Source organism: Paraburkholderia sp. SIMBA_054, from assembly GCF_046534875.1.
Classification (GTDB): domain Bacteria; phylum Pseudomonadota; class Gammaproteobacteria; order Burkholderiales; family Burkholderiaceae; genus Paraburkholderia; species Paraburkholderia hospita.
In genome coordinates this window covers 1-57,671 of the sequence record NZ_JAWRXV010000045.1, presented here as the reverse complement: position 1 = coordinate 57,671, position 57,671 = coordinate 1, and the positions used below count along the sequence as shown (strand labels likewise).

Sequence of the window (57,671 nt, the reverse complement as noted above, 5' to 3'; positions counted from 1 at the left end):
TCTGCTCGAAAGCGCCGACAAGTTCAAGACGGGCGCAGCGAAGAAAGAAGAGAACCTCGAATGGCGCAATCAGCCTGTCGAGAAACGTCTCGCGCATGCGCTCGTGCTCGGCATCACGAACTTCATCGTCGAAGACACGGAAGAAGCACGCGCCAAGATCATGGACGGCGGCGGCCGCCCGATCAACGTGATCGAGGGCCCGCTGATGGACGGCATGAACGTCGTCGGCGATCTGTTCGGTCAGGGGAAGATGTTCCTGCCGCAAGTCGTGAAGTCGGCGCGCGTGATGAAGCAGGCCGTCGCTCACCTGATTCCGTTCATCGAAGAAGAGAAGCGCCAGCTTGCCGAAGCGGGCGGCGACGTGCGCGCGAAAGGCAAGATCGTCATCGCGACCGTGAAGGGCGACGTGCACGATATCGGCAAGAACATTGTCTCCGTGGTGCTTCAGTGCAATAACTTCGAAGTGGTCAACATGGGCGTGATGGTCCCGTGCAACGAGATTCTCGCGAAGGCGAAAGTCGAAGGCGCGGACATCATCGGGCTGTCGGGGTTGATCACGCCGTCGCTCGAAGAAATGGCCTACGTCGCGTCGGAAATGCAGCGCGACGACTACTTCCGCGTGAAGAAGATTCCGCTGCTGATCGGCGGCGCGACGACTTCGCGTGTGCACACGGCCGTGAAAATCGCGCCGCACTACGAAGGCCCTGTCGTGTACGTGCCGGATGCGTCGCGCTCGGTGTCGGTTGCGTCGAACCTGTTGTCGGACGAAGGCGCGACGAAGTATCTCGACGAACTCAAGTCAGACTACGACCGCATCCGCGATCAGCACGCAAACAAGAAGGCGCTGCCGCTCGTTACGCTCGCAGAAGCGCGCGCGAACAAGGCGAAGATCGACTGGAGCGGTTATCAGCCGGTGAAGCCGAAGTTCATCGGCCGGCGCGTGTTCAAGAATTTCGATCTGAGCGAACTCGCGAACTATATCGACTGGGGCCCGTTCTTCCAGACGTGGGATCTTGCCGGTCCGTATCCCGCGATCCTGAACGATGAGATCGTCGGCGAATCGGCGCGGCGCGTGTTCTCGGATGCGAAGTCGATGCTCGCGCGCCTGATCCAGGGCCGCTGGCTGACGGCGAACGGCGTGGTCGCGCTGCTGCCCGCTAACACCGTCAACGACGACGACATCGAAATCTACACGGACGAGTCGCGCAGCCAAGTCGCGCTGACGTGGCGCAACGTGCGCCAGCAAAGCGTGCGCCCCGTGGTGGACGGCGTGATGCGTCCGAACCGCTCGCTTGCCGACTTCATTGCGCCGAAGGATTCGGGCGTCGCCGACTACATCGGCATGTTCGCTGTCACGGCGGGCCTCGGCGTCGACGTGAAGGAAAAGCAGTTCGAGCAGGATCACGACGACTACAGCGCGATCATGCTGAAGGCGCTCGCCGACCGCTTCGCGGAAGCGTTCGCCGAAGCAATGCACGCGCGCGTGCGCCGCGACCTGTGGGGCTATGCGCAGAGCGAAACCCTCTCGAACGACGATCTGATCGGCGAGAAGTATCGCGGCATCCGTCCCGCGCCGGGCTATCCGGCGTGCCCGGATCACCTCGTCAAGCGCGACATGTTCGACGTCCTGCAAGCAGGCGAGATCGGCATGAGTGTCACCGAATCACTGGCGATGCTGCCCGCTGCGAGCGTCTCCGGCTTCTACCTCGCGCATCCCGACAGCACGTATTTCTCGGTCGGCAAGATCGGCCAGGATCAGCTGGAGGACTACGCGCAGCGCATGTCGCTGTCGAAGGCGGATGCCCAACGCGCGCTCGCGCCGTTGCTGTAAGACGCAGACGCCGGGCGGCAGGACTATATCGCTGGCCGTAGGCTGAATATTTTCAGTTGAAAGCACAGCGAATATTTTCGGCTTTGTAGACTGAGCGGGCATTACTTGCCGACCCGCCAGACGCGACCGGAAAAACGCGTCGGCTCAACGACTTGCAACCGTCAACGGAGAAAAATCGTATGAAGAAGCTGACGCTGATGTTGACCGCGTTATCGCTTGCCGCCATTGCACCGATCACCGAGGCTCAGCCTCAGGCGCCGGGCGGATCGAGTGCGGTGAGTTCGTACTCCCCGCCCACCGTCAAGCATGTGAAAAAGCCGAAAAAGAAGAAGAACGGCGCATCCGCTCCCGCGACTGCGCCGCAAGGCGCGAGTCAGTAAGGCTCGCGGCGCTGCAAAAGCAAAAGCCCGTCGTTCGACGGGCTTTTTTGCTTCTGGGCGCAACACACTGGCCTGACCGAACGCGATGCGCGGTCTGCGCCACCACCACGAAAGCGGCGGCCATCAAACCCACGGAGGCGCCTGAACGGGCGCCGCTCAACGCACGCTGGCAGCTCGCTTCAGCGTTCAGAGGCCCCAGACGATATCCGTATTTTCCTTCTGCGCCGCGCGCAGCATGTCGAGGAACGGATACGCCCGCTGCGCGAGACCAATCGGAATCTCGTGGTGCTCGTGGCCATCCTCCCCTTCGTGGAAGTGGCCTTCATGCTCGGCGCGCTCCTGCTTGTCGGTAACGATGGCCGCTTCGAGCTTCGAGATCACCACGCCCAGTTCGTCGTGAGCGATCACGCCGCGTGCGCCGAGCCGCTTGCCGATGATGCCCAGCAAATATTGAGCGAGATTCTCCAGCATCACCACATCGGGGGCGGAGCGGCATTTGAAAGTAATCAACATGATGACGGTTCCCTTTTCGTTATGTTGGCTTCTCGCGCGGCCGGCCGCAGGATACTCGCGACATCGCAACAGCCAGCCGCACGGGTTCCGTTGACACGCCCGCCTGTCAGTTGACGGCAGGCTGGCGGCCACGGCCCTTGCTGGGCATCTCATTGGACATATTAGCACCTGCTAAAATCCGACATTGACGGAAAAAGCTCGCTGCCGTGCGGCCGGGCACGCTGCGCTGCGTCGCAGCTGCGCGTGTTGCAGACTGTCGCCACGGCCCGCGCCACGAAACGTTAGCCGCCTGCCGCGCCGCCGCAGCGTCGCGCGGGCGCCGCGGATCGGGCGCTCAAGCGCTTTCCACGCCGTCGACGGCCTTGCATCACGCCGTTCGCGGCGCTGCCCCGCTTCATCGGACTGCCTCACTGGACTCGCAACAAGCATGCTGCCTGCACACAAACACACTCTCGAAACCCTGTTGACCGACGTGGTCAAGCAGGTCGCCCAGGCGACGCAAGGTGAATCCGAAGCCGCGTTCATCGCGCCCGCCATCACGCTCGAACGGCCGAAGGTCGCCGCGCACGGCGACGTCGCGTGCAACGTCGCGATGCAGCTCGCCAAGCCGCTGCGTGCGAACCCGCGCCAGCTCGCGCAGCAGATCGTCGATGCGCTGCTCGCGCATCCGCTCGCCAAAGGCCTCGTCGATAGCGCCGAAGTGGCGGGTCCCGGCTTCATCAACCTGCGTGTGTCGGCGGCTTCCAAGCAGGCCGTGATCGCCGCCGTGTTCGAGCAGCGCGAAACCTTCGGCCGCTCGCAGCGCGACGCAGGCAAGCACGTGCTGGTCGAGTTCGTCTCGGCCAATCCGACCGGCCCGCTGCACGTCGGCCACGGCCGCCAGGCCGCGCTCGGCGATGCGACGTCGAACGTGCTCGCGTCCCAAGGCTATGACGTACATCGCGAGTTCTACTACAACGACGCCGGCGTGCAGATCGGCAATCTCGCCATCTCGACGCAGGCGCGCGCCCGTGGCCTGAAGCCGGGCGACGCAGGCTGGCCGGAAGCCGCATACAACGGCGAATACATCGCCGATATCGCGCGCGACTATCTGAACGGCGAGACCGTGTCGGCCAGCGACGGCGAACCCGTCAAGGGCGCGGGCGACGTCGAAGACCTCGATGCGATCCGCCGTTTCGCCGTCGCGTATCTGCGTCATGAGCAGGATATGGACCTGCAGGCGTTCGGCGTGAAGTTCGACCAGTATTACCTCGAATCGTCGCTGTACAAGGAAGGCCGCGTCGAGAAGACCGTGAACGAGCTGATCGCGGCGGGCAAGACTTACGAGCAGGAAGGCGCGCTGTGGCTGCGCACCACCGACGACGGCGACGACAAGGACCGCGTGATGCGCAAGTCCGACGGCACGTACACGTACTTCGTGCCCGACGTCGCGTATCACGAGACGAAGTGGGAGCGCGGCTTCACGAAGGTCATCAACATCCAGGGCTCGGACCACCACGGCACGATCGCGCGCGTGCGCGCCGGGCTGCAGGGTCTCGGCGTCGGCATTCCGAAGGGCTATCCCGACTACGTGCTGCACAAGATGGTCACCGTGATGCGCGACGGCCAGGAAGTGAAGATCTCGAAGCGCGCGGGCAGCTATGTAACGGTGCGCGATCTGATCGAATGGTCGGGCGGCGCCGTGCCGGGCCAGGAGGCCTCGCCCGATCTGCTCGACGAAGAGACGATCCGCCGCGGCCGCGACGCCGTGCGCTTCTTTTTGATCTCGCGCAAGGCCGACACGGAGTTCGTGTTCGACGTCGATCTCGCGCTCAAGCAGAACGACGAGAACCCGGTGTACTACGTGCAGTACGCGCACGCGCGCATCTGCTCGGTGATCAACGAATGGAAGTCGCGCTACGGTGCCGATGAAGCGGTGCTGCCGTCGGTCGATCTGTCGCCGCTCGACAGCGAGCGCGCGATGGCGCTGCTGCAGAAGCTCGCCGAATACCCCGACATGCTCACGCACGCCGCCGACGAACTCGCGCCGCATGCCGTCGCGTTCTATCTGCGCGACCTCGCGGGCGAATTTCACTCGTTCTACAATGCCGAACGCGTTCTGGTCGACGACGAAGCACCGCGCAATGCGCGCATCGCGCTGCTCTCGGCGACGCGCCAGGTGCTGGCGAACGGCCTCGCTGTGATCGGTGTGTCGGCACCCGCAAAAATGTAATCTCTCCGCGTTTTAATTGCGATTTAATCGGGACGATAGCCGGATGACCGTCGTTATAATCGACGGTCATTCCAGATTTCCTTTTGCAGGTGAATTAGACGATGGCAAAACCACGCCGCACTACAAAGCAGTCAAAACAAACCGGGGGCACTTTTCTCGGTATCGTGCTGGGCCTGATCGTCGGCCTGGCCATCGCGGTGGTGGTGGCGCTTTACATCACGCGCGCGCCTACGCCGTTCGTCGCGAAGGTCGCGCCGCCCGCTGCGTCCGATAGCGGCGCAAGCCAGCCGCAATACGACCCGAACCGTCCGCTGCAGGGCAAGACGCCCGGCCAGCCGGTGCCGCAAGCCGCGCAACCCGCGCCGCCCAACACTGCGCCAGGCCAGACCACGAACCAGACGCAGACGTCGGGCATGCTCGAAGAGCCGCAGATCGTCGAAGTGCCGCCGTCGAACAACGGCGTCGCCGTCGCGCCGAAGCCCGCGCAGGACAACGGCGCAAACAACGGCACGACCACGGCAGCCATTCCGCCGAAGAAGGCGCCGAGCCCGACCAGCGCGCCCACCACGACAGCCAACAACGCGCCGACGCAGCCGCCCAAGGCCGGCTCGACGCCGAACGCCAACGCCACGCCGCCCGCCGCCAACGACGCGAACACCGGCTATCTGCTGCAGGTCGGCGCCTACAAGACGTCCGCCGACGCCGAACAGCAGCGCGCGCGCCTCGCGTTCCAGGGCTTCGAATCGAAGGTCACGCAGCGCGATGCGGGCGGTGTGACGTACTATCGCGTGCGTATCGGCCCGTTCTCGAAGTTCGAGGACATGAACACCACGCGTCAGCGTCTTTCGGATGCGGGCGTCGATACAGCCGTGATCCGCTTCACCAAGCAGTGATTCACATTCGGTAATGCATTGTCATGCGCCGCCGCTGAACCTTCAGCGCGCGGCGCAAGTCTCAGGTGCGGCAGCCTGCCGTCGAAACCGTAGCGGTCGCGGCGCGCAACAAGCCGGCCACCGTTACTTTCCCTGATTGGGTTCACAAGACATGAAAAAACTGCTCAGCATTCTTTTCCTCTCGATCGGTCTCGTCGCGAGCGCGGTACAAGCGGCGCCCGCCGCGCCCGTCGCCGGCAAGGACTACACCGTGCTGTCCACGCCGCAGCCCGTTGAAGCGCCTGCCGGCAAGATCGAAGTCATCGAGTTCATGTGGTACGGCTGCCCGCACTGCAACGAGTTCGACCCGTATCTCGAAGCGTGGGTCAAGAAGCAAGGCCCGGACGTCGTGTTCAAGCGCGTGCCCGTTGCGTTCCGCGACGACTTCATCCCGCACTCGAAGCTCTATCACGCGGTCGACGCGCTCGGCCTCGCCAATCAGCTCACGCCGGACATCTTCCACGAGATCCACGTCAACAAGAACTATCTGCTGACGCCGGAAGACCAGGCCAAATTCCTCAAGACCAAGGGCGTCGATCCGAAGAAGTTCATGGACGCGTACAACTCGTTCTCGACGCAGAGCGCGATCCAGCGCGACAAGAAGCTGCTCGAAGACTTCAAGATCGACGGCGTGCCGACGCTCGCCGTGCAGGGCAAGTACGAAACGGGTCCGGCGCAGACCAACAGCCTGCCGGGCACGATTCAGGTGCTCGACTATCTGGTCGCGCAGGTTCGCGCCAAGAAGATGTAATTCAGCCCGCACGCGCCGCATGAGTTCACCACTGAAGGTTTTCATCACCGGCGCGTCCAGTGGCATAGGTGAAGCGCTCGCCGCCGACTATGCGCGGCGCGGCGCGATTCTCGGCCTCGTCGCCCGTCGCGGCGACGCGCTCGCCGACTTCCAGCAGTCCCATCCCCAGAACGCAATCTCCGTGTATTCCGTCGACGTACGGGACGCGGAGGCGCTCGCGCAGGCCGCGCAGCAGTTCATCGCGGAGCATGGCTGCCCCGACATCGTGATCGCGAACGCGGGCATCAGCCGCGGCGCCGTGACAGGCCACGGCGATCTGCAAACGTTCCGCGATGTGATGGACATCAACTACTTCGGCATGGTCGCGACGTTCGAGCCATTCGCGCAGGCGATGATCGACGCGCGCAAGGGCGCCCTCGTCGGCATTGCGAGCGTCGCCGGCGTGCGCGGCCTGCCGGGTTCGGGCGCATATAGCGCGTCGAAATCGGCGGCGGCGAAGTATCTGGAAGCGCTGCGCGTCGAGATGCGGCCGTTCGGCGTATCGGTCGTGACGATCGCGCCGGGCTATATCCGCACGCCGATGACGGCGCACAATCCGTACGCGATGCCCTTCCTGATGGACGCGGACCGCTTCGCCGCAAAAGTCGCCGATGCGATCGCGCGCAAGAAACGCTTCGCGACCTTCCCGTGGCAAATGCGCCTCGTGTCGATGCTGCTGCACGTCGCGCCTCGCTGGCTCTACGACGCCGTCTTCGAAAAGGCTCCGCGCAAGCCGCGCGCCGCGCAGTAGATCATGCGCACGCGTGTCGTCGATGCAGCCGGTGTCGAACACGCGAAAGCGGAACGCGGCGCGCGCATCGTATCGCTGGTGCCGAGCATCACCGAACTTCTCTTTGCTTTGAAGCTGGATGCGCAGATCGTCGGGCGCACAGGCTTTTGCGTGCATCCGCGCGACAAGGTGCGCCGTGTGCCGAAAGTCGGCGGCACGAAAGCCGTGAAGATCGACGCCGTGCAGGCGCTGCAACCCACACATGTCATCGTCAATATCGACGAGAACGAGCGCGAGACCGTCGAGCAGTTGCGCGAGTTCGTGCCGCATGTCGTCGTCACGCATCCTTTGACGCCCGAGGACAACTTCGCTCTGTATGCGCTGCTCGGCGCGATTTTCGATCGCGACGACGAAGCGCGCGCGTTGGGCGCACAGCTTCAGACGCAACTGGACGCATGCGCATCGCGCGAATGGCCGCAGCAGAACGTGCTCTATGCGATCTGGCGCGAGCCGTGGATGACCGTCGCACGCGACACCTATATCTCAGCAATGCTGCGCCTCGTGAACTGGCAGACGCTGCCCGATGTGCGCGGCGGCGAGACAGGCGCGGCGCGTTATCCTTCGTTCGATCTGGATGCCGCGTGGCTCGCCCAAGCCGACCGCGTGTTGCTTTCGAGCGAGCCGTATCGCTTCACGCAGCAACATTGCGATGCGCTCGAGCAGGACGCGCGCCTCGCGGGCAAACGGATCGGGCTGATCGACGGCGAGATGGTGTCGTGGTACGGCTCGCGTGCGATCGACGGCATCGCGTATCTTCTGGACTACGCCAGCCGTTAGCGCGTATCCGCCGCCATATGGATATGCGGATTCAATTGTTGTCGCTGCTGAAAGCGTTCGATAAGCTTGCGCCAGAGCCGGCGACGAATGACGTACTGATGTGAGGCACTGCGCCTGCACCGAAACCGTATCAGAATCAGTTTGCGTGAAAGCACCCGCCCGGAGCGCGCGTAGTGAGCTGCAAATGCACGACGCCGCCCCGCCACGAACAATTCGAAATCCCGGGAGATCTTATGCGTTTCAAGTTGCTTGCCGCCGCCGCGACGGTGACGGCCCTCGCCACCGCGCCCGCGCTGGCCGTCGCGAAGCCGCTCACCGTTTGCACGGAATCGAGCCCGGACGGCTTCGACGTCGTCCAGTACAACTCGCTCGTCACGACCAATGCATCGGCGGATGTGATTTTCAATTCGCTCGTGTCGTACGACGAAGCGGCGAAGAAGGTTGTGCCGTCGCTCGCCGACAAGTGGGACGTCAGCACCGACGGCCTCACGTACACGTTCCATCTGCGCCCGAACGTGCAGTTCCAGACCACCGACTATTTCAAGCCCACGCGCGCGCTGAACGCCGATGACGTCGTCTTCACGTTCACCCGCATGCTCGACGACAACAACCCGTGGCACAAGGTCGCAGGCGCGAGCGGCTTTCCGCACGCGCAGTCGATGGGTCTCGTGAAGCTGATCAAGGCGGTGTCGAAGGTCGACGACAACACGGTGAAGTTCGAGCTGAACGAGCCGAACGCGACCTTCGTGTCGATCCTGACGATGGGCTTCGCGTCGATCTATTCGGCCGAATACGCGGACCAGTTGCTGAAGGCGGGCAAACAGACCGACCTGAACGCGAAGCCGATCGGCACGGGTCCGTTCGTGCTGAAGGGCTACACGAAGGATTCGATCATCCGCTATGACGTGAACCCGAGCTACTGGGGCGCGAAGCCGAAGATCGACCGTCTGATCTACGCGATCACGCCCGACGCCGCTGTGCGCGCGCAAAAGGTGAAAGCCGGCGAATGCCAGATTGCGCTGTCACCGAAGCCGCAGGATGTCGCCGACGCGAAGCAGGACAAGTCGCTCGCCGTCGTGCAGACGCCCGCGTTCATGACGGCATTCGTCGCGCTGAACACGCAGAAGAAGCCGCTCGATAACCAGAAGGTGCGCGCGGCGCTGAACATGGCGTTCGACCGCACGTCGTACCTGAAAGCCGTGTTCGACAACACGGCGACGCCCGCGAACAATCCGTATCCGCCGAATACGTGGAGCTACGACAAGGCCGTCAAGCCGTGGCCATACGACGCCGAGAAGGCCAAGAAGCTGCTCGCCGAAGCGGGCTATCCGAACGGCTTCGAAACAACGATCTGGGTGCGTCCGAACGGCAGCGTGCTGAATCCGAATCCGAAGGCGGGCGCGGAAATGCTGCAGGCGGACTTCGCGAAGATCGGCGTGAAGGCCGAGGTGAAGGTGATCGAATGGGGCGAGTTGATCAAGCAGGCCAAGCAGGGACAGCACGACACGCTGTTCATGGGCTGGGCCGGCGACAACGGCGACCCGGACAACTATCTGTCGCCGCTCTTTAGCTGCAATGCGGTGAAGTCGGGGATCAACTTCGCGCGTTATTGCGACCCGGAGCTCGACAAACTGATCGCGCAGGGCAAGGAGACGGCGGATCAGGGCAAGCGCACGAAAGCGTATGAAGCCGCGCAGCAGATCATTCACGATGCTGCGCTGTGGATTCCGCTTGGGTATCCGACGGCGGCCGCTATCACGCGGACGAACGTGAGCGGGTATCACGTCAGTCCGTTTGGGCGCCAGAATTTTGGGGCGGTGGTGGTGCAGTAAGCTGCGCTGCGTTTTGAGCTATGAGAAAAGCCCGGCCTGCGAGATGCGGCCGGGCTTTTTGTTTGAGGCGACGAAGTGGGTCAGTCGCGTGCGCCGAACTTTTTCACAATAGAATCAAATTTAAACGGCTTTACTTTGACTTTGTTGCGAACGGGGTGATTTCCAGGTCCTTTCCGAGGTGTGTCGGCAGAAGCGTGGATTCATATCCGGGCCTGGCGCTCACCGCGCGACGGAAACGCCTTATCTAGCCTCACCCTCAAACCGAATCACCCCATCCCCACCCTGCACCCGCTTCAATTCCCCCTGAAGCCACAGCAGATGCAAATGCGCGAGCGCTTCGCCCATCGCAAACGTCATCTGGTGAATATCGAGTTCCCGTTTGAACATGATGGGGACGATATCCGCCGCGCTACACGGCTTCTGGGCGCAGGCCTCACGCACTTCCGCCAGCCGCGCCGCGTGGTGATCGCGCAGCTGTCCAATACGCGTATGCAGCCCCCGAAACGGCTTGCCATGCGATGGCAGCACGAGCGTATCCGGCGCCATCGTTTCATAACGGCCAAGCGAACCGAGATACAGCGCCAGAGGATTGCTTTCCGGCTCGATGTCGAACACCGATACGTTCGTCGAAATGCGCGGCAACACCATATCGCCGGAAATCAGCACGCCATCGGCTTCCGCGTGCAGCGCGCAATGCTCCGGCGAATGACCGAAGCCCGTCACGACTCGCCACGTGCGCCCGCCGATCGACAGCGCATCGCCGTCGCGCATGCGCCGGTATTGGCCCGGCACCGAAGGAACGAGGTTCGCGTAATAGCTCTTGCGGTTGCGCAGCTTGTCGAGCGAGGTCTCGTCGCTTAGTCCATGCCGCGCAAAGTGCCGCGCCGCGCCCTCGCCGCCTGCGTTCGAGCCGTCGCCGGCCGCCATCACGCGGCCCAGCATGTACTCGCCGAGCGAGATCCACAGACGCACGTTCCAGCGCTTCTTCTCGCCGCCCTCACACAGCCAGTTCGCGAGACCGAGGTGATCCGGATGACAATGCGTGACGATCACGCGCAGCACGGGCAAGCCTTCGAGCGCCGTGTCGAACAGCGTTTCCCAGTTCGCCTTGATCTCGTCCGAAGCGATCCCGCAATCGACGATCGTCCAGCCCTTCTGCCCGTCGATCTCGTCGCGCAGCAACCAGAGGTTGATGTGATCGAGCGCGAACGGCAACGGCATGCGCAGCCAGTAGACGCCCGGCGCGACTTCCCGCGTCGTGCCGGCGGCGGGCATCTGGTCGGCGAACGGATAGTCGAGCTGGTGTTCGAGAGCATTCATCGTAAGGTTTCCTTCGTCGGCGGCACGGTCGGTTGCATGGTCGGTTGCAAATCGGGTTGCATGAAGCGGCCGTGCGCGTGGTTGCGCTTTGTTCAGGTTGACGATAACGTAAACGTCGATTCTAGCGTTCAATCCGCTTTTGTGCCCGTCCATCAGGACAGACCGGACAGGCCGACCCAGACCCAACGATGAACACCCAATACACGATTACCGAACTGGCCCGCGAATTCGACGTGACACCGCGTGCGATCCGCTTCTACGAAGACCAGGGTTTACTCTCACCGAGCCGCGAAGGGTCGAGCGGATTGCGCCGCGTGTACTCGGGCCGCGACCGCACGCGGCTGCGGCTGACGCTGCGTGGCAAGCGTCTGGGGTTCACGTTGTCGGAGATTCGCGATCTGCTCGACCTGTACGATTCGCCGACGGATACCCAACCGCAGTTGCAGGCGTTCCTCGCGACGGTGGTTCGGCATCGCGAAGTGCTGGAGCGTCAGCGCGAAGACCTCAACGCGACGCTCGAAGACCTCGCGCAATATGAAGCGCAGGCGCGCGCGTTGCTCGAACTCGGCACGCGCGGCGACGGTTACAGCGAGGCAGACAAACTCGCGCACGAAGGCACCAAGACAGATTGAAAGAAGAAACCTGATCGGAAGATCGGACGCCAAACACGACAGTTGGCGCGGCGTTGCGTGAAGATGCGCCGAACGCCATGCAACACGCTTCAAACGGCAATGCGTCGACGCCGCGCTCAAAAGGCCTGAAGGCGTCTCGCAAGCTCACCCGGGCGATACAATCGCAGGGGTCTTCGCGACATTGAACGAATGCACGGTCGACATGAATCACTTTCCCAAACTGCTATCGTCACAGATCGGCTTCGACGTCGCGGAGACGCTGCTCGCGGGGTTCGACCGGCATTACCGGATCTTCCGCGAAGCGGCGATCCACGCGAAAGACCTGTTCGAAACCGCCGACTGGCACGGCCTGCAGAAACTCGCGCGCGACCGGATCACGTCGTATGACGAGCGCGTACGCGAGTGCATCGAAAAGCTCGAGGACGAATACGACGCCGAGAGCATCGACGACGAAGTCTGGCAGCAGATCAAGCTGCACTACATCGGACTTTTGACGTCGCACCGCCAGCCCGAATGCGCGGAGACGTTCTTCAATTCGGTGTGCTGTCAGATCCTGCATCGCTCGTACTTCAACAATGATTTCATCTTCGTGCGGCCCGCGATTTCGACCGAGTACATCGAGAACGACGAGCCGGCAGCGAAGCCGACGTATCGTGCGTATTACCCCGGCAGGGACGGCCTCGCCGTCACGCTGGAGCGCATCGTCACGAACTTCCAGTTCAACCCGCCGTTCGAAAACCTGCCGCGCGACGTCGAATGTGTGATTCAGGCGCTGCACGACAACTTCGGCACCTTCAACGAGGCGCCCAATTTCCAGATTCACGTGCTGTCGTCGCTGTTCTTTCGCAACAAGGCGGCATACATCATCGGGCGTATCATCAACGGCGACATGATGGTGCCGTTCGCATTGCCGATCCATCACGTGAAGCCGGGCCTGCTCGCAATCGATGCGCTGCTTTGCAAGCGCGATCAGCTGCTGATCATTTTCAGCTTCGCGCACTCGTACTTCCTCGTCGATATCGAAGTACCGTCCGCGTACGTCGAATTTCTCGGCAGCATTCTGCTCGGCAAGCCGAAGGCGGAAATCTATACGTCGGTGGGCTTGCAGAAGCAGGGCAAGAACCTTTTCTATCGCGATCTGCTGCAGCATCTGAGGCATTCGAGCGACCGGTTCATCATCGCGCCCGGCATCAAGGGCATGGTGATGCTCGTGTTCACGCTGCCGTCGTTTCCGTACGTGTTCAAGCTGATCAAAGATTCATTCCCGCCGCCGAAAGAAACGACGCGCGCGCAGGTGGTGGGCAAGTATCAGCTCGTCAAACGCCATGACCGTCTGGGACGCATGGCCGACACGCTCGAATATTCGAGCGTCGCGTTGCCGCTGTCGCGCCTCGATCACGCGCTCATTCGCGAGCTCGAAAAGGAAGCGCCGTCGATGCTCGAATACGAAGGCGATAATCTCGTCATCAGGCATCTGTATATCGAGCGGCGCATGGTGCCGCTCAACATTTTCCTGCAGAACGGCACGGACGCCGACGTCGAGCACGGCATCCGCGAGTACGGCAACGCGGTGAAAGAACTGATGCAGGCAAACATCTTTCCCGGCGACATGCTGTACAAGAACTTCGGCGTCACGCGGCACGGACGCGTCGTGTTCTACGACTACGACGAGATCGAATACCTCACCGATTGCAATGTGCGCGCGGTGCCGCCGCCGCGCAACGAGGAAGACGAGATGTCGGGCGAGCCGTGGTACACGGTCGGTGCGCATGACATTTTTCCGGAGACGTACAACACGTTTTTGCTCGGCGACACGCGCGTGCGCGAATATTTTCTCAAGCATCACGCGGATTTCTTCGACCCTGCGCTCTGGCAAAAGCACAAGGATCACATTCTCCGAGGTGAGTTGCCCGACTTCTATCCGTACGACGGTAGCCTGCGTTTTTCCGTGCGCTATCCGGAACGGTTCGCAGCGGATCAGGACCACGCCGCCAATGCATCCACCAAGCCGACGGTGCGCGCAGCATGAAAGCGCACGCCGTCCACGATCGAACAACATCAAACAACCAGATTTACGTCGGAACGAATCATGACTACGAACGCTTCTGCTACTGAACATCCCCTCGCGCATCTGTTTGCGAACAACGATGCCTGGGTCTCGCACAAGCTCGAACAGGACCCTGAGTTTTTCTCGCGGCTCGCGCATCAGCAGGCGCCTGAGTATCTGTGGATCGGCTGCGCGGATTCGCGCGTGCCCGCCAACGAGATCATCGGCCTGCCGCCGGGCGAAGTGTTCGTTCACCGCAATATCGCGAACGTCGTCGTGCACTCGGACCTCAACTGTCTGTCCGTGGTCCAGTTCGCCGTCGATCTGCTGAAGATCAAGCACATCATGGTCGTCGGCCACTATGGCTGCTCGGGCGTCGGTGCGGCGCTGCACGGCCGGCGCGTCGGTCTCGCCGACAACTGGCTGCATCACGTGCAGGACGTGCGCTCGAAGCACGCTGCGCTGCTCGAAGAATGGCCGATGGGCGAAGCGCGGCATCGCCGCCTCGTCGAACTGAATACGATCGAACAGGTCGTCAACGTGTGCCGCACGACAATCGTCAACGACGCATGGGCGCGCGGCCAGGACCTCACCATTCACGGTTGGGTGTATGGCGTCCATGACGGCCGCGTGCGCGATCTCGGCATGACGATCAAAGATCCGTCGAGGCTGGAGGAGACCTACACCAGTTGCGTCGCGGCCGTTTCCGCGAACCGCGCGCACACGGCTGACAACGACATGGTCGCCGCCGACGCCGAAAAGCTCGGCGACGTGGCCGCTGTCGTTCACGGTGTTATCAAGGAGATGAAACATGAGTGAGACAAAAGATGCTGTGGTCATCGTTTCCGTCGCGCGTACGCCGATGGCCGCGTTCCAGGGCGAGTTCGCGTCGCTGACGGCGCCGCAGCTCGGCGCAATCGCGATCAAGGCAGCCGTCGAACGCGCGGGCTTGAAGCCCGAACAGGTCGAGGAAGCCGTGATGGGCTGCGTGCTGCCCGCGGGCCAGGGCCAGGCGCCCGCGCGTCAGGCGGCGCTCGGCGCGGGCCTGCCGCTGTCGACGGGCTCGACGACCGTCAACAAGATGTGCGGCTCCGGCATGCGCGCGGCGATGTTCGCGCACGACATGCTCACGGCCGGCTCCGTCGACGTGATCGTCGCGGGCGGCATGGAGAGCATGACGAACGCGCCGTACCTGCTGCCGAAGGCGCGTGGCGGCATGCGCATGGGCCACAGCCAGGTGATGGACCACATGTTCCTCGACGGTCTCGAAGACGCCTACGAGAAAGGCCGTCTGATGGGCACGTTCGCCGAAGAGTGCGCAGGTTCGTACGATTTCACACGTGAGTCGCAGGACAAGTTCGCCATCGAGTCACTGACGCGCGCGAAGCGCGCCAATGAAGACGGCTCGTTCGCGTGGGAAATCGCACCCGTTACGATCGAAGGCAAGAAAGGCAGCGTCACGGTCGAGCGCGACGAACAGCCGTTCAAGGCGAATCTCGACAAGATTCCGACGCTCAAGCCCGCGTTCAGCAAAACGGGCACGGTGACGGCCGCGAACTCGTCGTCGATCAGCGACGGCGCGGCCGCGCTCGTGATGATGCGGGAATCGACGGCGAAGAAGCTAGGCGTGATGCCGCTCGCGCGCGTCGTCGGCCATGCCACTTTCGCGCAGGAACCGGCGAAGTTCACCACGGCGCCCGTCGGCGCGATCCGCAAGCTGTTCGACAAGAACGGCTGGAAAGCGCAAGACGTCGATCTGTATGAAATCAACGAGGCATTCGCCGTCGTCACGATGGCCGCAATGAAAGAGCACGACCTGCCGCACGACAAGGTCAACGTGAACGGCGGCGCGTGCGCCCTCGGACACCCGATCGGCGCATCGGGCGCGCGTATTCTCGTCACACTGATCGGGGCGCTGAAAAAACGTGGCCTGAAACGCGGCGTCGCGAGCCTGTGCATCGGCGGCGGCGAAGCGACGGCGATGGGCGTCGAGCTGGTCTGACGCATCGTTCGAATGGCGGCGCGCGGCGGCCTGCGCGCAACGAGACACGACAGGACATCTCATGAAGACAGTGTTGATCGTAGGCGCGTCGCGCGGCATTGGACGCGAGTTCGTGAAGCAGTATCGGCACGATGGCTGGCGTGTGCTCGCCACCGCGCGCGACGAGGCGTCGCTCGGTGAACTCGTTGCGCTCGGTGCCGAAGCGTTTTCGCTCGATGTCGCGGCACCCGAGGACATTGCCGCGCTCGGCTGGAAGCTGGACGGCGAGCGGCTCGATGCCGCCGTGATCGTGTCGGGCGTGTACGGGCCGCAGACGGAAGGCGTAGAAACCGTCACCGCCGACGACTTCGACTTCGTGATGACGACCAACGTGCGCGGGCCGATGCAGCTGATCCCGGTTCTGCTGCCGCTCGTCGAAGACGCGCGCGGCGTGCTGGCCGTCCTGTCGAGCCGCATGGGCAGCATCAGCGAGGCGACGGGAACGACGGGCTGGCTGTATCGCGCGAGCAAGGCGGCGCTCAACGACGTGCTGAAAGTGACGTCGCTGCAGACGCGCCACGCCACCTGCGTGTCGCTGCATCCCGGCTGGGTGCGCACCGACATGGGCGGCGCATCGGCCGCCGTCGATCCCGCACATAGCGTGCGCGGCATGCGCGAAGTGCTGGCGCAGGCGTCGAGCACGCCGCATCTCTTTCACGGCCGGTTCTTCCAGTACGACGGCACGGCGATCGACTGGTAACGGCAAACATCACACAAATAATCAGGAGACACCCGCATGTTGCTCGATCAGGACCACCTGATGATCCGCGACGCGGTGCGCACTTTCGTGCGCGACGCCGTGACGCCGAATGCGGCGCAATGGGACCGCGACCGTAAGTTTCCCGCCGACGTGCATCGCCAGCTCGCCGAACTCGGCGCGTACGGCGTGCTCGTGCCGGAGGAATACGGCGGCGCCGGACTCGATGCGCTCGCGCTCGCGCTGATACTCGAAGAGATCGCGGCGGGCGACGGCGGCACGTCGACGGCGATCTCGGTCAACAATTGCCCCGTATGCAGCATTCTTCTGACGTATGGCAACGAGCAGCAGAAACGCGACTGGCTCACGCCGCTCGCGCGCGGCGAAATGCTCGGCGCGTTCTGCCTCACCGAACCACAAGCGGGGTCGGATGCCTCGGCGTTGCGCACCACTGCCACCCGCGACGGCGACTTTTACGTGCTCAACGGCGTCAAGCAGTTCATCACAAGCGGCAAGAACGGCAATGTCGCGATCGTCATGGCTGTTACGGACAAAAGCGCCGGCAAGCGCGGCATCAGCGCGTTCGTCGTGCCGACGGACACGCCCGGCTACGTCGTCGCGCGGTTAGAGGAAAAGCTCGGGCAGCATTCGTCCGATACCGCGCAGATCGTCTTCGACAATTGCCGCGTTCCCGCCGCCAACCTGATCGGCGCGGAAGGCGAAGGCTACCGGATCGCGCTGTCGGGGCTCGAAGGCGGGCGCATCGGCATTGCTGCTCAGAGCGTCGGCATGGCGCGCGCGGCGTTCGAAGCGGCCCTCGCGTACGCAAAGGAGCGTGAAAGCTTCGGACAGCCGCTCTTCGCGCACCAGGCCGTGCAGTTCCGTCTCGCCGACATGGCGACGCAACTCGAAGCGGCGCGCCAGTTGATCTGGCACGCAGCATCGCTGAAGGACGCGGGCCAGCCGTGTCTGACGGAAGCGGCCATGGCCAAACTGTTCGCCTCCGAGGCTGCGGAGCGCATCTGTTCGGCCGCACTGCAGATTCACGGCGGCTACGGCTATCTGAGCGACTTTCCCGTCGAACGCATTTATCGCGATGTTCGCGTCTGCCAGATCTACGAAGGCACCAGCGATATCCAAAAGATTCTCATCGCGCGCGGACTGAGCTGAATCTCTTCTCAATCTTTCATGACTGCATCAGCAAAACAACGTCCCACCGATTGCCCTTGCGGCGGCGCCGCGCCGAACCGGCGCGACTCCGACAAACCGCCGCGTTTCGCGGATTGCTGCGGCCGGTTCATCGACGGCGGCGCGGCCGCGCCGACCGCGCTCGAACTGATGCGCTCCCGCTATAGCGCCTACGCGCTCGGCGAATCCCAATATTTGCGCGATACATGGGCACCGCAAACCTGCCCCGCCGATCTTGACGCCGACCCGAGCGCAGCCGCCGCGCATCGCTGGCTGGGTCTACAGATCAAACGCTTCACGCCGCTCGACGCTACGCACGCCGAAGTGGAATTCGTCGCCCGCTACAAGGTGGGCGGACGAGCGCATCGGCTGCATGAATCCAGCCGTTTTATCAGAGGCGAAGATGGGCATTGGCGTTACGTCGATGGCGATGTAAGCGATCGCTGACGCTCGCGTTCCGGTTGCGCTGCAACAACGTATCAAGCATCCCTTACATATCTCAAATAAGGGCCATTTCTGTAAGAAAATCAACGTGTTGGGTGGGCGCCACGTCCCTCAATTACCGATTCTTTCCGAATTGCCGCCGAAACCCGCCCCAAACGGCTTCGTGCACATCTGACAAAAGGAAATTCGTGCCGCAAGGGGTTTGTACTGAATTGCACAAATATAAATTGTCGTGCCAGGATGAGGCTACAGATGTTGCAGCGCTCCGTTGCGAGGTGGCGGTCCACCGCTCCCGCAGGATGTCCAGACGCACCGCCTGCTGACTCTTCAGCGGGCAAGCGATCAGGGGCATCGCGAGGCGCTCACTTCGACGCGTGGGGTCGCGTCGACCGGCTTCGGTTCATTCCAATGCGGTCTTGATCTGTCTGAGTGCGTGAACAACGCACCGTACGTGATTTTTTTGACCTTGTTTTGGCGTGTCACCGTACCGAAATCAGTTCTGCGGGCAACCGTAGGGAAGGTTCAGGCGCTTTTGAGAGCAGGTGTTGCGGATGGTGTTCAGCAAAGTTCTGACGGTATGTGCGATCTCGGCGGCCTTCGTGGCCAGCGCCGTGACGACCGCGCACGCGGACCCGCTCACGGACGTCGAGGCCGGCCCGCTCGGCCGCGCGCAAGTGCAGCGCCTCGCGCTCGATGAAGACGGCTACCTGCCCGTCGTCAAGCTGAGCGAACAGATTGTCCGCATTCCCGTCGCCGCCGACGGCGATGTCGCCCTCGAAACGACCATCTACAAGCCCGAAGGTCCGGGCCCGTTCCCGATGGTCGTGTTCAACCACGGCAAGATTCACGGCGATCCGCGCATGCAGACGCGCAGCGATCCCGTGTCGCTGGCGCGCGAATTCGTGCGCCGCGGCTACGTCGTGGTCGCGCCGAACCGCCAGGGCTTTGCCGATTCGGGCGGCACCTATGTGCAGGATGGCTGCGATGTGACGCGCAACGGCATGAGCCAGGCCGCCGACGTCGCGACGACCGTCGACTACATGTCGAAGCAAAGCTACGTGGACGCGAAGCACATCGTCGTGGCGGGCACCTCGCACGGCGGCCTCGCGACGATTGCCTACGGCACGAACGCCGCGTCCGGCGTGCGCGGGCTGATCAATTTCTCCGGCGGCCTGCGCCAGGACGCCTGCACCGACTGGCAAGGCAATCTGACGCACGCCTTCGGCACGTACGGCGAAAAGACACATGTGCCGTCGCTGTGGCTGTACGGCGACAACGACTCGATCTGGCCGTCCACACTCGTTTCGCAGATGTACGCCGCGTATACCGATAACGCGCAGGGCAAGGGCGCGACCGCGAAAATGGTCGATTTCGGCTCGTACAAGAATGACGCGCACCGTCTGGTCGGCGATCGCGACGGCGTGCAAGTCTGGTGGCCGTCCGTCGAAGCGTTCCTCGCACGCGTCGGCATGCCGACGGGTGTCCAGTACCGCGTTGCCGAGCCGACGCAACCGAAGGCGACGCATTTCGCGTCGATCGATGCCGTCGACTCCGTGCCGTTCGTCGACGAAGCTGGCCGCGCCGGCTACCGTAACTTCCTGCATCAGTATCCGAGCCGCGCGTTCGCGGTGTCCGATTCGGGCGCATGGTCGTGGGCAGAGGGCGGCGACGATCCGATGTCGGTGGCCGTCGCCAATTGCCAGAAGCAGAGCGCGGACCCGTGCCACCTCTACGCGGTAAACGATGCCGTCGTGTGGAAAGACGGTGCAACTCAAACGGCCGACGCCGACTCCCCTTCGAAGAACGACAGCAAGCCCGCGCTGGCTAGCCGCTGATTCTCTCGCCGCCCGTTGCGTATAGCGCGACGGGCAAAACTTCCTGATCCCGCCGCTTTTAGAGCACGCGCCGCCACTGCGTCCTGCGCGCTCGCACATCCCACCGCACCTGAATCCGTTTGCGCAGGAACTGCTTGACGCAGTTCATTGCCGCTTCGCTTCGTGCCCGGCCGTCGAAACCGGCGCGTGATCAAGCTTTCCGACCGATCGTCACGCTGGCGTGCGCGATCTTTGTCAGTCCGGCCTGCACGTGTCGCCAGATAGCACTTGAGCTTATCGAGCCCCGCATCCATCGCGCCGTAGACGCGCGCCCCCTGCACCTCCCTTGCGCCCTTTGCCTGTGTCCTTCGCTTGCCTGCGCCCGCACGCCCAGTACGCACTCGACAGAACGGCTAACACAGCCCCCACCGCATGCGCTCCCCGATACAGCCCTGAAAACGCCGACACACGGCCAGAATTTTTTCACAGGGGACCCATGACTTTGCCGTCGTCATCTACGGCCATCTGCCGTCTTTGAAAACGAACAGGCGCGAGCTGTCGCGAACCACCAGAAATCGCACGCAGGCCCTTGAAAACACGGGATTTTCAGGTAGTGCATCGCAGCGGAGTTCGCGCTAATCTCACCTCCGCTGTCGCAAAAAAGCGTGCTGCGGAGGCACTGCGAGCCTTTGCAGCGCATCGTCGCGGCAGCCAATCCGACGCCACGGAAAACGCCCGCAGTCGCCGTCTCCGACGCGCTGCCACTCACGCTTCCCGTCGCCGGATTCCAGGTGGACGTCAACCGTCCCGATTCGCCAGCAGCATTTGCATGACCGACCCGCACGACGCGCCGCGCCCCCAACGCCGCGCTCTGCCCGGTTCATGCCCGGAGCAGTTTTGAATACACAGGCAAACGAAGACTGGATCGCCCGCAGCCTGCGCGCTGTGTGGCATCCCTGTACACAGATGAAGCATCACGAGCGCTTTCCGCTCGTGCCCATATCGCGCGGCGCCGGCGCGTGGCTTTACGATCGCGCCGGACACCGTTATCTCGACGCGATCAGTTCGTGGTGGGTAAACCTGTTCGGCCACGCGAACCCGCGCATCAACGCGGCGCTGAAAGATCAGCTCGACACGCTGGAGCACGCGATGCTAGCCGGCTGCACGCACGAACCCGCGATCGAACTCGCCGAGCGTCTGAGCGCGCTCACGCAGAACACGCTGGGTCACGCGTTCTTCGCGTCGGACGGCGCGTCGGCTGTCGAAATCGCGCTGAAGATGAGCTTCCATTCGTGGCGCAATCGCGGCTACGACTACAAACGCGAGTTCGTCTGTGTCGCGAACAGCTACCACGGCGAGACGATCGGCGCGCTCGGCGTCACCGATGTCGCGCTTTTCAAGGACGCCTACGATCCGCTGATCCGCAACGCGCATGTCGTCGCGTCGCCCGACGCGCGTTTTGCGCGTGAAGGCGAAACGGCCGCCGACGTCGCGCAGCGCGCGCTCGCCGATGTGCGCTCGCTGTTCGAATCGCGTGCCGATAACATCGCCGCGCTGATCGTCGAGCCGCTCGTGCAATGCGCGGCGGGCATGGCGATGCACGACGCGTCGTATATCGCAGGCTTGCGCGCGCTGTGCGACCGCTATGGCGTCCATCTGATCGCCGATGAGATCGCCGTTGGCTGCGGACGCACGGGTACGTTCTTCGCATGTGAACAGGCCGGCGTGTGGCCGGATTTCCTGTGTCTGTCGAAGGGCATCAGCGGCGGCTATCTGCCGCTGTCGATCGTGCTGTCGCGCGACGAAATCTTCGCCGCCTTCTACGACGACGACACCACGCGCGGCTTTCTGCATTCGCATTCGTACACGGGCAATCCGCTCGCGTGCCGCGCGGCGCTCGCCACCCTCGACCTGTTCGCCAGCGACAACGTGCTCGTTGCGAACGAAAAGAAATCGGCGGCACTGCGCGCCGCGCTCGAACCGCTCGCGCAACACGCGCAGGTGCGCAATCTGCGCCAACGCGGCACGATCATCGCATTCGATGCCGTTATCGACGATGCCAATGCCGCGAAGACTTTCTCGCGCCGCTTCTTCGAAAACGCGTTGCAGCGCGAACTGCTGCTGCGCCCGATCGGCACGACCGTGTATCTGATGCCGCCGTACATTCTCGACGACGAAGAAATCGCGCTGCTCGCCGGGCGCACGCTGGCCGCCTTCGATGCGACATTGACGGAGGCGCGCTGATGCAGTTGCTTGAAACGCTCGAACAAGGATTACAGGACATCGACGCACGCGGCCTGCGCCGCCGTCGCCGCACGGTCGACTCGCCGTGCTCCGCGCATATGACCGTCGACGGCCGCAACATCATCGGCTTTGCGAGCAACGACTATCTTGGCCTCGCCGCGCATCCGCTGCTCGTCGCGGCGATCGCGGAAGGCGCGCGCCGCTACGGCGCGGGCAGCGGCGGCTCGCATCTGCTCGGCGGCCATTCCCGCGCGCACGCGCAACTCGAAGACGACCTCGCCGAATTCGCGGGCGGCTTCGTCGACAATCCGCGCGCGCTGTATTTCAGCACCGGCTATATGGCGAACCTCGCGACGCTCACGGCGCTCGCGGGCCGTGGCACGACGCTGTTCTCCGATTCGCTCAATCACGCATCGCTGATCGACGGCGCGCGGCTTTCGCGTGCCGACATCCAGATCTATCCGCACGCGGATGCCGAAGCGTTGAGCGCGATGCTCGAAGCGTCGGACGCCGCCGTGAAGCTGATCGTCACCGACACCGTCTTCAGCATGGACGGCGATATCGCGCCGCTCGCGCGTCTCGTCGAACTTGCGGAGAAACACGGCGCATGGCTCGTCGTCGACGATGCGCACGGCTTCGGCGTGCTGGGCCCGCAAGGTCGCGGCGCGATCGCAGAGGCCGCGCTGCGCTCGCCGCATCTGATCTCCATCGGTACGCTCGGCAAGGCTGCTGGCGTGTCGGGCGCGTTCGTCGTCGCGCATGAGACGGTGATCGAATGGCTGGTGCAGCGCGCGCGTCCGTATATCTTCACGACGGCGTCGGTGCCGTCGGCGGCGCATGCCGTGTCCGCGAGCCTGCGCATCATCGGCGGCGACGAGGGTGAGCACCGGCGTACGCATCTGCGTGCGCTGATCGGGCGCACGCGCGACATGCTGAAGCGCACGCCGTGGCTGCCTGTCGATTCGCACACTGCCGTGCAGCCGCTCATCATCGGCGCGAACGACGCGACGCTCGAAATAGCCGCCACGCTCGATCGCGCGAATCTGTGGGTGCCTGCGATCCGTCCGCCGACCGTGCCCGAAGGCACGTCGCGTCTGCGCATCTCGCTGTCGGCCGCGCATTCGCACAACGATCTCGACCTGCTCGAAACCGCGCTGATGAAGACGGCGGAGGCGGCGGCATGACCAACGCACTGTCCCTCTTCGTCACGGGCACCGATACGGAAATCGGCAAGACCCTGGTTTCGGCAGCGCTGCTGCGCGGCTTCGCACGCGAAGGACTGCGCGCAGCTGCGATGAAGCCGATCGCGGCGGGCGCGTCGCTGGTGGACGGCGTGCTGCACAACGAAGACGCCGATCAGCTCGACGCTGCCGCCAATGTGCTGTTGCCGCCTGAGATTCGAACGCCGTTCATGCTCAGGGAACCGGCAGCGCCGCATATCGCCGCCGCGCTCGAAAACGTGATGCTCGACATGACGCGCGTCGTCGACGCGCATAACGCGGCGCTGCAAATGGCCGATGTCGTCGTCGTGGAAGGCGTCGGTGGCTTTCGCGTGCCGCTCACCGACGCGCACGACACTGCCGATCTCGCGTTCGCATTGAATCTGCCTGTGGTGCTGGTCGTCGGCATGCGACTGGGCTGCATCAGCCACGCGCTGTTGACGGCGGAAGCGATCGCCGCGCGCGGCCTGCCGATTGCCGGCTGGGTCGCGAACCGCGTCGACCCGGAGATGCTGTTCCCCGACGAAAACATCGCGGCGCTACGCGACCGGCTCGACCGGCAGTACGGCGCGCCGTTGCTCGGCATCGTGCCGCATCTGAGCCCCGCGTCGGCGGATATCGCCGCGACGCATCTCGACACCAACCGGCTGCTGCAGACGCTGCGTGCCGCGCAGCGCTAGCCGCGCGCCGCTCGCTGCTGGCCTCTCGCCCGTTAAAAGCCTTCAAAAAATCAAATCATTGAGGATCGATCCCATGAGCCATATCACTACTGCTGCACTGCCCGTCACGCCTTCGCAGGCGGCCGCCGCTGCCGATGCCGCCGCCACGCGCTGGCGCGTCGCCGACGTCGTCGCGCTGTACGATCTGCCGTTCAACGACCTGCTGTTCCGCGCGCAACAGGTGCATCGGGAGCATTTCGATGCGAACACCGTGCAGCTGTCCACGCTGCTGTCGATCAAGACGGGCGGCTGCGAGGAAGACTGCGCGTACTGTCCGCAATCGGTGCATCACGACACCGGGCTGAAAGCCGAAAAGCTGATGGAAGTCGAAGACGTGCTGGCCGCCGCGCAAGTGGCAAAACAAAACGGCGCGACGCGTTTCTGCATGGGCGCCGCATGGCGCAATCCGAAGGACCGTCATCTCGAACCGATCAAGGACATGATTCGCGGCGTGAAGGCAATGGGGCTCGAAACCTGCGTGACGCTCGGCATGCTCGAAACGCATCAGGCGCAAAGTCTGCGCGACGCGGGTCTCGATTACTACAACCATAACCTCGACACGTCGCCGGAGTTCTACGGCCAGATCATTTCGACCCGCACGTATCAGGACCGGCTCGAAACGCTCGAACGCGTGCGCGACGCGGGCATCAATGTGTGCTGCGGCGGCATCGTCGGCATGGGTGAATCGCGACGCGAACGCGCGGGCCTGATCGCGCAGCTCGCGAACATGGAGCCGTATCCGGAATCGGTGCCCATCAACAATCTCGTGCAGGTCGAAGGCACGCCGCTGACCGGCACGGAAGCGCTCGACCCGTTCGAGTTCGTGCGCTCGATCGCCGTCGCGCGCATCACGATGCCGCGCGCCATGGTGCGACTGTCGGCCGGTCGCGAACAGATGAACGAAGCGCTGCAGGCGATGTGCTTCCTCGCCGGCGCGAATTCGATCTTCTACGGCGACCAGTTGCTGACCACGAGCAATCCGCAGGCGGAAGCCGACCGCAAGTTGCTCGAGCGCCTCGGCATTCGCGCGGAGGCGGCGCAGCAGATGCCGCTCGAGCGCAGCGGATGCGAGCACGGATGTGACGGGCATTGATGTTTTTTGCCGCGATGCGGCTGCGTTGATCGACGCGGACTGAACGTGATAGGGCTGGTTTGGCCTTTCTTTTGGTTCATCGAGGATTTGGGACGTTAGAGTTTTGTCCTGTGCGGACGCTGTTGGTGTTTTGCTTTTGCTGGCATCCGCGATTTGTTAGCGTGCTTCAAGCGTTGCCCCTGTGCGGGGCGGCACCTACTTTTCTTTGCCGCCGCAAAGAAAAGTAGGCAAAAGAAAGCGGCTAACACCGCCAGATCTTCTTCTTGCCTGAGGGCCCCCAACCGGTCCCACACTTCACACGGCAACCACGTGACTCATGCTTGTTGCCAACGCTCTGATTTGACGCATCACCCGCTTCACACACCCGCGTTGCAGCACGCCGTACCGGATATTCCACCGCCGCCCAGGTGGCAAACTGTGTGTAGGCCGTAGCGCTACACTCGCCTCACTTCGGACCGATAGCGCACGCATGCCATCATGTAAGAGCGCCAAGCTATACAACGGGACAACCTACACACAGTTTGCCACCTGGGCGGCAGAAACCATTCGCTGCCGCTAGCCCGTGCACAGGCATTCGAAGCGGGTGAGGCGCTTAGTTCGCGCGTTGGCAACGAGCGCCAACAGAGATGTTGCCGTGTGAAGTGTGGGACCAGTTGGGGGCCCTCAGGCAGGAAGAAATGTTGGCGGTGTTAGCCGCTTTCTTTTGCCTACTTTTCTTTGCGGCGGCAAAGAAAAGTAGGTGCCGCCCCGCACAGGGGCGACGCTTGAAGCACGAAGGCAATACGCGGATGCCAGCGCAATGGCCAAAACACCGCCCGGCAACGCCAGCGCCACGTAGGCGCCGCGCGGATGCCAGCAAAAAAGCAAAAACAAAAACCAACCCCGACGCGCAGCGCCTACTTCCTGTCGACGATGATCTGATCGAACGTGCCGCCGTCGGCGAAGTGAGTTTGCTGCGCCTTCTGCCAGCTGCCGAACACCTGCTCGACGGTGAACGTCTTCAGCGGCTTGAACTCGCTCGCGTGCTTCGCGAGCACGGCGGGATCGCGCGGACGCAAATGATGCTGCGCGATGATCTCCTGCGCGGGTGCCGTGTACAGATAGTCGAGATACGCCTGCGCTTCCTTGCGCGTGCCGCGCTTGTCGACCACCTTGTCAACGATCGCGATGGGTGGCTCGGCGAGAATGCTCATCGACGGATACACGGCCTCGAAGCTGCCGGCGCCCACGCCCGTGTCGATCAGCGACACTTCATTTTCGAACGTCACCAGCACGTCACCGATGTCGCGCTGCGTGAACGTCGTCGTCGCGCCGCGCCCGCCCGTGTCGAGCACGGGAACGTTGCGGAAGATCGCCTTTTCGAAGTCGAGCGCCTGGGCATCCGTGGCGCCGTTCTGCTTCTTGTAACCCCACGCGGCCAGATACGTATAGCGGCCATTGCCCGCCGTCTTCGGATTCGGGATCACGACCTGCACGCCGGGCTTCGCCAGATCTTCCCAGTCCTTGATGTGCTTCGGATTGCCCTTGCGCACGAGAAACACCATCGTCGTCGTATACGGCGCGCTGTTGTCCGGCAGACGCGCGCGCCAGTTCGCGGGTACGAGCTGGCCACGCTCGGCGAGCAGGTCGATGTCGTTCGGCTGGTTCATCGTCACGACGTCGGCCTGCAAGCCTTGCAGCACCGACAGTGCCTGCGCGCTCGATGCGCCGTGCGACTGTTTGACCGATACCGTCTCGCCGCTCTTCTGCTTGTACGCCGCGATGAAGCCTGGATTGATGTCTTTGTACAGCTCGCGCGTGACGTCATACGACACGTTGAGCAGCGATGCATCCGCATGCGCGCTCTGCGCGGCGCCGAGCGAAAGCGTCAACGTCATGAAGCCAGCCGCGAGCCTGCGCGTTTGATCCCCTCTGCCTGCCATCTTTTCCCCGCTTGTTAATGATGAAGCATGTCGCCGCGACGCTGCGGCTGGAGCAGCGATTCTAGCGGATCGATTCGCGCGACTCCTGAGAGCGCCTGGATTAATTCCTACGTCGTCCGGCCAGGTTTCTCGACATGGTAGTCACGCGTACGATTGGTTCGTAACGGTGCTCGCGAATCGCGGATCGTCGCGTTGCAGCGTAATTTAACGTTGTTCGTCCGTTGGGTTTCTGATCATCCAGAACCCTGCTTAAGAAAGATTTTGCTTAGGATTGTACGAATGGAAACGCTAGAAAAACCCCATGTGAAGCGCCGCTTTCATACGCTTCTACTGATTCACGGTGGTCTCAATATGGAGGCACGCATGACCCGGGCTGAAACCACAATCGAACATATTCTCCAGGACCTCGAAGACCTCAAACGTGAAGTGCGTGAGTTGAGGACCTATGTCGACCAGCGCTTCAGCGCGCTGGAAAGTATTATGCGCACCGAATTCCGCCTGCTATGGGCGGCGAACTTCGCGCTCGCCGGTCTGCTGGCGAAGGGCTTCCACTGGATCTGATGCATATGGCGTTGCGTAGCCGCAGCGTCTAGCTGAATGCCTGCGTGGCGAGCGCCTCGCCCTCATCGTGAAACCGTAGCGGCGCAGCGCAATGCGCGAGCGTGTCCACGAAGTATTTCGCGCGCGGCCAGGGTCCAAAGCCCGCGGCGGTATTGATGTGACCTGCGTCGCCCAGATTGACGAACGCGCTGCCCAGATGCCTTGCCAGCTCGCGCGCGTCGGCAAGCGCCATCCACGGGTCGGTCTCGCTGCCGATCAAAATGGAAGGCACGCCAAGACGGCGTGCGTCGAAAGCACCCGCAAACTTGAACTTCTTCGGGCTGGCAGGTGCGACGAATAGCACGCCCGCTATATCGGCAACTGGCACGCCCTGTTGCAACGCATGCGCGGCGGCCAGGCATCCGAAGCTGTGCGCGGCGAGCACGAACGGCCCGCGCTCCTTCGCCAGCACGTCGCGTACGGCTTGCGCCCATCGGGCGAGATCAGGCGCATCCCAATCCGCCTGCTCGACTCGCAAGGCGCGCGGGAATTGACGTTCCAACCAGGTTTGCCAGTGTGCCCCTTCGCTGCCGTGCAAGCCCGGCACGGTCACGAGCCGTGGCGGCCAGATCGATCGGGTGCACGAAAACATGATTCTTTCCTCGTAGCGGGAATCTGGAAATCATTGTCGCGTGGGCGGCGCATGGCTTGAACCAATTTTTCGTGCTTTGCATATCGCCGTGCCGCTGCGCGTGCTGGCTTGCGCCCGCATCGTGCGCCTCGCGGCTGCGGGAATGCGCGCGAAGGTCGGCGAAAAAGTAGAATGAAGCCTATCCATAAAAGCACCCCGCTTCTGGCGACAGCAACGCTCAACCGGCCACGCATGAAAGTCCTTTTCTATACACCGCAATCCGAGGCCGACGTCTGGCTGCGCGACCTGTCGCGTGCACTGCCAGGCGTCGACCTGCGCGAATGGCAACCGGGCGACAACGCCCCCGCCGATGTCGCCGTCGTCTGGAAGCCACCGCGCGAGATGCTCGCCGGCCGCGACGACTTGCGCGCGATCTTCAACCTTGGCGCAGGCGTCGACGCGATCCTGAAGCTGGAGCGCGAGCATCCCGGCACGCTGCCGCGCAACGCGCAGCTCGTGCGGCTCGAAGATACGGGGATGGCGCAACAGATGGCCGAGTACGTGATGCACGCGGTGCTGCGTTACATGCGCCGCTTCGACGAATACGACCGGTTGCAGGCAGAACAGCGCTGGCATGTGCTCGAACCGCACGCGCGCGAAACGTTCACGGTCGGCGTGCTCGGTCTGGGCGTGCTCGGCTCGCATGTAGCGACGACGCTCGCCGCGGCAGGCTTCCCGGTGCGCGGCTTCAGCCGCAGCGCGCGCGAGATCGAAGGCGTCACGACCTTTGCGGGCGAAGCGCAGTTCGATGCGTTCCTCGATGGCGTCAAAGTGCTCGTCAACCTGCTGCCGCACACGCCCGACACGGACGGCGTCCTCAACCAGCGCAACTTGTCGAAGCTCGCGCGCGGCGCGTACCTCGTCAATATCGCGCGCGGCGCGCATCTCGTCGAACAGGATTTGCTCGTTGCGTTGGAGCAAGGCCAGATTGCCGCAGCCACGCTCGATGTATTCGTTGAGGAACCGTTGCCGTCGCAGCATCCGTTCTGGAAGCACCCGCGCATTTCGATCACGCCGCATATCTCGGCGTTGACGCTGCGCGAAGAAAGCGTCGCGCAGATCGCGCAGAAGATCGGCGCGTTGATGCGTGGCGAGCCGATCGGCGGAATCGTCGATATCGGGCGCGGTTATTGAGCGCCACGCAAGACCGCGTCACGCGGCAGCAAGTGACTTGCAGGGACGGGAGCAAGCGTCAAAGCGCCGGCTTCCGTCGACACAGGAGACAAACATGGCCATGCCACAAGCAGTGAAAATCGTCGAAGTCGGTCCGCGCGACGGACTGCAGAACGAGAAGGAATTCGTACCCACCGAGGTCAAGATCGAGTTGATCAATCGCCTGTCGGCGGCCGGGTTCAGGAATGTGGAAGCGGCTTCGTTCGTGTCGCCCAAGTGGGTGCCGCAGATGGCCGACGGCGCCGACGTGATGGCGGGCATCGAGCGTCGCGCGGGCACGATCTACTCGGTGCTGACGCCGAACCTGCGCGGCCTGGAAGGCGCCGTCGCCGCGCGCGCGGACGAGATCGTGATCTTCGGCGCGGCCAGCGAAGCATTCTCGCAAAAGAACATCAATTGCAGCATTGCGGAAAGCATCGAGCGCTTCGTGCCTGTCGCGCAGGCTGCAAAAGACAAAGGCCTCCGCATACGCGGCAGCGTGTCGTGTTCGCTGGGGTGTCCGTATCAGGGCGACGTGCCCGTCGCGTCGGTCGTCGATGTCGTTGAGCGTTTCGCCGCGCTCGGTTGCGACGAGATCGATATCGCCGACACGATCGGCGTCGGCACACCGAAGCGCACGCGTGAAGTATTCGCCGCCGTCACGCAGGTGTTTCCGCGCGAGCGCCTGTCGGGGCATTTCCACGATACTTACGGCCAGGCGCTCGCGAACATCTACGCCGCGCTGCAGGAAGGCATCGAGATTTTTCATGCGTCGGTTGCGGGACTCGGCGGATGTCCATACGCGAAAGGCGCAACGGGCAACGTCGCCACGGAAGACGTGCTGTATCTGATGAACGGACTCGGCATCGAGACGGGCATCGACCTCGCGCAAGTCGTCGAGATCGGTGATTTCATTTCGACGTCAATCGGCAAGCCGAACGTGTCGCGCGCGGGCAAAGCGCTACTGGCGAAGGCACGCAGCGAAAAGTCCACCTGCGTATGACTCATCACAGGAACACAACACATGTCGGATAACGCAACGGTACAAACACCTCACACGCCCGATCTGGATTCGCTGCCCGAGTCGGCGCGCCGCGTCGCGCTTTTGCTGCGCGAGCGCGGCCATGCCGGACAGGTCGTGATGCTGCCGGAAACGGGCAAGACGTCGGCGGAAGCGGCGGCGGGACTCGGCTGCTCGATCGCGCAGATCGCCAAGTCGATCCTGTTTCGCCGCCGCGAAGACGATGCGCCCGTGCTGATCATCGCAAGCGGCGCGAATCGCGTCGATGAAAAGAAGGTGGCGGCGCAGGTCGGTGAGATTGCGCGCGCGGACGCGAAGTTCGTGCGCGAGAAAACGGGTTATGCGATCGGCGGCGTGTGTCCGATCGGTCACGCAACGACGCCCGTCACGCTGATCGACGCCGATCTCCTCACGCTCGACAGCCTGTGGGCAGCCGCGGGTCATCCGCATGCGGTGTTCAATCTGACGCCGCAGGAACTGGCCACGCTGACGGGCGCGCCCGTCGTCGACGTGGCGTTGCGCGAGACGGCATGACAGCCGACACGGCTCGCGCTCAGGACACGGCGCAAACCATCGCGCCCGTTCCTTCGCCATGCATCAACGTGTGCCGGATGAATAGGTCCACGGGCCTGTGCGAAGGTTGCCTGCGCACGATCGCCGAAATCGCGAACTGGTCTTCGTTCGATGACGCGGCTAAACGCGCGGTGTGGGATGAAATCGACAGGCGCCACGTGGACTTCATGGCGAAGCAGTCACCGAAACGCGAGGCGAAGACATGAACACGCCGCCGCGCGTCGTCACGGTCGGCGAGACATTCAGCGCGACGCTGAGCCTGGTTGCGGAATCGATCAAGTCGTTCGCCACACTCGTGAACGACCTCAACCCGCTCCATCACGACGACGCGTACGCGGCGCAAAGCCGCTTCGGCGGCCTGATCGCCTCCGGCACGCAGCCGACCGCGCACTTCATGGCGCTGCTCGCCACGCACTTCTCGACCTACGCGCAGCCGCTCGGGCTCGAGTTCGACATCAAGCTGAAGAAAGCCGCGCACAGCGGCGACACGCTGACGATGACCTGGCGCGTCGTCGGCGCATTCTGGAAAGCGAGTCTCAACGGCGATCTGACACAGCTCGAAGGCAGCGTCGTGAACCAGCGCAGCGAAACGGTTGTGATCGGCAAGTCGACGATACTCGTGATGCCGAAGCCCGCCGCACAGGAAGGCGACGCATGATCGCGCTGCCGCCGTCGATACGCGTGTTCGAACGCGGCTGGCTGTCGTCGAACAATGTGCTGCTCGTCGACGAAGCAAGCGCGGCGCTCGTCGATACCGGCTACGCGTCGCACGCGGCTCAAACAGCGGCGCTCGTCAGACACGCGCTCGGCACGCGGCCACTCGACCTGATCGTCAACACGCATCTGCATTCGGATCACTGCGGCGGCAACGCGCAATTGCAGGCAAGGTGGCCATGCCGGACGCTGATTCCATCGACGGAAGCGGACGCTGTGCGCGAATGGGACGAGTCGCGTCTGACGTTTCGCGCAACAGGTCAATTCTGCGAACGTTTCGCATTCTCGGACACGATCGAACCGGGCACTCGCCTGACGCTCGGCGCACTCGACTGGGATGTGCTCGGCGCGCCGGGCCACGACCCGCATTCGCTGATGCTGTATTGCGCCGGGCAAAAGCTGCTGATCAGCGCCGACGCGCTGTGGGAAAACGGCTTCGGCGTGATCTTTCCGGAACTTGAAGGCGAAAGCGGTTTCGCAGAGCAACAGGCCGTGCTCGAACTGATCGGCACACTCGATGTAAAGACGGTGATTCCAGGCCACGGCGCACCGTTTTCCGATGTGCATGCAGCACTCGATCGCGCGTTGTCGCGCGTCGCGTGGCTGCGCGCCGACCCGGCACGCAACGCGAAAAACGCGCTGAAGGTATTGATCGTGTTCAAGCTGCTCGACGCACGCTCGCTATCTTTCGAAGCCTTGCTGCGTGTGCTCGACGACGCAAGCGTGATGCGGGCCGCGGCATCGATACTAAAGCCGCGCAGCGCATGGCCCGCACTGTTGCGTGAACTGATAGAAGGATTGGCGGCGGAGAATGGGCCGCTGCGATTCGACGGCGAGCAGATCACTGCGCGCGCCGGTTGATTCGTGAGCCGAAGCCACGTGCATGGCCGTATAAAAAGAAAGCCGCTCGGCTTTCGGTTCGAGCGGCGTAATTACTGTTGACGTGATCAGCGTCGAAGAAATAATACCCGCGCGTAGCTTTCGAACGCATCGGTGATTTCCCTACAGAATTGTTAACGCCGGCCTGACACCTTATTCGGATTCCGTACTATCGGTATGAAGTACCGTTATATGGAGTAGCGCCGCGTCGGCGTCGGCACGATGCGCCAGCCCAGATTCACGCCGGCCGCCGCAAGCAGGATCAACACCGCGCCAAGCACCTGAATCCACGCGAGCTTCTGTCCGAACGCGATCCGGTCGACGACGATCGCCACGACTGGGTAGATGAAAGACAGCGCGCCCGTCATCGCCGTCGGCAGCTTCTGGATTGCGCCGTACAGCAGCACATACATGATCCCCGTGTTCACGATGCCGAGCGTGACGAGCTGCAACCAGTGCACGCCCGTCGTAGGCAACGCGTCGTACTGCACGAACGGTGCGAGCATGACGACCCCTGTCGTCACCGTGATCAGCGCGATAAGGTGCGGCGGCGTGTTCTTCAAGTGCTTTGTGATGATCGACGAAACCGCGTACAGGAAGGCCGCACCGACGGCAAACGCGACGCCTTGCAGATACTGTCCCGGCATCGCGAGCACAGCCGGCTCCACTTTCACAACGAACACGAGTCCGACGAATGCGATCAGCAGCCAGGCGACCGTCGATGCCGTCACGCGCTCGCGGAACACCAGCGCGCCGAGCGCGACGAGCATGAAAGGCTGTGTGCTGTAGACGGTGGTCGCCATCGAGATCGACGCGCGCGAGTAAGCGGCGAACAGCAGCACCCAGTTCATGACGATGGCCGCGCTGCCGAGCGTGGCGAGCGCGATCATCTTCCACGAAAACAGCTTGCGTTTGAGCAGTCCGAGGACGGCGCAGATCAGCAGCAGCGTCGCGCCGCCGAACAGGCATCGGAAGAACGCGACGTTCAGAGCCGATTGCTGCGACGAAACGACGAGCCAGCCAATCGTCCCCGACATCAGCATCGCGAGCGTCATCTCGAACGCGCCGTGCCGCACTTCGTTGTTCACTGCCATCTGAAACTCTCCAGAAGAATCACATCTTGCGATCAGTGTAATTAATCCGAAGTGGCCAATACATATCTAAAATCAGGTAATCGAGCGAATCAACCTTAAATGCGAAGGCCAAAATGACAAAGCGCCTTAATCCCGACACCAGGCAAGCTCCGGCACCCGCGACGCTCGACGACACCGATCGCATGCTGCTCGCGAGTCTCGCCGACGACGCGCGCCAGCCCGTCAGCGAACTCGCGCGCAGCGTTGGACTCTCCGCGCCCGCGACGGCGGACCGCTTGCGGCGCCTCGACGCACAAGGCGTGATCGAGCGCTTCACGGTGCAGATCGATCCGCGCGCGCTAGGCTACACGTTGCAGGCGATCGTGCGCGTGAAGCCGTTACCCGGTCAGTTACATCTGGTGGAGGACGTGATTCGCCGCATTCCGGAGTTCGTCGAATGCGACAAGGTGACGGGCGACGATTGCTTCATCTGCCGCCTGTATCTGCGCTCGATCGATCAGCTCGACGAGATTCTGTCGAAAGTGACCGAGCGTGCAGAAACGAGCACCGCAATCGTCAAGTCGACGCCGGTGCCGCGGCGCCTGCCGCCGCTCGCTTAAAGTACGCGAGCGGCTTAAAAGCGCCCAGCAATCAAAGCTCCACGGCCTCGAAGAAGGACAACATCTCCGCGACGAGTTCGGCGGGCGCTTCCTCGGGAATGTAGTGGCCACACGGCAGCGAACGGCCGCTGACGTCGCGCGCAACCTTGCGCCATTCGGCGATCGGCTCGAAGCATTTCTCGATCACGCCTTCCGCGCCCCACAGCACGCGAAGCGGGCAGGCAATCTTATGTCCGCGTTCGATATCGGCGCGATCGTGCTCGAGATCGATCGTCGCCGATGCGCGGTAGTCCTCGCACATCGCATGCACGGCGCCCGGCTGCCGCAAGGCCTTTCGATACTCGGCGAGCACCTCGGGCGCGAACGGCGCGAGGCCCGCGTGACGGCTGCCCATCACGCGATCGACGTAGACATCGGGATTGCCTTCGATCAGCGTCTCGGGCAGCGGCTCCGGCTGGATCAGGAAGAACCAGTGGAAATAGAGCGTCGCGAACGTGCGGTCGGTGGCTTCGTACATTGCGAGCGTCGGCGCGATGTCGAGCAGCATCAGGCGCTCGACGGCATCGGGGAAGTCGAGCGCCATGCGGTGCGCGACCCGCGCGCCGCGGTCATGCGCGCACACGAGAAACCGCTCGTAGCCGAAGTGGCGCATCACGGCGACCTGGTCGGCGGCCATCGCGCGCTTTGAATACGGCGCGTGCGCCTCGTCGCTCGGCGGTTTCGCCGACGCGCCGTAGCCGCGCAGGTCGGTCGCGATCACCGTGAAATGCTCGGCGAGTTGCGCCGCGCAGCGATGCCAGATCAGATGGCTCTGCGGATGACCGTGCAGCAACAGCAAAGGCGGCCCTGCTCCGCCCTTGACTCCATGAATATCGACGTCGCCGGCCGTGACCCGAAAGGGTGTGAAGTCCGCGAAGAGCATGTCGGATCTCGTTGTCGTTGTAAGTCTGGGCATTGTAGAAGGCGAGTGTGTCGCGACGAGTGGGATAGCCCACGCTTTCGTAGAACCTGAACTCTCCTTCAAACGACACCAAACGAGCAACGCGGCCCAGACTCGCCTATAATAGAACGATCGTTCTTAAATTTGACGCTCGACGGCTGTTTGACGCGAAACGCGGACGGCAGCCGCTACACTCATATCGCCGGGCATCGGATGCACCGGCAGTCGATCTGGAGACTCGCACCATGGCCTTGCCCGCCGTCCTGCAGAACCTTGCTCTGCCCGTCGTCGCCTCGCCGATGTTCATCGTCAGCTACCCTGAGCTCGTGCTTGCGCAATGCAAGGCGGGGATCGTCGGTTCGTTTCCCGCGCTCAACGCGCGCCCGGCCGAACTGCTCGACGAATGGCTGACACAGATTCAGGCCTCGCTTGCCGAGCACAAGGCGGCGAACCCGGACGCTGTCATCGGGCCGATTGCCGTGAATCAGATCGTGCATCAGTCGAATGCGCGGCTCGAACACGACATTCGCGTGTGCGTCGAACACAAGGTGCCGATTTTCATCACGAGCCTGCGCGCGCCCGCGAAGGAGATCGTCGATGCCGTGCACAGCTACGGCGGCATCGTGCTGCACGACGTGATCAATCTGCGTCACGCGCAGAAGGCGCTGGATGCGGGCGTCGATGGTCTGATTCTCGTCGCGGCGGGTGCGGGTGGCCACGCAGGTACGACGTCGCCGTTCGCGCTGGTCGGTGAAGTGCGGCGCATGTTCGACGGCCCGATCGTGCTGTCCGGCTCGATTGCGAACGGCGGCTCGATTCTCGCCGCGCAGGCGATGGGCGCCGATCTCGCGTACATGGGCACGCGCTTTATCGCGACGAAGGAAGCACATGCCGTCGAAGGCTACAAGCAGGCGATCATCAACGCGAATGCCGCCGACATCGTCTACACGAACCTCTTCACGGGCGTGCACGGCAACTACATCCGCGAGAGCATCCAGAGCGCGGGACTCGATCCCGATGCGCTGCCTGAGTCGGACAAGACCGCGATGAACTTCGGCGGCGACAAGGCGAAAGCGTGGAAAGACATCTGGGGCGCAGGCCAGGGCGTGGGTTTGATGCACGATGTGCCGAGCGTCGGTGAGCTTGTTGCGCGTCTGAAGGACGAGTATCAGGCGGCGAAAACGCGGCTCGGGATTGGTCGCTGAATCGTTGGCATTGAAGGTATGAAAAGGCCGCGGACGCGGCCTTTTCGCTTCAAGACGGCGTCACATGTTGCGCCGGTACTGGCCGCCCACTTCGAACAGCGCATGCGTGATCTGTCCCAGCGAACAGACGCGCACCGCCTCCATCAGCACGGCAAAGACGTTTTCATCGTCGATGACGGCCTGCTTCAGGCGTTCCAGCATCGCCGGCGCTTCGCTTTCACGCGATGACTGGAACGCGCGCAGGCGCTTCAGTTGCCCCTGCTTTTCTTCTTCCGTCGAGCGCGCGAGCGCGATTGGCGGCGGCGCGTCGTGCGCATGCGCGCCGAGGAACGTATTCACGCCGACGATCGGATACGAGCCGTCATGCTTGCGATGCTCATACAGCATCGACTCATCCTGAATGCGGCCGCGCTGATAACCCGTTTCCATCGCGCCCAGCACGCCGCCGCGCTCGGTGAGCCGGTCGAACTCCGCGAGCACGGCCGCTTCGACGAGATCCGTCAGTTCGTCGATGATGAAGCTGCCCTGGTTCGGATTCTGGTTCTTCGCGAGCCCCCATTCGCGATTGATGATCAACTGGATCGCGACCGCGCGGCGCACCGAATCTTCCGTCGGCGTGGTGATCGCTTCGTCGAACGCGTTCGTGTGCAGCGAATTGCAGTTGTCGTAGATCGCGATCAGCGCCTGCAACGTGGTGCGGATATCGTTGAAGTCGATTTCCTGCGCGTGCAGGCTGCGGCCCGAGGTCTGCACGTGATACTTCAGCTTCTGGCTGCGTTCGTTCGCGCCATAGCGGTCGCGCATCGCGACGGCCCAGATGCGCCGCGCGACACGGCCGAGCACCGTATATTCCGGGTCCATTCCGTTCGAGAAGAAGAACGACAGGTTCGGCGCGAAATCGTCGATATCCATACCGCGCGCGAGATACGCCTCGACATAAGTGAAGCCGTTGGCCAGCGTGTACGCCAGTTGCGAGATCGGGTTCGCGCCCGCCTCGGCGATGTGGTAGCCGGAGATCGACACCGAATAGAAATTGCGCACGCCGTGCTCGACGAAGTACGCCTGAATGTCGCCCATCACCTTCAGGCTGAATTCCGTCGAGAAGATGCAGGTGTTCTGCCCTTGGTCTTCCTTCAGGATGTCGGCCTGCACCGTGCCGCGCACGTTTTCCAGCGCGAAGCGGCGCGCGGCGTCGAGTTCGTCTTGCGAAGGTTCACGGTTGTCCTGCTGCACCTTCGCGTGCGCGAGCGCGATCTGTTGATCGATTGCGACATTGAAGAACATCGCGAGAATCGTCGGCGCGGGTCCGTTGATCGTCATCGACACCGACGTTTCGGGCGCGCACAGATCGAAGCCGTCGTAGAGCGCTTTCATGTCGTCGAGCGTCGCCACGGATACACCCGAATTGCCGACCTTGCCGTAGATATCGGGCCTTTCGTGCGGCTCCTCGCCGTAGAGCGTGACGGAATCGAACGCCGTGGACAGGCGCTTGGCGGGCATCCCTTCGGACAGCAATTTGAAACGCCGGTTGGTGCGGAACGGATCGCCCTCGCCCGCGAACATACGTGTCGGGTCTTCGTTCTCGCGGCGAAACGGAAACACGCCCGCCGTGAACGGGAAATAGCCGGGCAGATTGTCGAGCATCAGCCAGCGCAGGATTTCGCCGGGGTCCTTAAACGCCGGCAGCGCGACCTTGCGGATCTTCGAGCCGGACAGCGTTTCGACGGTGAGCGCCGTGCGGATTTCCTTGTCGCGGATCTTCACGACATGTTCGTCGCCGGAATAGGCCGCGACCGTGCCCGGCCACGCATCGAGCAGCGCCTTTTCGCGCTCGCCCATTTGCGACGTGCGGGCGTCGATGAGCGAATCGAACGCAGCGGCATCCGGCACGCGGCCGTTCGCCTCGCTCAGCATGCGGCGCGCTTCGTCGAGCTGCCAACGCTCGCGCGCGAGCTGCGATTGCGCTTCGACGCGCTCCCGATAACCGCGCACCGTCAGCGCGACATCCGACAGATAGCGCACGCGCGCGGGCGGCACGATGGCGTTGCGGCCCGTCGAATGACGCACACCTTGCAGTTTCGGCAATCGCCCGTCGCTCTCATGCAGACCGTGATCGCGTAAAGCCTTCGCGACATGTTGGTACACAGCCGTCACGCCGTCATCGTTGAAACGTGACGCAATCGTACCAAATACCGGCATCTCCTCGATTTTCGATCCAAACTTATGTTGGTTACGTTGAACCTGCTTTGCGACGTCGCGCAACGCGTCGGCGGCGCCCTTGCGGTCGAACTTGTTGATCGCGACAACATCCGCGAAATCGAGCATGTCGATCTTTTCGAGCTGGCTTGCTGCGCCGAACTCCGGCGTCATCACGTACAGCGACTTGTCGGCGTGCGGCACGATCGCCGCATCGCCCTGTCCGATTCCCGACGTCTCGACCACGATCAGATCGAAGCCCGCCATCTTGCAGGCGTCAATTGCGTCGGGCAGCGCGTCGGAGATTTCGCTCGATGCCTCGCGTGTCGCCAGCGAGCGCATGAAGACGCGCGCGCCGCTGCCCCAGTCGCCGATCGCATTCATGCGGATGCGATCGCCGAGCAGCGCGCCGCCCGATTTGCGGCGAGAAGGATCGATGGCGATCACGGCGATGGTCAACGTGTCGCCGTAGTCGAGGCGAAAGCGTCGGATCAGTTCGTCGGTCAGCGACGACTTTCCCGCGCCGCCCGTTCCTGTGATGCCGAGCACGGGTACGCGCGTTTGCCCGGCTTGCGCGGCGAGCGCCGCGCATGTGGCGGGATCGACGTCGTCCGTTTCAAGCGAGGTAATCAGTTGCGCGAGCTTGCGGAACGTGACGACATGCCCGGTGCGATCCGTGTCTCTGCGCATCGCGTCCTTCAGGTCGACAACGAGTTGCGCAGGCTGAGCGTTCGCTCTTGCCGCGTCGCGGCAACGCGCGATCATGTCGTCGATCATCCCTTGCAGCCCGAGCCGCTGGCCGTCGTGCGGCGAGTAAATACGCTCGACGCCATAGCGCTGCAACTCCGCGATTTCATCGGGGACGATCACGCCGCCACCGCCGCCGAACACCTTGATCCGCTCGCCGCCGCGCTCACGCAACAGATCGACCAGATAGCGGAAGTATTCGACGTGCCCGCCCTGATAGCTCGACACCGCGATGCCGTCCGCGTCTTCGTGCAGCGCCGCCGTCGCGATTTCTTCGACCGAGCGGTTGTGGCCGAGATGGATCACTTCGACGCCGCTCGCCTGCAGGATGCGCCGCATGATGTTGATCGACGCGTCGTGGCCGTCGAACAGTGCGGCGGCCGTGACGAAACGCAGGCGTCGCGAGGACGGCTCGTGCGGCGAGGGCGGCGCGGAAGATCGGGAAGCGGGCGCGTCGTCGCCGACGCGCTGCGGCGTGGAAAGATCAGTCATGTCTCCCCCGGATCGAATCGTCAGGTTCGTTCTACTTCGCGGGTGCTGCAACCAGTATAACGATACGACCCAATCGTCCGTGCGGCGTTCAGTGGGCGCGAATTGACGGGCACTGCGCCGCGAATCTCACCGTACTGCGAGCGCCCTGATCTGCTCGAGCGTCGGCCACAATGTCTCGCTCGAAAAGCGCTCCGCGATGAAATCGACAAACGACCGCACCTTCGCCGACAGATGCCGGCGGCTTGCGTAGACGACGTGAATGGGCAGTTCGCGCGGCGGCAGTTCATCGACGAGCAGCGGCACGAGGCGGCCGGCAGCGAGATCGTCGCCGATCACTTCGGTGCCGAGCAGCGCGAGCGCCGCGCCCTGCAGCACGACCACGCGCTGCGCCTCCAGATGGTTGACGATCAGATTGCCCGAGAACTTGACGCGCGCGCTTTCCGCATTCGCGCCCGCGACCAGTTCGAGCGCCGACACGCCCGCGTACTGAATGAAGTTGTGGCGTGCGAGATCGGCGGTGTTTCTGGGCGCGCCGTGCCGCTTGATATAGTCCGGCGACGCGCACAACACGAGATGCGCGGTCGCCACTTGGCGGGCGATCAGCGACGACGACTTCAGCCCCAACGGCGACGCGCGGATCGCGACATCGAAGCCCTCGTCGATCAGTTCGACGACGCGGTCCGACAGCGTGATATCGACGGTGACTTGCGGATGCTGCGTCGCGTAATCGGCGACGGCGCTCATCACGTGCCGCAGACCGAACGCGGACAACGTCGACACGCGCAAGCGCCCTTGCGGCACGATACTCGCCGCACCGACCGCCTGCTCGGCTTCGTCGAGTTCGCTCAGCACCTGGCTCAGACGCTCGTAGTACTCGCGGCCCGCTTCCGTGGGCGCGACGCGGCGCGTGGTCCGGTTCAGCAATCTTGCACCGAGTTGCTGCTCCAGATGCATCACATGCTTGCTCGCCATCGCCGCCGACATGTCCATCTTTTCCGCCGCGCCGACGAAGCTGCCGACCTCGACCACGTGGCGAAACACTTTCATGCTGACGAGGGTATCCATGGCGATCGCTCGGGATAGGAATGAATCAGGCTGATTCCCGGGACTTTATCAAGGAGCCGTCGACAATGTGCGGCGCCGGCGAGCATCCGAAAGAAAAAGCCCTGCATTCCGTGAGGAAGGCAGGGCTTTGCAGGGCACGCCGCAGCAGCGCGCGGGACACGCCGCCGCAGCGTGTCTGTCGTGATCAGAACTTCGCGCGAATGCCTGCACCGGCCGTATAGCCAGAAGACTGGCCCGTGTACTTGTCGTAGAGATACGCCGCGTAGACGTCGGTGCGCTTGGACAGCGGATAGTCGTAGCCGATCGCCGCCGACTGGTGCATCTGGTCCAGACCGCCCGTATCGCGCGAGTAAGCATACGACGCCATCACCGTGCCCGTGCCGAGCGGCACCGACACGCCGCCCTGCGCCGTGTTCACGTGCCAGCTGCCGACGTCCTGGTCGTTCTTCGTGTACATGTACTGACCGTAGAACTTCGCGAACTTCAGGTCGTACGACACGCCCACCTGTCCAACCGACTGGCTCTTCAGGCCCGAAACCAGTGATCCGAGGTCGGTCGGCGAGTTGTTGAAGTTCACGTACTGGAACACGCCCGTCGCCGCGAACGGACCGTGGAAATACAGGAACTGCGCACTGTATTTCTTCGAGCCGTTGTGATCCGCCGAATTGCCCAGCGCATACATCGCGCTGCCCGACAGCCCGCTGAAGTCCGGCGACGAATATTGGACTGCGTTGTTCCAGCCGGAATCGCCGACCACGCCCATGTCCGTCGTGTAGGTCGGGAACGTGCCCAGGCCGAGGAACACGTGATAGACCATCGGCGAGAAGACGTACGAGTCGATGAACGGATTGAACAGAATCGTCGACACGAACAGTTGCGTGGTCAGACGGCCCGCCGTCACCGTGCCGTACGGCGACTCGATACCGACATACGCGTTACGCCCGAAGAACGTGTCGCCGTCGAAGCGGCCGAACTTGCCGTTCTGCGCGCGGAAGAAGTCTTCCAGTGTGAAGATCGCCTTGTAGCCGTTGCCCAGATCTTCGGCGCCCTTGAGGCCCCAGTACGACGTCGACATACCGCCGCCCGACACGTTCCATGCGCTCTGGCTGCCCGGGAACTTCGTGACGCCGACCCATTCGTCGACCTGACCATAAAGCTGCACGCTCGACTGCGCGAACGACGACGTCGATGCAATGGCCAGCAAGGCACCGATGACGCTCGCCTTCAGGGTTGTTCTCAGCGCACGGCTGACGGTGGTATTCATGGGTTCTCCTGTCTTTGTCAAAAGGTGTGGCTGTACGGCGGGGCGCTCGCCGGATCCGTGTTTGTTATCCGTTTGATCGTCGAGCCAATCTGGGCTGGGACAAATCTTTGCGGACCATTTTTATGGACAAAAATATCTGCGGTTATTGCGGGTATATGAGACTGAATAGTTTGGTGAACTTTCGGCCTGATACTGGTTGCCGACACATCTTGTTTCCGCAGTGCCGCAAGCACCCGCGCGCCCTCGAAAGCGCGCGGATTCTATAACACAGCGTGTGATGCGAAGCGCATCAACGATAGATTGATGCGCCGCCGCAACGAAGAGGGGATTTGATGACAAACGCCATAGACTGACGAGCGTTTTCAAAAATGTGTGGCGTGCTTACGTCAGATCAGACGGGGTATTTTGTCGGACGTGCGGAGACCGAAAAGATTGGGTAGCTGAACTTGAGAAAACACCGTTCCGATCTCAGAGCGAGTGGATGGAAAGCAGGATAGACCGAACTGCGAAACGTCCCGTAGAGGGCAGAGGATAGGTCAGTTACGGTAAGGCGACGGAGACGGGATGCGCGACGGGTCCCCAGGCGGGCGCGGAATCGGGCGCGACGCGCCGCGCTCTTCGTTGTAGCGTGTGACGTCGTCGCGGATCGAACCGACGTGCGCCGATTGCGCGGTCGCAGGCGGCCGCGGCGCGTTATGCGAATCGGTGCTGATAGGCGTGATCGCACCGGCATACTGGGTGCCGACGTATTGCGCGGCTGGGCGATTGCGATAGACGTCGGCGGGAAGCGCCATGCGTTGTGCGGTGTAGTTCGATGCATTGCTGCCGTACACGCGCCCGGCGAATGTGTCGTTCACACTGGTCCGGCCCGACGCGTTGCCGCGCGTGCGCGGCGCTTCATTTCGCGCATATCGGCCAGCGTGACCTGACATCGCCACGCCGCGCGGCATGTCACGCGAAATATTGGCGCGCGGCACAGTGTTTCCATGGACAGGGCCACCAAACGACGAACCGTGAAAACTCGACGCGCCGCCGAACAACCCGTGTCCTTCATGGCTGACAAATGACGGTTTCGCATAGGCGAGCGAGGTCAGCGCGACGATCAGCGCGCCCGTCATCCACCATTTGATCCTCGACAGCCCTACAAGCACCATGTTTCACCTGCCCGACGACCCGCCTGAGAGCCCGCCGTTCGAGCTACGGCTTGGCTGGTTCCGGGGCTGGCGCGACTTGCATGACAAGCTTTCTCGCGCGATACCCCATCGGCCTTCGAACAGTAATTTATTGGCGTCCTCCCAGTGAGTCGAGCCAAAATATGTTAGGTCTGCGGCACTCTTGTAACGCATTGTTACTGCGACGTTTTTTCGCCACAAACCTCTTGCGGCGCGAGGGGAAAAAGCGCTGAAACGGGGTCGTTCGAACACCTGAATTCGTATGAACAGAGGCGCTCCAAAACGCTTGTTTCAACGTGTCGTTTCGACCGATTCTGGACGCCCGAAACGGTCGTTCTGACCAGCAGACTCGATGCGAACGCAACCATGCACGCGGACGGGCGTTTCATGCGCTCAGGTAATTAATCAATTCGGCAAATGAATTTGCTTTTTCAATCACTTTGCGCGGACAATAGCCCTTTGGCACGCGCCCGCCGGCGACATCAAGGCGATCGCTTCCCCTGCATGAGATTTGAAAGATGGCCCGTCCGAAACTCCTGCCCGACAATTTCACGCTCTGCCTGATCGGCACGGTGATTTTCGCGAGCCTGCTGCCCGTGCACGGCCACGCGGCGACGGCGTTCAACTGGGTAACGGATTTCGCGGTCGGGCTGCTGTTCTTCCTGCACGGCGCCAAGCTCTCGCGCGAAGCGATCATTGCCGGCGCCACGCATTGGCGGCTGCACCTCGTCGTGCTGTTAAGCACGTTCGCGCTCTTTCCGATACTCGGGCTCGTACTCAAACCGCTTCTTTCGCCCCTCGTGACGCCTGCGCTCTACGCCGGCATCCTCTTCCTCTGTACGCTGCCGTCGACGGTTCAATCTTCGATCGCGTTCACGTCGATTGCGAAGGGCAATGTGCCTGCCGCCGTGTGCAGCGCGTCCGCATCCAGCCTGCTCGGCATCTTCATCACGCCCGCGCTCGTCAGCGTGATCGTCACGAGCCAGGCCGCGAGCGGCACGTCGCCGTGGCATACGGTGTGGAACATCGTGCTGCAACTGCTGGTGCCGTTCGTCGCCGGGCAGCTGCTGCGGCCGATGATTGGCGGATGGATCGACCGCAACCGCGGCGTGCTGAAGTTCGTCGACCAGGGCTCGATCCTGCTGGTGGTGTACGCCGCGTTCAGCGAGGCCGTCAACGAAGGCCTGTGGCATCAGATTCCGCTCGCGGCGCTGGGCGGGCTGCTCGTGGTGTGCGCGGTGCTGCTGGCGCTCGCGCTGCTCGTGACGATATTCGTCAGCAAGCGCCTTGGCTTCAGCCGCGCCGACCAGATCACGATCATCTTCTGCGGTTCGAAGAAGAGCCTCGCCGCCGGCGTGCCGATGGCGAAAGTGATTTTCGCCACGCATGCGGTAGGCGCCGTCGTGCTGCCGCTGATGCTGTTCCATCAGATTCAGTTGATGGTCTGCGCCGCGCTCGCGCAACGCTGGGGCGCGCGCGACGTCAGCGCCGAGAAGCGCGCCGCGCAAAAGGGCACGACAGCCGCTGTTGCGCGCCGCTAGGCCCATTTCGAAAAAGTCGAGATTCATAAGCGCTCTCCCTGAGTGCATGTCGTGAAAGCCGCCTGCGGGCGGTTTTTTCGTTATTTCATCCTGCCCGGCCGCTGCTGTCGCCTCGGCACGACGGCATAGGACAAACGCACGCACCTGCCGCCCAAATAGTGAAAGCGCTTCCGCCAAGCACCAGAACGGTGCGGAGCGTCATTAAAAATTCATTTAATTTCAGCGACTTGCTGCCGATAAGCCGACGGTCCAATGCTCCGGCCGTGTGTCATGCCTCAACGCTCGTTCTCCACCATCGCAGCGCCGCGCATCGTCGATCTGATCGCGCAGCGTGACCTGTCCGCCGTGTTCCAGCCGATCGTCGATTTCGACGACGGCGCGATTCTCGGCTACGAAGGGCTGATCCGCGGACCGGCCGGCTCCGCCCTCGAAGCGCCGTACGCGCTATTCGCGCAGGCGGCCGCCGAAGGCAGCGTGATCGCACTGGAGCGCGCCGCCGCGCACACCTGCATCGAGGCATTCGCGAAGCTCAAGTACGAGGGCAAGCTGTTCCTGAATTTCAGCGCCGGTGCGATCCGTCAACTCGCCGATAACCGCGAAGACACCTTCGTGATGCTGCGCAACATGGGCGTCGATGCCGAGCGCATCGTGATCGAATTGACCGAGCAGAGCGCGATTCCCGACGTCGCCAGTTTCCTGCCCGCCATCTCCATGCTGCGCATGGCCGGCGCCCAGTTCGCACTCGACGACTACGGCACCGCGAACGCCAGCATGAACCTATGGGTGCGTCTGCAGCCGGACGTGGTGAAGATCGACCGGTTTTTCATTCACGACATTGCCAGCGATCCGCTCAAGTTCGAAGCCGTCAAGGCAATGCAGCACTTCGCGGCCGCGAGCGGCGCGCGTCTGGTGGCCGAAGGCATCGAAAACGAGGCGGATCTGATCGTCGTGCGCGATATGGGGATCGCTTGCGGACAGGGCTATTTCTTTGGCAAGCCGCATGCGCATCCGCCGCGCAAGGTCTCCGACGACGCGCGCGAGGCACTGCGCGCCGGTCATATCGCCGTGTTCCCCGAAGCGACGCGCGCGGTGAGCGCATCGCCGTCGGGCGGGATGGCATCGGCGAAGATGGTCGTGCATGCGCCCGCGCTGCCGCGCAACGCGACCAACAACGACGTGCTCGAACTCTTCAACCGTCTGCCGAACCTGCATGCCGTCGCCGTCGTCGAGCATAACGAGCCCGTCGCGCTGATCAACCGGCGCGCGTTCATGGACCGCTACGCGCTGCCTTACCACCGCGAGCTGTTCGGCAAGCGGCCATGCCTGTTGTTTGCGAATGCATCACCCGTGGTCATCGAAAAATCGATGACGGTCGAAGACATGGCCAAGCTGCTCGCCAGCGACGACCAGCGCTACCTCGCGGACGGCTTCGTCATCACCGAGAGCGGCAAGTACGTCGGCCTCGGCACGGGCGAAAGCCTCGTGCGCGCGGTGACCGAAGTACGCATAGAGGCGGCGCGTTACGCGAATCCGCTGACTTTTCTGCCGGGCAATATTCCGATCAGCTCGCACATCACGCGGCTGCTCAGCCACGAAGCCGGCTTTTATGCGTGCTACGTCGACCTGAATCACTTCAAGCCGTTCAACGACCAGTACGGCTACTGGCAAGGCGACGAAGTGCTGAAGTTCGCCGCGCACGTGCTCGCGGAAGTCTGCGATCCGACACGCGATTTTCTCGGCCACGTCGGCGGCGACGATTTTCTGATCCTGTTCCAGAGCGAAGACTGGCGCGAGCGCGCAGAGCGCGCCATTCACGTGTTCAACGAAGGCGCGCAGCGCTTCTACGCGCCGGGCGACCGCTTTGCGGGCGGCATCCATGGCGAGGACCGGCGCGGCAATCCGACGTTCTTCGGCTTCGTGACGATGGCGATTGGCTGCGTGCTCGTGCAGCCGCACGCGGGCGAAGCGGTGTACAGCAGCGAAGACATTGCATCGGTTGCGGCGCTCGCGAAGCGCCGCGCGAAAAGCGAAGCGTCCGGTTTCGTGATGATCGGGTTCGAAGAAAGCCAGATGTTGCTGCAAGGGCGCACGGCGGCAACCGTCGACTGAACTTCTTCGCCCCGGCTTCGGCTTCCGCCGTCATCTCCAGCGGCAAAGCACGCCGCAACGACATTCCTTTGTCACGACGAGCAGTCACCTTGGCAGCAAGGTTCGGACCGCGCGTTCACCACTCGTGTTTCTCATTCCCGAGCGGCGCGCGCCGCGCTCGCCTGCGGCCGCAACTTCGCTGCCGTCCGTATCAATTGATGAATCCAATACGCCGTTTAGTGCATTTTACTAAACAAACGATTCGCCTTCATTGCGCCTGTATACGGGTATCTACGCGTATCGAAAGCCCCTGAGCGAGGGTTTAGCGCGATCGTTTTACTATACAATCACCCGAACTTGAACTCCGCCGCTGCGCGTCTCTCGCGCCGCCGCTTTTTTCGATGGCTACAACGATCCGCGACGTCGCCCGCGCGGCCAGCGTGTCGATCGGCACCGTCTCACGCGCTCTAAAGAATCAGCCCGGTTTGTCGGAAACGACGCGCGAACGCGTCGTCGAAACGGCCCGCCGGCTCGGCTACGATTCCGCACAGCTGCGCCCACGCATTCGCCGGCTCACGTTCCTGCTGCATCGTCATCACAACAACTTCGCCGTCAGCCCGTTCTTCTCGCACGTGCTGCACGGTGTCGAGGACGCGTGCCGCGAGCGCGGCATCGTGCCGTCCGTGCTGACAGCGGGCCCGACCGAGGATGTCGTCCAGCAGATGCGCCTGCATGCGCCCGACGCGATCGCCGTCGCCGGTTTCGTCGAGCCGGAAACGCTCACGACGCTCGTTGCGATGAAGCGCCCGCTCGTGCTGATCGATCTGTGGGCGCCGAACCTGCGCTCAGTGAATCTCGATAACCAGGCGGGCGCCGCGCTCGCGATGCAGCATCTATTTGCGCAGAAGCGCACGCGCGTCGCGTTCATCGGCGGCTCGCTTGCGCACTACAGCATCGCGCAGCGCGCGCTCGGCTACCGGCGCGCGTTTTTCGACGCCGGCCTGCTGTTCGACCCGTCGCTGGAAGTGACGATCGACGCCGGGCTGGACCCCGACGCCGGCGCCGCGCTCGCGATGGAGCAACTGCTCGACCGCCCCGGCCCGCGCCCCGACGCCGTCTTTGCCTACAACGACCTCGCCGCGCTGGCGGCGCTGCGCGTGTGTCTCGCGCGCGGCCTGCGTGTGCCCGAAGACATCGCGATCGTCGGTTTCGACGACATTCCCGCCGCCGCGCACGCGCGCCCGCCGCTCACGACGATCGCCGTCGACAAGGAAGCACTCGGCCGGCGCGGCGTCGAACTGCTGCTCGAAGACACGCCGTCAGCACTCGACATTCGCATTCCGGTCCAACTCGTTGTCCGTGCCAGTACCTCGGTGAAAATGCCATGAAACAACCCGACACGACTCTTTCGAACAACACCGCCAATCACAAGGTGCCGCCTGTCGCGAGCTTCCGCGATGGCGCTTTCCTGCTGTCGCACGTCGAGGACACGCTGCGCTTCTACGCGCCGAACGTGCTCGATCCGAGCGGTGGCTTCTTCCACTTCTTTCGCGACGACGGCACGATCTACAACCGCGCGACGCGTCACCTCGTCAGCAGTTGCCGCTACGTATTCAACTACGCGATGGCGTACCGGCAGTTCGGCGATCCGCAGCATCTGGAGTACGCGCAACACGGCCTGAAGTTCCTGCGCGATGCGCACTGGGACCCGCATCAACAAGGCTACGACTGGGAGATCGACTGGCGCGACGGCCACAAGCGCACGCTCGATGCAACGCGCCACTGCTACGGCCTCGCGTTCGTGCTGCTCGCGTACGCGCACGCGGCGATGGCAGGCATCGAAGAAGCGAAGCCGATGATCGCCGCGACCTTCGAGCTGATGGAGCACCGCTTCTGGGACCCGGCAGCCGGCCTGTACGCCGACGAAGCCACGCCCGACTGGAGCGTGAGCTCGTACCGCGGCCAGAACGCGAACATGCACACCACGGAAGCGCTGCTCGCCGCGTACGAGGCGACGGGCCATCTCGTGTATCTCGACCGCGCCGAGCGCGTCGCGACGAACATCACGCTGCGTCAGGCCAAGCTGTCGCAAGGTTTGGTGTGGGAGCATTTTCACGCGGACTGGTCGGTGGACTGGCACTACAACGAAGAAGACAGCTCGAACATCTTCCGTCCGTGGGGTTTTCAACCGGGCCATCAGACGGAATGGGCGAAGCTGCTGTTGATCCTGGAGCGCCACCGTCCGCTGCCGTGGCTGCTGCCGCGCGCGATCGAATTGTTCGACGCGGCCATGACGCACGCGTGGGACAACGATCACGGCGGCCTGTACTACGGCTTCGGCCCGGACTACACCGTCTGCGATCACGACAAGTACTTCTGGGTGCAGGCCGAAACCTTCGCGACGGCCGCGCTGCTCGGACACCGCACGGGCAACGAGCGCTTCTGGGACTGGTACGACGAGATCTGGCGCTACAGCTGGACGCATTTCGTCGATCATCGCTATGGCGCGTGGTATCGCATCCTCACGTGCGACAACCGCAAATACAGCGACGAAAAGAGCCCGGCCGGCAAGACCGACTATCACACGATGGGCGCCTGCTACGAAGTGCTGCAGCACGCACTGCAAGCCGCAGTGCAGCTTGAATCGCAGCCTTCCAGCGCGTCCGAATAACCTCGTACGGTGAGCATCATGAGCGCGAGCCCTGAATTTCACGCTGAGTTTCCCGAATTCGTTTCCGCCGGCGACATCCTCACCGATCTCGTGCGCACGGGTCCTGCAAGCTGGCTGTCGGTTCCCGGCGGCGCGGGCTGGAACGTCGCGCGAGCGGTTGCGCGGCTGGGTCTGCCGACGGCCTGCGCCGGATCGCTCGGCGTGGACAATTTCTCCGACGACCTGTGGAACGCGAGCGTCGCCGCGGGTCTCGACATGCGCTTCATGCAGCGCGTCGAGCGCGCGCCGCTGCTCGCCGTCGTGCATCAGACGCATCCGCCCGCGTATTTCTTCATGGGCGACAACAGCGCGGACCTCGCCTTCGATCCGTCGAAGCTGCCCGAAGGCTGGATGCCGCAGGTGAAGTGGGCGCATTTCGGCTGCATCAGCCTCGTGCGCCAGCCGCTCGGCGCGACGCTCGCGAAGCTCGCCGCCGACCTGCGCGAGCGCGGCGTGAAGATCAGCTTCGATCCGAACTACCGCAACCTGATGGAGCACGGCTACGAGCCGACGCTGCGCCAGATGGCGTCGCTCGCCGATCTGATCAAGGTATCGGACGAAGACCTGCGGCTGCTGTTCAAGACCGACGATGAAGCGGCCGCCCTCGCGCAATTGCGCGCGATGAATCCGACGGCGATCGTGCTCGTCACGCGCGGCTCGGAGACGGCGACGCTGATCGACGGCGACCGGATCGTCGAAGCGAAGCCACCGCGCGTGGCTGTCGCCGATACCGTCGGCGCGGGCGACGCGTCGATCGGCGGACTGCTGTTCAGTTTGATGACGGCGCCGCAACGCAAGTGGGAAGAGCATCTGGCGTTCTCGCTCGCGGCAGGCGCAGCAGCTTGCCGCCATTCGGGCGCGCATTCGCCGACGCTCGATGAAGTGGTATCGCTGCTGCAGGATTGATCCGCCGATGCTGTCGGAAGAAGCTGCCGGTGCAAGCGCCCGACCGGCAACTCCGCTGCGCGGCGGCATGCAAACGCGCTGGAAAACCTGCTGAGCGCGCCTCTGAGCGCCGACATGTGAGCGTCGAAATCGCGTGCTAGGATGGAATCTCCCCCTTGCAGGAGATGCATCATGGAGGACGTCACCTACACCAAAGGTCTCTATACGGCGACGGCGAGCGTTCGCCCGGTAGATGGCGGGCAATACCAGGGCGTCGTTGCGCTGTCGCGCGACGAGGGCGACGAGACAGAAGACACGCTCTACGAAGTCGAAGCCACGTCGCCGACAGCCGACGAAGCGCTCGAAGACGCGAAGGCGCTAGCCCACAGAATCCTCGGCGAGATCGAACTATAGGCACTGGGCTTTCGCATTGAACGATACGTGGCGCGTCAGCCGCGCGCCGCGCCTACGACGTTTTCTTCGTTGAACAGGCGGAGGCGATCATGGCAGAACCGCTCTTTCTTTACGGCGTGTACGCGATACACGTGCGGCCACTCGAACTTCAGGGCGCGCGCTGGGACGCGGAGTACGAAATCCGGCATCGCGATCATCCCGTGCAGCGCTGGACCACGGTAGGCGGCGACACGGGCTTCGCGACGGAAGCCGAAGCTGTCGAAACGGCGCATCAGCAGGCCGTTGCCGATATCGAGCACGGCGCGGGCGTGCCGAAGCCGCGAGCGTTTCCCTAAGCGGACGCCGGTCGCGTCGCCTGAAGTCACGCATTGCCGTCAGTAACCGGGCGGACGGGCTACACTACACGCCGCAGCGGGCGACGGGCATCATGGCCGCGCCGCGACGCTGCGCGACACACCGTCAGCAAAACAGAAAAAGAATGAGCGCGACCCCGCCCGAATCGAACCATCACCGTGCGCGTAAAGGCCGGATTCTCGACCGAAAAATTCGCATGCGTTCGCACACAGTGATCGCGCATGGCTTGCCGCTGCGCGTCTGGCAGGACTTCTATCACCGCGCGCTGACGATCAGCTGGCCTGTGTTCTTCATCTCGCTCGCGTTCCTGTTCCTCGTGCTGAACTCGGTCTTCGCGTCGCTGTACGAACTTGGTAGTACCGCGATCGCCAATCAGAATCCGCAGGGCTTTGCGGGCGCGTTCTTCTTCAGCGTCGAGACGCTCGCGACGGTCGGCTACGGCGACATGCATCCGCGCACGCTTTACGGGCATCTCGTCGCGACACTGGAAATTTTCGTCGGCATGTCGGGCATTGCGCTGGCCACGGGGCTGATCTTCGCGCGCTTTTCGCGGCCACGCGCGAAGATCATGTTCTCGCAATACGCGGTTGTACGCCCCATCGACGGACGCACCACGCTGATGGTGCGCACCGCGAACGCACGGCAAAACGTGATCGTCGAAGCTCGCGCGCGGCTGCGGCTGATGCGCGTCGAGCAGTCGTCGGAAGGCTATGTGCTGCGCAAGATTTACGACCTGCGGCTGGTGCGCGATCAGCAGCCAATGTTCTACCTCGGCTGGAACCTGATGCACGTGATCGACGAAGCCAGCCCGCTTTTCGGCCAGACGCCGGAGAGCCTCGCCGAGCAGGACGCGTCGCTGCTGATCACGATAGAAGGTTCGGACGAAAACACCGCGCAGACGATGCAGGCGCGCTATTCGTGGCTCAGCGACGACATACGCTGGCAGCACCGCTTCGTCGATCTGATCCGCGAAGTGAACGGGGTGAGCCATATCGACTACACGCATTTCGACGACGTCGAGCCGCTTCAGCCGCACGAACTGCAGCAGGCGCCGACGGGCTGAGCACGCGACGCGCTTTCCACGCGGCGGCTAGTGCGTCGCCTTCAACGCGTCTATTTCACGTTGTTCGATTGCCATTGCCCGCACGTGCCCTTCGCGCGTGATCGCCCGCTCGACGTACTCGCCGATGCGCCCCGACGGCTCGAGCAGCTTCGCGACAAATGCGATCTGCAGCGTGCCCGCCAGCAGCAGGTCCGCAGCGGAAAAGCGCTCGCCGAGCAGCCAGTCGCCTTCATCGAGCGCCATATCGATGGCCGCCTTCACGCGCTCCAGGTTGCCCCAGCCAAAGCTGAACGAATTGCCCGACGCGCCCGTCATCTTTTCGGCCATCGCGGGTTCGAGACAGCCTGGCGTGAAGAAAAGCCACTGCAGGAAACGCCCGCGCAACGGATCGCCGACTGGCGCGCCAAGATTCGCTTCGGGGAAACGGTCGGCCAGATACAGCAGCACCGCGCCCGATTCGGCGACCTGCACGCCACCGTCGTCGAGCGCGGGGAGCTTGCACATCGGATTGACGTGGTGGAAATCGGTGGTGTCCTGCTCGCCTGTGCGCAGGTTCACGCGTGCGAGCTCATAGGGCTCGCCGATTTCTTCGAGCATCCACAGCGCGCGGAAAGCCCGCGTTTTCGGCCAGTAGTACAGTTTCATTGTCCGTCTCCTGTGGGTTGCAGAACTGTTGGCATAGCGTAACCCAAGGGCGGGCTTCACGAACCTCGTCTGGATGGCATAGGCATGTCTCAATCGCCATTCCAAGTAACGCTCTCAATCGCCCTTCAGACAGCCCGGCTTCCGAAGGCGGTGGATCTATCTCAATACGAGCCCGAATGGCTGGAATCATGTCGCAGTCAATGAATCAGCGATAGAAAGTAGCAAGAAACTTCTCCAATTGACGCGAAAGAATGGAGTCTCTTTCGGTACGACGGCAAGCCGTAACACGATGCCGCCAGCGAAACGCAAAACGCGCAACCAGTTGCATGGGACCAGAGTAAGGCGCTGAAGCGCCAACTCTGGTCGACAGGAGACTCCACAATGACCGCACGTCTACCCATCGACGGCACCCCCGCACTCGCCGACTACCGCCTGTCGGACAACCTGACCGCCACGCGCGGCCGCATCTTCCTGACAGGCACACAGGCGCTCGTGCGTCTCGCGCTGATGCAGCGCCAGCTCGACAAGGCGCGCGGCCTGAACACCGCTGGCTTCATCAGCGGCTATCGCGGCTCGCCGCTCGGCATGGTCGACCAGCAGTTGTGGAAAGCGAACAAACTGCTGGAAGCGAACGACGTCCGCTTTCTGCCCGCGATCAACGAGGAACTCGGCGGCACGGCGGTGCTCGGCACACAGCGCGTCGAATCGGACCCGGAACGCACCGTCGATGGCGTCTACGCGATGTGGTACGGCAAAGGCCCGGGCGTCGATCGCGCAGGCGACGCGCTCAAGCACGGCAACGCCTACGGCTCGTCGCAGCATGGCGGCGTACTGGTCGTCGCCGGTGACGACCACGGCTGCGTATCGTCGTCGATGCCGCATCAGAGCGACTTCGCGATGATCGCGTGGCACATGCCCGTCGTGAACCCGTCGAACATTGCGGACATGCTGGAGTTCGGCATCTACGGCTGGGCGCTGTCGCGCTACTCGGGCGCGTGGGTCGGCTACAAGGCGATTTCGGAAACGGTCGAATCGGGCTCGACCGTCGATCTCGACGCGTTGCAGATGGAATGGCCCACGCCCGAAGGCTTTCAGGCACCCGCGGGCGGCCTGCACAACCGCTGGCCCGACTTGCCGAGTCTCACGATCGAACAGCGTCTGCACGCGAAGCTCGACGCCGTGCGGCACTTCGCGCGCTTCAACAGCATCGACAAGTGGATCGCGCCGAGCCCGCACGCGAACGTCGGCATCGTCACCTGCGGAAAGGCACATCTCGATCTGATGGAAGCATTGCGACGGCTCGATCTCACCGTCGCAGATCTGGAACAGGCGGGCGTGCGCATCTACAAAGTGGGCCTGTCGTTCCCGCTCGAAATGACGCGCATCGATGCGTTCGTTTCCGGTCTATCGGAAGTGCTCGTGATCGAAGAGAAAGGCCCCGTGATCGAGCAGCAGATCAAGGACTATCTGTACAACCGCACGGAAGGCACGCGCCCCACGATTGTCGGCAAGCACGCTGAAGATGGCTCGATGCTGCTGTCATCGCTCGGCGAATTGCGGCCGTCGCGTATTCTGCCTGTGTTCGCGAACTGGCTCGCTAAGCACAAGCCCGCGCTCGACCGCCGCGAACGCGTGGTCGATCTCGTCGCGCCGCAGATTCTGTCGAATGCCGCCGATGCCGTGAAGCGCACGCCCTACTTCTGTTCGGGCTGCCCGCACAACACGTCGACGAAAGTGCCTGAAGGTTCTATCGCGCAGGCGGGTATCGGCTGCCACTTCATGGCGTCGTGGATGGAGCGCGACACGACGGGTTTGATCCAGATGGGCGGCGAAGGCGTCGACTGGGCCTCGCATTCGATGTTCACGAAGACGCGCCACGTATTCCAGAATCTCGGCGACGGCACGTACTTCCACTCGGGCATTCTCGCAATCCGCCAGGCTGTCGCGGCGAAGGCGACGATCACCTACAAGATTCTCTACAACGACGCCGTCGCGATGACGGGCGGCCAGCCGGTTGACGGCAGCATCTCGGTGCCGCAGATTGCGCGTCAGGTCGAAGCGGAAGGCGTGTCGCACTTCGTCGTGGTCAGCGACGAACCGGAAAAGTACGACGGCCATCATGGCCAGTTCCCGAAGGGCACGACGTTCCATCACCGCAGCGAACTCGACAAGGTGCAACGCGAACTGCGCGACATAGACGGCGTGACGGTGCTGATCTACGACCAGACGTGTGCAGCCGAAAAGCGCCGCCGCCGCAAAAAAGGCGAGTTTCCCGACCCGGACAAGCGCCTCTTTATCAACGAGGAAGTCTGCGAAGGCTGCGGCGATTGCGGCGTGCAGTCGAACTGCCTGTCCGTCGAACCCGTTGAAACGCCGTTGGGTCGCAAGCGTCGCATCGATCAGTCGTCGTGCAACAAGGACTATTCGTGCGTTAACGGCTTCTGCCCGAGCTTCGTGACGATCGAAGGCGGCAAGCTGAAGAAGGCGGCAGGCGTCGCATTCGATGCAGCCGCGCTCGCCGCTCGCGTCGACGCATTGCCAACGCCTGCGACGCACCTCGACGCCGCGCCCTACGACATTCTCGTGACGGGTGTCGGCGGCACGGGCGTCGTGACGGTCGGCGCGCTGATCAGCATGGCCGCACATCTGGAGGGTAAGAGCGCATCGGTGCTCGATTTCATGGGCTTCGCGCAGAAAGGCGGTTCGGTGCTGTCGTTCGTGCGCTTCGCGGCGCGCGACGAATGGCTGAACCAGGTGCGCATCGACACGCAACAGGCCGACGTGCTGCTCGCCTGTGACATGGTGGTCGGCGCGGGCGCGGACGCATTGCAAACGGTGCGTCACGGCCGCACGCGCATCGTCGTGAACACGCACGCGATTCCGAACGCGTCGTTCGTGCAGAATCCAGACGCGAATCTGCACGCGGATGCGCTGATCGACAAGATGCGTCACGCGGCGGGTGAAGAGCGCATGTCGTCATGCGATGCACAGGCGCTCGCGACGCGTTTCCTTGGCGACACGATCGGCGCGAACATTCTGATGCTCGGCTTTGCGTGGCAACTGGGGCTTGTGCCTGTGTCGTTCGCCGCGATGATGCGCGCAATCGAGCTGAACAACGTCGCGGTGCAAATGAACCAGTTGGCGTTTTCGATTGGCCGTATGGCCGCCGCTGATCCTGCCGGACTGGAGACGCTGTGGACGCAGCGTCATGCGGCGCAGCCTGCTGTAGCGCTGGAGACACTCGATGCATTGGTCGCGGATCGTGAAGCGCGTTTGCTGGCGTATGGTGGCGAGGCTTATGTGAAGCGCTATCGTGCGCTGGTCGATGCGGCGCGTCGGGCTGAGCGCAAGCTCGAAGGCACGGTTGAGGTTGACGAGCGCTTGAGCCGCGCTGTTGCTACGACGTTCTATCGGCTGCTCGCGGTGAAGGATGAATACGAAGTCGCGCGCCTGCATAGCGATCCGGCTTTCCGTGCTGCGCTCGAAGCGCAATTCGAAGGTGTCGCGGGGAAGGACTTCGGCGTGAAGTTCAACCTTGCGCCGCCGACCATTTCACGCGCGAAACACGGCGCGACGCCGCAGAAGAAGACGTTTGGTCAATGGATGTGGCCGGTGTTCGGTGTGATGGCGAAGTGGCGCGGGCTGCGGGGCACGATGCTCGATCCGTTTGGCCGCACTGTCGAGCGGCGGATGGAGCGCGAGTTGTCCACGGACTATGAGGCAACGATGCAGCGGGCGTTTGTGATTTTTGATGACGTGACGGCGGATGATGTCGTCAAGCTCGCTGGATTGCATGCGCGTGTGCGCGGGTATGGGCATGTGAAGCTGGCTAATCTGGCTGCTGTTAAGCGCAGTGAGCGCGCGCTGGCTGCGCAGTTGCATGTCGAAGCCGCGACAGGGGCGGCTGTGGATGAGGCGCTTCGGGAAGCTAAGGGTGTTGGGGCGTTGCGGGGGATTCCTGTTGTTGTAGCGAAGTAGGTTTTTTTGTCTGCGACGCTTGTTGTGGTTTGCTTGTTTTTCGCTGGTATCCGCGATGGGTTCGGGTTGTAGGTTTGTGCTTTCGCTGGCATCCGCGTTTTGCCTTCGTGCTTCAAGCGTCGCCCCTGTGCGGGGGGCCTGTCATAGATTTTGTGTTCAAGGCATAACATGTAGCTCAAGGAGCATGTATGCCACGCAAACCCAAGACGAC

General features: G+C 63.1%; 49 protein-coding genes and 1 pseudogene (1 of these 50 running past the window's edge). 39 read left to right on the top strand and 11 right to left on the bottom strand.

Annotated elements, in window-relative coordinates; all coding sequences use genetic code 11:
* Both metH and SB822_RS38635 read left to right on the top strand, forming a co-directional pair.
* Positions 1 to 1,831, top strand: a pseudogene (metH, locus tag SB822_RS38640) (methionine synthase) (its annotated part extends 899 nt beyond the left edge of the window); the annotation flags it as partial.
* A 179-nt stretch (positions 1,832 to 2,010) separates the two neighbouring features.
* A complete protein-coding gene (locus SB822_RS38635) occupies positions 2,011 to 2,211 on the top strand; it encodes a hypothetical protein (protein ID WP_007577774.1) in 201 nt (66 codons plus the stop codon).
* A gap of 186 nt (positions 2,212 to 2,397) precedes the next feature.
* On the opposite strand, the gene SB822_RS38630 is transcribed toward SB822_RS38635, so the two are convergent.
* Positions 2,398 to 2,724 (bottom strand): DUF1840 domain-containing protein, encoded by a 327-nt coding sequence (locus tag SB822_RS38630; protein ID WP_007577775.1) that lies wholly within the window; start codon positions 2,722 to 2,724, stop codon positions 2,398 to 2,400.
* Positions 2,725 to 3,151: 427 nt separating this feature from the next.
* Between SB822_RS38630 and argS the strand changes: the two genes are divergently transcribed.
* The 6 genes from argS to SB822_RS38600 all read left to right on the top strand — a co-directional run bounded on the left by argS (position 3,152) and on the right by SB822_RS38600 (position 10,057).
* The gene (gene argS, locus SB822_RS38625) at positions 3,152 to 4,936 is read left to right on the top strand and encodes an arginine--tRNA ligase (RefSeq protein ID WP_410857097.1); all 1,785 of its coding nucleotides are present in this window, start codon (positions 3,152 to 3,154) and stop codon (positions 4,934 to 4,936) included.
* Between the two features lie 101 nt (positions 4,937 to 5,037).
* The gene (locus SB822_RS38620) at positions 5,038 to 5,829 is read left to right on the top strand and encodes an SPOR domain-containing protein (protein WP_007577783.1); all 792 of its coding nucleotides are present in this window, start codon (positions 5,038 to 5,040) and stop codon (positions 5,827 to 5,829) included.
* Between the two features lie 151 nt (positions 5,830 to 5,980).
* A complete protein-coding gene (locus SB822_RS38615; RefSeq protein ID WP_042306407.1) occupies positions 5,981 to 6,619 on the top strand; it encodes a thiol:disulfide interchange protein DsbA/DsbL in 639 nt (212 codons plus the stop codon).
* A gap of 19 nt (positions 6,620 to 6,638) precedes the next feature.
* Entirely contained in the window at positions 6,639 to 7,409 is a 771-nt protein-coding gene (locus SB822_RS38610; protein WP_086918050.1) for an SDR family oxidoreductase, read from the top strand.
* A 3-nt stretch (positions 7,410 to 7,412) separates the two neighbouring features.
* A complete protein-coding gene (locus tag SB822_RS38605) occupies positions 7,413 to 8,225 on the top strand; it encodes a helical backbone metal receptor (protein WP_410857096.1) in 813 nt (270 codons plus the stop codon).
* Between the two features lie 233 nt (positions 8,226 to 8,458).
* The gene (locus tag SB822_RS38600) at positions 8,459 to 10,057 is read left to right on the top strand and encodes an ABC transporter substrate-binding protein (RefSeq protein ID WP_410857095.1); all 1,599 of its coding nucleotides are present in this window, start codon (positions 8,459 to 8,461) and stop codon (positions 10,055 to 10,057) included.
* A 240-nt stretch (positions 10,058 to 10,297) separates the two neighbouring features.
* Here SB822_RS38600 and SB822_RS38595 read toward each other — a convergent pair whose 3' ends face one another.
* Positions 10,298 to 11,377 (bottom strand): MBL fold metallo-hydrolase, encoded by a 1,080-nt coding sequence (locus SB822_RS38595; protein WP_410857094.1) that lies wholly within the window; start codon positions 11,375 to 11,377, stop codon positions 10,298 to 10,300.
* A gap of 188 nt (positions 11,378 to 11,565) precedes the next feature.
* On the opposite strand from SB822_RS38595, the gene SB822_RS38590 reads away from it, so the two are divergent.
* The 12 genes from SB822_RS38590 (at position 11,566) to bioB (ending at position 25,516) form a co-directional block, all read left to right on the top strand.
* Positions 11,566 to 12,009, top strand: a complete 444-nt coding sequence (locus SB822_RS38590) for a MerR family transcriptional regulator (RefSeq protein WP_410857093.1) — start codon at positions 11,566 to 11,568, stop codon at positions 12,007 to 12,009.
* Between the two features lie 202 nt (positions 12,010 to 12,211).
* Positions 12,212 to 14,038 carry a bifunctional isocitrate dehydrogenase kinase/phosphatase gene (gene aceK, locus SB822_RS38585; protein WP_410857092.1) on the top strand — a complete coding sequence of 609 codons (1,827 nt, stop codon included), beginning with the start codon at positions 12,212 to 12,214 and terminating at the stop codon, positions 14,036 to 14,038.
* Positions 14,039 to 14,098: 60 nt separating this feature from the next.
* Entirely contained in the window at positions 14,099 to 14,875 is a 777-nt protein-coding gene (can, locus tag SB822_RS38580; RefSeq protein ID WP_007577800.1) for a carbonate dehydratase, read from the top strand.
* Positions 14,868 to 16,058 carry an acetyl-CoA C-acetyltransferase gene (locus SB822_RS38575; protein ID WP_410857091.1) on the top strand — a complete coding sequence of 397 codons (1,191 nt, stop codon included), beginning with the start codon at positions 14,868 to 14,870 and terminating at the stop codon, positions 16,056 to 16,058. Before can ends, SB822_RS38575 begins: the two co-directional genes overlap by 8 nt.
* Before the next feature lie 61 nt (positions 16,059 to 16,119).
* On the top strand, positions 16,120 to 16,797 hold the full coding sequence (locus SB822_RS38570) for an SDR family oxidoreductase (protein WP_410857090.1): 678 nt from the start codon (positions 16,120 to 16,122) through the stop codon (positions 16,795 to 16,797).
* Positions 16,798 to 16,833: 36 nt separating this feature from the next.
* Positions 16,834 to 17,964, top strand: a complete 1,131-nt coding sequence (locus SB822_RS38565; RefSeq protein ID WP_410857089.1) for an acyl-CoA dehydrogenase family protein — start codon at positions 16,834 to 16,836, stop codon at positions 17,962 to 17,964.
* 18 nt (positions 17,965 to 17,982) lie between these two features.
* Positions 17,983 to 18,429, top strand: a complete 447-nt coding sequence (locus tag SB822_RS38560; RefSeq protein WP_410857088.1) for a YchJ family protein — start codon at positions 17,983 to 17,985, stop codon at positions 18,427 to 18,429.
* A gap of 548 nt (positions 18,430 to 18,977) precedes the next feature.
* The gene (locus SB822_RS38555) at positions 18,978 to 20,261 is read left to right on the top strand and encodes a dienelactone hydrolase family protein (RefSeq protein WP_007577811.1); all 1,284 of its coding nucleotides are present in this window, start codon (positions 18,978 to 18,980) and stop codon (positions 20,259 to 20,261) included.
* Positions 20,262 to 21,122: 861 nt separating this feature from the next.
* The gene (bioA, locus tag SB822_RS38550) at positions 21,123 to 22,484 is read left to right on the top strand and encodes an adenosylmethionine--8-amino-7-oxononanoate transaminase (protein ID WP_035536054.1); all 1,362 of its coding nucleotides are present in this window, start codon (positions 21,123 to 21,125) and stop codon (positions 22,482 to 22,484) included.
* Positions 22,484 to 23,668: an 8-amino-7-oxononanoate synthase gene (bioF, locus tag SB822_RS38545; RefSeq protein WP_114220443.1), complete on the top strand. Its 1,185-nt coding sequence runs from the start codon at positions 22,484 to 22,486 to the stop codon at positions 23,666 to 23,668. Before bioA ends, bioF begins: the two co-directional genes overlap by 1 nt.
* Positions 23,665 to 24,384 carry a dethiobiotin synthase gene (gene bioD / locus SB822_RS38540; RefSeq protein WP_007577816.1) on the top strand — a complete coding sequence of 240 codons (720 nt, stop codon included), beginning with the start codon at positions 23,665 to 23,667 and terminating at the stop codon, positions 24,382 to 24,384. Before bioF ends, bioD begins: the two co-directional genes overlap by 4 nt.
* A 73-nt stretch (positions 24,385 to 24,457) precedes the next feature.
* Positions 24,458 to 25,516, top strand: coding sequence for a biotin synthase BioB (gene bioB / locus SB822_RS38535; protein ID WP_079484081.1), 1,059 nt, complete (start codon positions 24,458 to 24,460; stop codon positions 25,514 to 25,516).
* 896 nt (positions 25,517 to 26,412) lie between these two features.
* Here the strand turns inward: bioB and SB822_RS38530 are convergent.
* Complete coding sequence (locus SB822_RS38530) at positions 26,413 to 27,438, bottom strand: sulfate ABC transporter substrate-binding protein (protein WP_410857087.1); 1,026 nt, start codon at positions 27,436 to 27,438, stop codon at positions 26,413 to 26,415.
* 279 nt (positions 27,439 to 27,717) lie between these two features.
* On the opposite strand from SB822_RS38530, the gene SB822_RS38525 reads away from it, so the two are divergent.
* Positions 27,718 to 27,999: a hypothetical protein gene (locus SB822_RS38525; RefSeq protein ID WP_410857086.1), complete on the top strand. Its 282-nt coding sequence runs from the start codon at positions 27,718 to 27,720 to the stop codon at positions 27,997 to 27,999.
* A 28-nt stretch (positions 28,000 to 28,027) separates the two neighbouring features.
* Here SB822_RS38525 and SB822_RS38520 read toward each other — a convergent pair whose 3' ends face one another.
* Positions 28,028 to 28,630 (bottom strand): RBBP9/YdeN family alpha/beta hydrolase, encoded by a 603-nt coding sequence (locus tag SB822_RS38520; RefSeq protein WP_410857085.1) that lies wholly within the window; start codon positions 28,628 to 28,630, stop codon positions 28,028 to 28,030.
* A gap of 40 nt (positions 28,631 to 28,670) precedes the next feature.
* On the opposite strand from SB822_RS38520, the gene SB822_RS38515 reads away from it, so the two are divergent.
* The 7 genes from SB822_RS38515 (at position 28,671) to SB822_RS38485 (ending at position 32,990) form a co-directional block, all read left to right on the top strand.
* A complete protein-coding gene (locus tag SB822_RS38515; protein WP_410857084.1) occupies positions 28,671 to 28,805 on the top strand; it encodes a hypothetical protein in 135 nt (44 codons plus the stop codon).
* 56 nt (positions 28,806 to 28,861) lie between these two features.
* Positions 28,862 to 29,803, top strand: coding sequence for a 2-hydroxyacid dehydrogenase (locus tag SB822_RS38510; protein ID WP_410857083.1), 942 nt, complete (start codon positions 28,862 to 28,864; stop codon positions 29,801 to 29,803).
* Positions 29,804 to 29,897: 94 nt separating this feature from the next.
* Complete coding sequence (locus SB822_RS38505; protein ID WP_410857082.1) at positions 29,898 to 30,824, top strand: hydroxymethylglutaryl-CoA lyase; 927 nt, start codon at positions 29,898 to 29,900, stop codon at positions 30,822 to 30,824.
* 21 nt (positions 30,825 to 30,845) lie between these two features.
* Entirely contained in the window at positions 30,846 to 31,376 is a 531-nt protein-coding gene (locus SB822_RS38500; RefSeq protein ID WP_007577823.1) for a YbaK/EbsC family protein, read from the top strand.
* Entirely contained in the window at positions 31,373 to 31,621 is a 249-nt protein-coding gene (locus SB822_RS38495; RefSeq protein WP_094296990.1) for a DUF1289 domain-containing protein, read from the top strand. Before SB822_RS38500 ends, SB822_RS38495 begins: the two co-directional genes overlap by 4 nt.
* On the top strand, positions 31,618 to 32,073 hold the full coding sequence (locus tag SB822_RS38490) for a MaoC family dehydratase (protein ID WP_007577826.1): 456 nt from the start codon (positions 31,618 to 31,620) through the stop codon (positions 32,071 to 32,073). The genes SB822_RS38495 and SB822_RS38490 overlap by 4 nt, the downstream gene beginning before the upstream one ends.
* Entirely contained in the window at positions 32,070 to 32,990 is a 921-nt protein-coding gene (locus SB822_RS38485) for an MBL fold metallo-hydrolase (RefSeq protein WP_410857081.1), read from the top strand. Before SB822_RS38490 ends, SB822_RS38485 begins: the two co-directional genes overlap by 4 nt.
* 206 nt (positions 32,991 to 33,196) lie before the next feature.
* Here the strand turns inward: SB822_RS38485 and SB822_RS38480 are convergent, their stop codons facing one another.
* Positions 33,197 to 34,102: a DMT family transporter gene (locus SB822_RS38480; RefSeq protein ID WP_410857080.1), complete on the bottom strand. Its 906-nt coding sequence runs from the start codon at positions 34,100 to 34,102 to the stop codon at positions 33,197 to 33,199.
* A gap of 113 nt (positions 34,103 to 34,215) precedes the next feature.
* Here SB822_RS38480 and SB822_RS38475 point away from each other — a divergent pair, with 113 nt between their 5' ends.
* Complete coding sequence (locus SB822_RS38475; protein WP_079484076.1) at positions 34,216 to 34,701, top strand: Lrp/AsnC family transcriptional regulator; 486 nt, start codon at positions 34,216 to 34,218, stop codon at positions 34,699 to 34,701.
* 31 nt (positions 34,702 to 34,732) lie between these two features.
* Here SB822_RS38475 and SB822_RS38470 read toward each other — a convergent pair whose 3' ends face one another.
* Positions 34,733 to 35,623 carry an alpha/beta fold hydrolase gene (locus tag SB822_RS38470; RefSeq protein WP_410857079.1) on the bottom strand — a complete coding sequence of 297 codons (891 nt, stop codon included), beginning with the start codon at positions 35,621 to 35,623 and terminating at the stop codon, positions 34,733 to 34,735.
* A gap of 263 nt (positions 35,624 to 35,886) precedes the next feature.
* On the opposite strand from SB822_RS38470, the gene SB822_RS38465 reads away from it, so the two are divergent.
* Positions 35,887 to 36,846 (top strand): NAD(P)H-dependent flavin oxidoreductase, encoded by a 960-nt coding sequence (locus tag SB822_RS38465; RefSeq protein ID WP_007577836.1) that lies wholly within the window; start codon positions 35,887 to 35,889, stop codon positions 36,844 to 36,846.
* A gap of 60 nt (positions 36,847 to 36,906) precedes the next feature.
* Here SB822_RS38465 and icmF read toward each other — a convergent pair whose 3' ends face one another.
* The 4 genes from icmF to SB822_RS38445 form a co-directional block, all read right to left on the bottom strand.
* Positions 36,907 to 40,281, bottom strand: a complete 3,375-nt coding sequence (gene icmF, locus SB822_RS38460) for a fused isobutyryl-CoA mutase/GTPase IcmF (RefSeq protein WP_410857078.1) — start codon at positions 40,279 to 40,281, stop codon at positions 36,907 to 36,909.
* A gap of 126 nt (positions 40,282 to 40,407) precedes the next feature.
* The gene (locus SB822_RS38455) at positions 40,408 to 41,346 is read right to left on the bottom strand and encodes a LysR family transcriptional regulator (protein WP_007577840.1); all 939 of its coding nucleotides are present in this window, start codon (positions 41,344 to 41,346) and stop codon (positions 40,408 to 40,410) included.
* Positions 41,347 to 41,530: 184 nt separating this feature from the next.
* Positions 41,531 to 42,610 carry a porin gene (locus SB822_RS38450; protein ID WP_007577842.1) on the bottom strand — a complete coding sequence of 360 codons (1,080 nt, stop codon included), beginning with the start codon at positions 42,608 to 42,610 and terminating at the stop codon, positions 41,531 to 41,533.
* 536 nt (positions 42,611 to 43,146) lie between these two features.
* Complete coding sequence (locus SB822_RS38445) at positions 43,147 to 43,764, bottom strand: hypothetical protein (protein WP_007736629.1); 618 nt, start codon at positions 43,762 to 43,764, stop codon at positions 43,147 to 43,149.
* Positions 43,765 to 44,300: 536 nt separating this feature from the next.
* Between SB822_RS38445 and SB822_RS38440 the strand changes: the two genes are divergently transcribed.
* The 8 genes from SB822_RS38440 (at position 44,301) to SB822_RS38405 (ending at position 52,837) form a co-directional block, all read left to right on the top strand.
* The gene (locus SB822_RS38440) at positions 44,301 to 45,323 is read left to right on the top strand and encodes a bile acid:sodium symporter family protein (RefSeq protein WP_410857077.1); all 1,023 of its coding nucleotides are present in this window, start codon (positions 44,301 to 44,303) and stop codon (positions 45,321 to 45,323) included.
* A gap of 270 nt (positions 45,324 to 45,593) precedes the next feature.
* A complete protein-coding gene (locus SB822_RS38435) occupies positions 45,594 to 47,432 on the top strand; it encodes an EAL domain-containing protein (protein ID WP_410857076.1) in 1,839 nt (612 codons plus the stop codon).
* Positions 47,433 to 47,812: 380 nt separating this feature from the next.
* Positions 47,813 to 48,799: a LacI family DNA-binding transcriptional regulator gene (locus tag SB822_RS38430; protein ID WP_410857075.1), complete on the top strand. Its 987-nt coding sequence runs from the start codon at positions 47,813 to 47,815 to the stop codon at positions 48,797 to 48,799.
* A complete protein-coding gene (locus tag SB822_RS38425) occupies positions 48,796 to 50,082 on the top strand; it encodes an AGE family epimerase/isomerase (protein ID WP_007577850.1) in 1,287 nt (428 codons plus the stop codon). Before SB822_RS38430 ends, SB822_RS38425 begins: the two co-directional genes overlap by 4 nt.
* Positions 50,083 to 50,100: 18 nt before the next feature.
* Complete coding sequence (locus SB822_RS38420) at positions 50,101 to 51,027, top strand: carbohydrate kinase family protein (protein ID WP_007577853.1); 927 nt, start codon at positions 50,101 to 50,103, stop codon at positions 51,025 to 51,027.
* 171 nt (positions 51,028 to 51,198) lie between these two features.
* A complete protein-coding gene (locus SB822_RS38415) occupies positions 51,199 to 51,420 on the top strand; it encodes a hypothetical protein (protein ID WP_007577857.1) in 222 nt (73 codons plus the stop codon).
* Between the two features lie 89 nt (positions 51,421 to 51,509).
* Positions 51,510 to 51,755: a hypothetical protein gene (locus SB822_RS38410; RefSeq protein ID WP_007577858.1), complete on the top strand. Its 246-nt coding sequence runs from the start codon at positions 51,510 to 51,512 to the stop codon at positions 51,753 to 51,755.
* Between the two features lie 143 nt (positions 51,756 to 51,898).
* On the top strand, positions 51,899 to 52,837 hold the full coding sequence (locus SB822_RS38405) for an ion channel (RefSeq protein WP_410857074.1): 939 nt from the start codon (positions 51,899 to 51,901) through the stop codon (positions 52,835 to 52,837).
* A 27-nt stretch (positions 52,838 to 52,864) separates the two neighbouring features.
* Here SB822_RS38405 and SB822_RS38400 read toward each other — a convergent pair whose 3' ends face one another.
* On the bottom strand, positions 52,865 to 53,482 hold the full coding sequence (locus SB822_RS38400) for a glutathione S-transferase family protein (RefSeq protein WP_410857073.1): 618 nt from the start codon (positions 53,480 to 53,482) through the stop codon (positions 52,865 to 52,867).
* Between the two features lie 381 nt (positions 53,483 to 53,863).
* Here SB822_RS38400 and SB822_RS38395 point away from each other — a divergent pair, with 381 nt between their 5' ends.
* Positions 53,864 to 57,460 carry an indolepyruvate ferredoxin oxidoreductase family protein gene (locus SB822_RS38395; protein ID WP_410857072.1) on the top strand — a complete coding sequence of 1,199 codons (3,597 nt, stop codon included), beginning with the start codon at positions 53,864 to 53,866 and terminating at the stop codon, positions 57,458 to 57,460.
* Positions 57,461 to 57,671: the final 211 nt, after the last annotated feature.

Bases quoted from the DNA above. Each gene is read 5' to 3' on its own strand.
- SB822_RS38555 (WP_007577811.1), top strand. From the start codon at position 18,978: ATGGTGTTCAGCAAAGTTCTGACGGTATGTGCGATCTCGGCGGCCTTC.
- SB822_RS38575 (WP_410857091.1), top strand. From the start codon at position 14,868: ATGAGTGAGACAAAAGATGCTGTGGTCATCGTTTCCGTCGCGCGTACG.
- SB822_RS38430 (WP_410857075.1), top strand. From the start codon at position 47,813: ATGGCTACAACGATCCGCGACGTCGCCCGCGCGGCCAGCGTGTCGATC.
- argS (WP_410857097.1), top strand. From the start codon at position 3,152: ATGCTGCCTGCACACAAACACACTCTCGAAACCCTGTTGACCGACGTG.
- aceK (WP_410857092.1), top strand. From the start codon at position 12,212: ATGAATCACTTTCCCAAACTGCTATCGTCACAGATCGGCTTCGACGTC.
- SB822_RS38400 (WP_410857073.1), bottom strand. From the start codon at position 53,482: ATGAAACTGTACTACTGGCCGAAAACGCGGGCTTTCCGCGCGCTGTGG.
- SB822_RS38410 (WP_007577858.1), top strand. From the start codon at position 51,510: ATGGCAGAACCGCTCTTTCTTTACGGCGTGTACGCGATACACGTGCGG.
- SB822_RS38450 (WP_007577842.1), bottom strand. From the start codon at position 42,610: ATGAATACCACCGTCAGCCGTGCGCTGAGAACAACCCTGAAGGCGAGC.
- SB822_RS38630 (WP_007577775.1), bottom strand. From the start codon at position 2,724: ATGTTGATTACTTTCAAATGCCGCTCCGCCCCCGATGTGGTGATGCTG.
- SB822_RS38525 (WP_410857086.1), top strand. From the start codon at position 27,718: ATGGAAACGCTAGAAAAACCCCATGTGAAGCGCCGCTTTCATACGCTT.
- SB822_RS38565 (WP_410857089.1), top strand. From the start codon at position 16,834: ATGTTGCTCGATCAGGACCACCTGATGATCCGCGACGCGGTGCGCACT.
- SB822_RS38480 (WP_410857080.1), bottom strand. From the start codon at position 34,102: ATGGCAGTGAACAACGAAGTGCGGCACGGCGCGTTCGAGATGACGCTC.
- SB822_RS38445 (WP_007736629.1), bottom strand. From the start codon at position 43,764: ATGGTGCTTGTAGGGCTGTCGAGGATCAAATGGTGGATGACGGGCGCG.
- SB822_RS38520 (WP_410857085.1), bottom strand. From the start codon at position 28,630: ATGTTTTCGTGCACCCGATCGATCTGGCCGCCACGGCTCGTGACCGTG.
- can (WP_007577800.1), top strand. From the start codon at position 14,099: ATGACTACGAACGCTTCTGCTACTGAACATCCCCTCGCGCATCTGTTT.
- SB822_RS38420 (WP_007577853.1), top strand. From the start codon at position 50,101: ATGAGCGCGAGCCCTGAATTTCACGCTGAGTTTCCCGAATTCGTTTCC.
- SB822_RS38610 (WP_086918050.1), top strand. From the start codon at position 6,639: ATGAGTTCACCACTGAAGGTTTTCATCACCGGCGCGTCCAGTGGCATA.
- SB822_RS38505 (WP_410857082.1), top strand. From the start codon at position 29,898: ATGGCCATGCCACAAGCAGTGAAAATCGTCGAAGTCGGTCCGCGCGAC.
- SB822_RS38595 (WP_410857094.1), bottom strand. From the start codon at position 11,377: ATGAATGCTCTCGAACACCAGCTCGACTATCCGTTCGCCGACCAGATG.
- SB822_RS38455 (WP_007577840.1), bottom strand. From the start codon at position 41,346: ATGGATACCCTCGTCAGCATGAAAGTGTTTCGCCACGTGGTCGAGGTC.
- SB822_RS38470 (WP_410857079.1), bottom strand. From the start codon at position 35,623: ATGCTCTTCGCGGACTTCACACCCTTTCGGGTCACGGCCGGCGACGTC.
- SB822_RS38530 (WP_410857087.1), bottom strand. From the start codon at position 27,438: ATGGCAGGCAGAGGGGATCAAACGCGCAGGCTCGCGGCTGGCTTCATG.
- icmF (WP_410857078.1), bottom strand. From the start codon at position 40,281: ATGACTGATCTTTCCACGCCGCAGCGCGTCGGCGACGACGCGCCCGCT.
- SB822_RS38395 (WP_410857072.1), top strand. From the start codon at position 53,864: ATGACCGCACGTCTACCCATCGACGGCACCCCCGCACTCGCCGACTAC.
- bioA (WP_035536054.1), top strand. From the start codon at position 21,123: ATGCCCGGAGCAGTTTTGAATACACAGGCAAACGAAGACTGGATCGCC.
- SB822_RS38415 (WP_007577857.1), top strand. From the start codon at position 51,199: ATGGAGGACGTCACCTACACCAAAGGTCTCTATACGGCGACGGCGAGC.
- bioB (WP_079484081.1), top strand. From the start codon at position 24,458: ATGAGCCATATCACTACTGCTGCACTGCCCGTCACGCCTTCGCAGGCG.
- SB822_RS38590 (WP_410857093.1), top strand. From the start codon at position 11,566: ATGAACACCCAATACACGATTACCGAACTGGCCCGCGAATTCGACGTG.
- bioD (WP_007577816.1), top strand. From the start codon at position 23,665: ATGACCAACGCACTGTCCCTCTTCGTCACGGGCACCGATACGGAAATC.
- SB822_RS38605 (WP_410857096.1), top strand. From the start codon at position 7,413: ATGCGCACGCGTGTCGTCGATGCAGCCGGTGTCGAACACGCGAAAGCG.
- SB822_RS38440 (WP_410857077.1), top strand. From the start codon at position 44,301: ATGGCCCGTCCGAAACTCCTGCCCGACAATTTCACGCTCTGCCTGATC.
- SB822_RS38570 (WP_410857090.1), top strand. From the start codon at position 16,120: ATGAAGACAGTGTTGATCGTAGGCGCGTCGCGCGGCATTGGACGCGAG.
- SB822_RS38560 (WP_410857088.1), top strand. From the start codon at position 17,983: ATGACTGCATCAGCAAAACAACGTCCCACCGATTGCCCTTGCGGCGGC.
- SB822_RS38485 (WP_410857081.1), top strand. From the start codon at position 32,070: ATGATCGCGCTGCCGCCGTCGATACGCGTGTTCGAACGCGGCTGGCTG.
- SB822_RS38510 (WP_410857083.1), top strand. From the start codon at position 28,862: ATGAAAGTCCTTTTCTATACACCGCAATCCGAGGCCGACGTCTGGCTG.
- bioF (WP_114220443.1), top strand. From the start codon at position 22,484: ATGCAGTTGCTTGAAACGCTCGAACAAGGATTACAGGACATCGACGCA.
- SB822_RS38405 (WP_410857074.1), top strand. From the start codon at position 51,899: ATGAGCGCGACCCCGCCCGAATCGAACCATCACCGTGCGCGTAAAGGC.
- SB822_RS38425 (WP_007577850.1), top strand. From the start codon at position 48,796: ATGAAACAACCCGACACGACTCTTTCGAACAACACCGCCAATCACAAG.
- SB822_RS38490 (WP_007577826.1), top strand. From the start codon at position 31,618: ATGAACACGCCGCCGCGCGTCGTCACGGTCGGCGAGACATTCAGCGCG.
- SB822_RS38635 (WP_007577774.1), top strand. From the start codon at position 2,011: ATGAAGAAGCTGACGCTGATGTTGACCGCGTTATCGCTTGCCGCCATT.
- SB822_RS38475 (WP_079484076.1), top strand. From the start codon at position 34,216: ATGACAAAGCGCCTTAATCCCGACACCAGGCAAGCTCCGGCACCCGCG.
- SB822_RS38495 (WP_094296990.1), top strand. From the start codon at position 31,373: ATGACAGCCGACACGGCTCGCGCTCAGGACACGGCGCAAACCATCGCG.
- SB822_RS38600 (WP_410857095.1), top strand. From the start codon at position 8,459: ATGCGTTTCAAGTTGCTTGCCGCCGCCGCGACGGTGACGGCCCTCGCC.
- SB822_RS38620 (WP_007577783.1), top strand. From the start codon at position 5,038: ATGGCAAAACCACGCCGCACTACAAAGCAGTCAAAACAAACCGGGGGC.
- SB822_RS38500 (WP_007577823.1), top strand. From the start codon at position 30,846: ATGTCGGATAACGCAACGGTACAAACACCTCACACGCCCGATCTGGAT.
- SB822_RS38465 (WP_007577836.1), top strand. From the start codon at position 35,887: ATGGCCTTGCCCGCCGTCCTGCAGAACCTTGCTCTGCCCGTCGTCGCC.
- SB822_RS38435 (WP_410857076.1), top strand. From the start codon at position 45,594: ATGCCTCAACGCTCGTTCTCCACCATCGCAGCGCCGCGCATCGTCGAT.
- SB822_RS38615 (WP_042306407.1), top strand. From the start codon at position 5,981: ATGAAAAAACTGCTCAGCATTCTTTTCCTCTCGATCGGTCTCGTCGCG.